Genomic DNA, 57,671 nt, shown 5'->3' on the forward strand with positions numbered 1-57,671 from the left:
AATTTAGAAAAAATAAAGAGAGGAAATGAGGATGAAATTATCAGAGATTAAAAAAGATGTTGAAAAATACATTGACCAAGAAATTACAGCCCAAGGCTGGATAAGACAAGCAAGATTTACAAAAAATGTTGGTTTTATCGAATTAAATGATGGAACAATTTTTAAAAATTTACAAGTTGTTATAGGAAAAGACTTAGAAAACTTTGAAAGCATACAAAAAGAACACTTGTCAGCTTCTTTAAAGGTTATTGGTAAGCTTGTCAAAACTAATAATGCAAAGCAAGCCTATGAGCTTCAAGCAAATAAAGTAGAAGTTTTGGGTCATAGTGATGAGAATTTTCCAATCCAAAAACAAAGACAATCTCTTGAATATATGAGAACTATTCCTCATTTAAGAGTTAGAACTAATACTTATAGGGCTGTTTTTAGATTAAGATCAAAACTTGCCTATGCCCTTCATAAATTCTTCCAAGAAAGAGAATTTATTTACTTAAATGCGCCTTTAATTACTGCTTCAGATACTGAAGGTGCTGGGGAAATGTTCCAAGTTACAACTCAAAACTTAGAAAAACCAAATCTTGATAAGGATGGTAAGGTTAATTATTCAAAAGATTTCTTTGGAAAAAAATCATATCTAACTGTATCAGGACAACTTGAAGCTGAAGATTATGCTCTTGCTCTTTCAAATATCTATACTTTTGGTCCAACATTTAGGGCTGAAGAATCAAATACACCAAGACATGCTGCAGAATTTTGGATGCTTGAACCTGAACTTGCCTTTGCAGATTATAATGTATGTATGGATGTGGCTGAAGAAATGATGAAATATATGATTGAATATGTTTTAGAAAATTGTAAGGATGAGATTGAATTTTTCAATGAAAGAATAGATGATACTTTGATCGAAAGACTTACAAAGGTTAAAAATGCTAAATTTGCAAGAATTACCTATACAGATGCAATTGAAAAATTAAAAAATGCTGATGTTGATTTTGAATATCCAGTAGAATGGGGAATTGACCTTCAAACTGAACATGAAAGATATTTATCAGAAAAAATAGTTGATGGTCCTGTTTTTGTAACAGATTATCCAAAAGATATTAAGGCGTTTTATATGAGAAGAAATAATGACGGAAAAACTGTAGCTGCCTTTGATATGCTTGTTCCTGCAGTAGGTGAGCTTATAGGTGGAAGTCAAAGGGAAGAAAGATATGACGAGCTTGTAAAATCTATGGAAGATAATGGATTGAAAATTGATGAATATCAAAATTACCTAGATTTAAGAAAATATGGAACAGTTGTTCATTCAGGATATGGACTTGGCTTTGAAAGGGCTGTAATGTATCTTACAGGAATGAAAAATATCCGTGACGTTATACCTTACCCAAGAACAGTTAATTCTTTTGCATCAAAAAATTAAGGAGAAAATATGAGGGAATATAATCCAAATGCCATTGAAAAAAAATGGCAAAAAATATGGGATGAAGAAGAAACCTTTAAATCAGAACTTGACACAGATAAGAAAAAATTCTATCCTTTGGTAGAATTTCCTTACCCATCTGGTCAAGGTCTTCATGTAGGTCACCCAAGACCATATACAGCTTTAGATATAGTAGCTAGGAAAAGAAGACTTGAAGGAGAAAATGTAATTTATCCAATGGGATGGGATGCTTTTGGCCTTCCAACAGAAAATTATGCTATAAAAAATCATATTCACCCAGCTATAGTAACAAGAGATAATATTAAAAATTTCAAGGCTCAAATGAAGTCAATAGGATTTTCTTTTGATTGGTCCAAAGAAGTAAACACTACAGATCCAAATTATTACAAATGGACTCAATGGATTTTCATTCAATTATATAAACATGGCCTTGCCTATAAAAAAGAAATGCCAGTAAACTGGTGCCCATCATGTAAGGTTGGTCTTGCAAATGAAGAAGTTGTTGATGGAAAATGTGAAAGATGTGGGTCAGAAGTAACTCACAAGGTTAAAAATCAATGGATGTTAAAGATTACAGAATATGCTGATAGGCTTATTGATGATTTAGATGAAGTTGATTATGAAGAAAAAATAAAAATTCAACAAAAAAATTGGATTGGTAGAAGTCACGGTGCAGAAATTAATTTTTCTTTAAAAGACAAAGATTATAAATTAAATGTCTACACAACAAGACCTGATACAATTTTTGGGGCAACTTATATGGTAATTGCACCAGAACATCCAATGCTTGAAGAATTTAAAGATGAGATTAAAAATTTAGATGAGGTTAAAGAATACCAAGATTTTGCTAAGAAAAAATCTGACTTTGAAAGAAGTGAGCTTATAAAGGAAAAAACCGGTATAAAATTAGATGGAATTTCTGCTATAAATCCAGTTAATGGAAAAGAAATTCCAATTTGGATTTCTGATTATGTTTTAATTTCTTATGGAACAGGAGCTATTATGGCAGTTCCTGCTCATGATGAAAGAGATTTTGAATTTGCACAAAAATTTGAAATGCCAATTATTCCTGTAATTGATACAGGTGATGAAGCTTTACCAACAACTTCAATTGATAAGGGACTTTTGATAAATTCAGATTTCCTAAATGGACTTACTGTATCAGATGCTAAAAAGAAAATAATTGAATATGTTGAAGAAAAAAATCTTGGTTCAGCTAAGGTAAATTATAAGTTAAGAGATTGGGTATTTTCTAGACAAAGATATTGGGGTGAACCAATTCCAATGATTTATTGTGAAGAACATGGATGGATTGCTGAAAAGGAAGAAAATTTACCAATAAAATTACCTGATGTTGATTCTTATGAAGTTACTGATGATGGGGAAAGTCCACTTTCAAAAATAGATGAATTTGTAAATACTGCTTGTCCAATTTGTGGAAAGCCTGCAAAAAGAGAAACTGACACCATGCCACAATGGGCAGGATCTTCTTGGTATTATTTAAGATATATTGATCCAAATAATAATGAAGACCTAGCAAGTAAAGAAAAATTAGATTATTACACACCTGTTGATTGGTACAATGGTGGAATGGAGCATACTACTCTTCACTTACTTTATTCAAGATTTTGGCATAAATTTTTGTATGATTTAGGAAAAGTTCCTACAAAAGAACCATACAAGAAAAGAACTTCTCACGGAATGATTTTGGGAGAAGACCACCAAAAAATGTCAAAATCTAGAGGAAATGTTGTAAATCCGGATGATATTGTAAGAGATTATGGGGCAGATACCCTTAGAGCTTATGAAATGTTTATTGGTGATTTTAGGTCAACAGCTCCTTGGTCAGACGAAGGTGTTAAGGGTTGTAGAAAATATTTGGAAAGAGTATTTAATCTTTATGACTTAGTAGAAGATGGTGATGAATACACAAATGAACTTGAAATTTTAATTAACCAAACTATCAAAAAAGTAAGTGAGGATTATGAATCTTTAAAATACAATACAGCAATAGCTGCTCTAATGAGTTTATTAAATGAGATGAGAAATATTGGAAAAATCACTAAAAAAGATTATAAAACTTATCTAATCTTATTAAATCCAGTTGCTCCTCACTTAACTGAAGAATTGTGGGAAGAAATTGGCTTTGAGGGTCAATTAAACCAAGCATCATGGCCTGAATACGATGAAAGTAAACTTGAATTTGATTCCATAGAACTTCCTGTTCAAGTAAATGGAAAAGTCAGGGCTACTATAAAAATTTCAAAAGATGCTGATCAAGAAGATGCAGTAACAAGTGCAGAAAATGATCAAAATATTCAAAAATATATAGACGGTAAAAATATATTCAAGGTAATCTATGTACCAGGAAAAATATTAAACTTACTTGTAAAATAAAAATAAGGCTCTTGCAAATGCAAGGGCCTTTTAAATATATGTCGATTTTTGGATTGTTGAAATTATCTTTCTAAGCTTATCCGATGTATCAATTTCAGAAAAAGAAATCTTTTTAATTTCACTAATCACTTTTATATTATTTTTTGTAAAATTTTTATAGTCAGCTCCTGTAATAAAATCAATTAGAAGAGTTTCATCTATTTTTTCAACTGAAAAAACAAAAATACCTTGTAAATACTTTGTATTATTATGGTAGACTCCAGAATTAAAGTCTTTATCAAAACCTTTTATTTCAACAAAATCTCTATCTTTATTAATTTTTAATCCTAAATCTATCAATTTATTAAATAAGCTTAAAAAATCATCTATTGAAAAATCTTCATGAAAATTTGAAACCTTAATTTGAGAATAATTGTCCTTTATTTTTAAAGTAAGGTCCTTCTTGTTATAATATTTTAAAAATAAAGATTTAAAAATAAAAAAAGCTGTGTTATAATCCATATTTTTAAGTCTTATATCCTTATCAAAACTTAGCTTAACAGAAGATGATTTTATTTTATTATTAACTGTATGTATCAAATTTCCATTAATAAATCTTATATGGCTAACTTCATTTCCTGAAATTCTTGGATTTTCATCCAAAAGATATGGAGAAGTTGGCATAAAAATACTCCTATCCAAAATTATCTTTGTATTTTTTCCTTCATTTTTTGTCTTAATAATTTTGGAATCAATTTTATTTAATTGTGGATGACTAATGTATAACAAATCATTCATAAAATTACCTCTAATTTATTATATCATATGTTATAATAAATTCAGGAGAATCTTATGAGAAAAAATTTGTTTTTTTTACTTATTTCTTTGTTGGCAGGGGTTAGAATTTTTACTTTGTATGAGGCTTATAATTTTTATTATTTAATTATAGGCTTATTTGCATGTGCAGTTTTTCTTTTTATTAGAAAATCTTTCCTTTCTTATCTTTGTTTAGGTTTTTCTTTGGGACTTTTTCTTGGAGTTTTTTCTTTTTCTTCTTATAAACTTGATAAGTATGATGATTTGGATTTAAACCTTACTGTAGTTGACAAGGCTAAAAGTGAAGATTTTTATACATATTATGTAAAAGCCTCAAATAGAAAGGAAGATATTAATGAAAAATCTTCTTTTATAAGCCAGAAAAATTTTCAAATAGGACAAAGATTAAGGGCAAATTGTAAAATTTCATGGCATAAGACCAATACCAACCCTTACTTATTTTCTTATAGGAAATTTTTACTTTCTAAAAAGATTAAGTCAAAACTTGATATAAAATCTTATAAAAATTTAGGCTATTCATCTTCTGTTTTTTTGAAAATGAAGAGGTCTTTTAGAATATATATTGAGAAAATTTTTGGGGAAAATTTATCAAAAAAATCTTTTTTGTTTATAAAATCTGTTATTTTATCTGAAAGATTTGATGATAGGGAAGTTTTGAATAAGTTAGGTCTTTCACATATTTTGGCAATTTCTGGACTCCATATAGACTTAATCCTTACTTTATTGTTATTTTTGCTTATAAAATCTGGGGTTTCTTATAAGTATGCCTATCCAATTTCTTTAGGATTTTGTTTATTTTATGGATATTTAATTTCTTTTCCCTTTTCGGTAATAAGGGTACTTTTAATGTATTCTTTTTCTTACTTGGCATTTTTGTTAAAAAAAGGAAGGGATATGTATAAAAATCTTATAGTTTCAATGCTATTGATTTTATTTTTTAATCCCTTTGCTATTTTTAACTCTGGGTTTTTCCTATCTTTTTTGGCAGGATTTGCAATTTATGTAATTTATCCAAGTCTTGTTAGAGGAAAAAAATATTCATACATAAAGAAAAGTCTAATTTTTACCTTGACTTTACAAGTTACTTTAGCCTTTCATATAATTTATTACTATGGATTTTTCAATTTGCTAAGTTTTTTTGCAAATTTTTTGGTTATTCCTATTTTTACTATATCTATGTATATAATTTTTGGAATAATTATCTTATATCCATTTTTAGGAGGACTTTTGGGAATATTTTTCTATATTTTAGATTTTTTAATAGGGTCTATTTTAAATATAGTTAGCTTTTTGAATTCATTTTCAATTTTTAGCCTTGAATTTCCAAAAGAATCCATTTTAATTTGTTTTTATTACCTAATACTTTTATTTATTATGGTTAAATTTACCAATAAAAAAATAAGGGCAAAAAATTTCTTAATCTTATCAATTTTTATTGTGATTTTTTCTATAATAATTAAAGATAAGAATATGCCAATTTCTTTTCAAATGGTCGATATTGGCCAAGGGGATTTTTTTATTTTAGAAGATGGTAAGGATGTATATTTATTTGATTGCGGGGAAGTTTCTTTTAAAAATTATTCTTCAAGTGAAAAAATTGCCATACCTTTGTTAAAGGCAAAGGGAGTTAAAAAAATAAAGGCTGTTTTTGTATCTCATGAGGACAAAGACCATATGGGAAGTATAGAAAAGCTTAAAAATAATTTTGAACTTGGCCCTATTATTTCAAATAAGTATAATAGAAACTTAGGAAAAATTCACTCTTTTAAAGAAATGAAAGAGGGAGATGTGTATGAGGGGAAAAATTTTAAAGTAAGGTGTTTGAAAAATTTTGATGGAAGGGAAAATGACAATTCCATGCCACTTTTAATTGAGATTAATAATTTTAAGATTTTAACTATGGGAGATTTGCCAAGTGATAAGGAAGAAATTCTTGCTAGAGATATAGATATTTTGAAAGTTTCCCACCATGGATCAAGATTTTCGACATCAAAAAAATTTGTAAAAATTACAAGTCCAAGACTTGCCCTAATTTCTGCAGGAAGAAAAAATACCTATGGCCATCCCTCAAAGGAAGTTTTAGAAAATTTAAAAAATATAGAAATTTGTATTAGTCAAAGGGATGGATATTGCCAAATTGATTTTTACAAAAATTCATTTAAGGTAAAAAATATGTAAAAGGAGGATTTTTTAGATGAATTATAAGGAATTTATGACTGATTTATTTAAAAAAAATACAAGTGGAATTTATCTAATTGATTCTAAAGAAGAATATTTGAAAGAGACAATAATAGACCAAGCCAAGGATTTGATATCCTTTCCGGACTTTAATTATACTGAAATAAAGGGGAAAAAGAGCCTAGAAGAGATTAAAACTGCCATGGATACCTATCCTATAATGGAAGATAAAAAGGTTCTTATTTGGAGAAATATTGACTTATCAAAAAATTCTATAAAAGAATATGATGACATATGTAAGCTTTTGATTGATGATGCTAAAAATATTCCGGAATTTTTAACCCTTATAGTAATTGCTGAAGATAATGTCTTTAAGGGGAAATTTTATAAAACTATAAAAGAATATGGAAATATAGTTGAAATTGATAGGTTAAATAATAATGAATTGGTATCTTTTATTGGTAAAAGATTTGTAAAAAATAAAAAGAAAATTAAAAAATCCTATATAAATGAAATTATAGATAGGTTTTCTTATCTAAACAAGAATTCTCAAATAGACCTTTATGAGGTAATCAATACTGTTGATAAGATTATTGCAAATTCTGATAAAAGTGAGGTTTCTATTGAAGATGTCCACGATCAACTAGATAAAATATTAGACTTAAACATTTTTAACCTAACAGACGCCTTGTCGGTTAGGGATAGTAAATCTGCAATGAATACATATTTATATATGGCAAAGGATATGGATGAAATTTTTAAAATTTTTCACATGATAGTAAGACATATAAGAAATTTGATTGGTATAAAAGTATTAACAAAGGCTTCATATAATGATGCCTTTATTCAAAAATCTTTAGGAATATCTAGCTTTGAGCTAAGAAAAGATAAGGGATTTATAAGAAATTTTAGTCTTGATGACTTATTTAATATACAAGAATTTTTATATAAGTGTGATCTAAAACAAAAAAGTCAAGATTTTGATATGAACTTAAACATGCTAATCTTGATTGAAAAATTTTCTAAATAAAAAAATCGACTCATTCTAATCTTGGCGACTTGTCTAAATCGCAAGTTTTGAATGAACCGATTAAAAATTAAGCATTTAATGAATTTAATTTTTTAGCTAATCTTGATGATGTTCTACTAGCTTGATTTTTGTGAATTATGTTTTTAGCTGCTGCTTTTTTACTTTTTTATCAACAGTTTTGAAAAGTTCATTAGCTTTTTCGCTATCTTTATTTTCTATAGCTTGTTCAAATTTTTTAACATAAGTTTTTATTTCAGATTTTACTGATTTATTTCTAGCAGTTTGTTTTCTTGTTACATCAATTCTTTTTATTGCTGATTTAATGTTTGCCATTTTTTTCACCCCCAATTTATATCGACTGATTTATTTTACCATAAAAATTACATTATTACAAATCTTTATCTTTTTTTAAAATCAAAATATTTGGAACTTTTGCCATATTCGTTTATAATTAAAAAATGAGAGAGGTGTAATATGACAGAAAAATCTAATGATTTAGAATTTCTTGATTGGATAAAAACAATTTTATTAGCCTTAGTTATTGCTTTTTTTATAAAAATATTTGTGATGGATGCAACTAAGGTAGAAGGAAATTCTATGCTAAATACTTTACATAGCGGCGATATGCTATTTGTTGATAAGGTTTCAAAACATTTTAAAGGATATGAAAGAGGAGATATAGTAATAATTGATGCTCCCGACCAAGCTGATACTTTGTATATAAAAAGAATAGTTGGTATGCCTGGAGACAATATAGAAATAAATAATGGCAATGTTTATGTAAATGGGGAAGTCTATGAAGAAAATTATATAAACAATGATGAAACTCTCACAACAAATGAAAATTCTTCATGGCAAGTAAAAGATGGAGAGTATTTTGTAATGGGAGATAATAGGTTGCCAAATGCTAGTAATGATTCTAGAAATTTTGGACCGATTTCTGATCAAAAAATCGTAGGACATGCATTTTTAAGATTTTTCCCAATATATAATATAGGATTTGTAGATAAGGAAAATAGATAATGAGTAAAAAAGAAAATATAAGAAATTTCTCAATAATTGCCCACATAGACCATGGTAAATCTACCCTTGCAGATAGGCTTATAGAAAAAACTCAGTCTGTTGCAAAGCGTGAAATAAATGATCAAATGTTAGATAGCATGGAACTTGAGCAAGAAAGAGGAATAACAATAAAATTAAAATCTGTAAAGTTAAAATACAAGGCTAATGACGGAAAAGTTTATGATTTAAACTTAATAGATACACCAGGCCATGTGGACTTTACTTATGAAGTTTCAAGATCCTTAAAGGCGTGCGAGGGAGCAATTTTAGTTGTTGATGCCTCCCAAGGAGTTGAGGCACAAACTTTGGCAAATACTTATCTTGCCCTTGAACAAGACTTGGAAATTTTGCCTGTTTTAAATAAGGTTGATTTGCCAAGTGCAAGAATTGACGAGACAAAAGAAGAAATTGAAAATCAAATTGGTTTGGATACAGAAAATATTCCACTAGTTTCTGCCAAAACCGGCCTTAACATTGATGATGTTTTGGAAGATATTATTGAAAATGTTCCAGCACCAGAAGATCATGATGATAAACCCCTAAAAGCCTTAATTTTTGATTCATATTATGATTCATATAGGGGAGTAATTTGCTATGTTAGAATTTTTGAAGGAAGCGTAAAAGCAGGAGATGAAATTTTGATGATGGCAAGTGGAAAATCTTACGAAGTAACAGGCGTTGGATATACCATGAAAAACAGGATTGAAACCAAGGATTTAAAAAGTGGTGATGTAGGATTTATTGAAGCAAGCATAAAAGATATAAGAAATGCTAGGGTTGGTGATACCATAACCTTAAAAAATAATCCTACTGATTCTGCCCTATCAGGCTATAAGGAAGTTTTACCAATGGTCTATTCTGGAATTTATCCTGCTGAGGGCGAATCATTTAATAAATTAAAAGATTCTTTGGAAAAGCTTCAAGTAAATGATGCATCTTTAGTTTTTGAACAAGAAAACTCCCAAGCCTTGGGCGTTGGACTAAGATGCGGATTTTTGGGTCTATTACACATGGATATTATTACTGAAAGGCTTGAAAGAGAATACGATCTTGACATAATAGCAACAGCTCCATCAGTAATTTATAGGGTAAAAACAAAAGGGCACGAAGAAAAAAGATTAGAAAATCCAAATGATTTTCCAGCCCCATCAGAAATAGATTATGTAAAAGAACCTATAACAATATCTGAAATTATGACTCCAAAGGATTATATAGGACCTGTAATGGAACTTGCCCAATCAAGACGTGGAGAGCTTATTGACATGTCCTATATTGATGAAAATAGGGTTTTAATTAAATATAAAATTCCTTTAAATGAAGTAATTTATAACTTTTTTGATTCTTTAAAATCAAGATCAAAAGGATATGCATCCCTTGATTATGAAGTTGTAGATTATGAAGAAAGTAATCTAATCAAACTTGATATAAAAATTAATGAAGACAGGGTTGATGCCTTATCAACAATTGTTCACAAAGATTTTGCCTATGCTAGGGGAAGATCAATAGTTGAAAAATTAAAAGACCAAATCCCAAGACAACAATTTGCAATTCCTATCCAAGCTACAATTGATTCAAAAGTTATAGCAAGAGAAACAGTAAGGGCTTTGAGAAAGGACGTTATTGCAAAATGTTACGGTGGAGATATATCAAGAAAGAAAAAACTTCTAGAAAAACAAAAAGAAGGAAAGAAGAGAATGAGACAACTAGGAAGCGTACAAATTCCACAAGATGCCTTCCTTGCTGTATTGAAATATGATGATGAATAAAGCTTTTATCTAGCTTCAAACTTAGAAAAACCTTCAAGCACGAATATCTGACTACAAAAATTTTTGATTTCTAAATCAAAAACTTCTAAAACCGTAAACTCGCTACGCTCAGACATACGGTTTTTTAACGAAGTTTTTAATTTGAAATCAAGTAAATTTTTTCCGTATGATATTCTTTGCATGAAGGTTTTCTACATTTAAAAAATGAAGTTAGTATAGCTTTTTTATTTTTGAAAAATTTAAGGAGAAAGTATGGAAAAAATTGGAATATATATTCACATACCTTTTTGTAAGAAAAAATGTTTTTATTGTGATTTTACAGCATTTCCAAATTTAGAATCTAGGATTGATTCATATTTTGAAAATTTAAAAAAAGAAATAATCTTATACCAAAAAAATATGGATGTTGAAGTCGATTCTATTTATATAGGTGGGGGAACTCCGACCTACGTAGATTTTAAATATATAGAAGAAATTATTGACCAACTTAAAATATTTGACCTTAGTCATGTAAAAGAATTCACAATTGAAGCAAACCCAAATTCTTTAAGCTTAGAAAAATTAAAGGCATATAAAAGTTTAGGTATAAATAGGATTTCTCTAGGTGTTCAATCCTTCGATGATGAAGTTTTAAAGAAAATTGGTAGAGACCATAACAAGGAAATTGTCCTAAAAGATATAGAAAATATTAGAAAAGCAGGTTTTGATAATCTTTCTTTGGATATGATATTAAATCTTCCTGGTGGAAATTTTGATTCTATAAAAAATGATTTGGAAATAATAAAAAAAATAAATCCCCAACACTTATCCTACTATTCCTTAATACTTGAAAAGGGCTCACATTTTTATAGCATTTACAAAAAAGATAAACTTAAACTTATGGATGATGATTTGGAAAGAGATATTTTTTCTTATATTGAAAATTATTTAAAAAATTTGGGATTAAATAGGTATGAAATTTCTAATTTTTCAAAAAAAGACTTTGAATCCTACCATAATAAAAAATATTGGTCAGAAGGAGGATACCTTGCCTTTGGTCTTGGGGCATCAGGATTTTTGTCAAATGTTAGATATAATAATGTGAAAAATTTTGTGAAATATGAAAATTTAATTAATGAAGGGAAATTTCCGGTAGAGTTTAGAGAATTTATCTCAAATGATGAAAGAGAAAAAGAATATATAATCTTTAAATTAAGAGAAGTTGAGGGAATTGATTTAAAGGAATTTGAAAATATTTTTGGCCATTCTCTCTTAGAAAAATATGGTAAAGTAATTGAAAAATTTTATAAAGAAGGATTTTTTGAAATTAATCAAAGCTTAAAATTTACACATAAGGGCTTTGATTTATCAAATGAATTTTATATTGAAATAATATAACTTGCAAAAAGAAAATTAGCTAGTATACTATAATTAGCAGTCAGATAATTGGAGTGCTAAATGAGGTGAAAATAATGAACGAGAGAAAAAAGATGATACTCTTTTCCATTATAAACTCATACGTTAATCTTGGAGAGCCTATTGGTTCTAAATCATTACTTAATGAATATTCATTAGATATTTCGTCTGCAACAATTAGAAATGAGATGAGCACTCTTGAAAAAATGGGACTTTTGGAAAAGGCCCACACATCTGGAGGAAGGTACCCATCAGATAAGGGTTACAGACTTTATGTAAATAATTTATTAGAAAATTCATTAAATATTAGAGAAGATGAAGATTTGGAAAGAATTCTTGATAAAAGATATGGTAATGTTTCAAAAATTGTGGAGACTGCAACACTACTTCTGGCAAAGATGACAAATCTTACAGCCGTTTCTTATACTATTAGAAATAATATAAGTAAGGTAATAAATTTAGAAATTTTAAAAATTGATCCTAACGTACTTTTATTTATTGTTGTTTATGATAATGCGAGCATTATAAGTGATAGAATCTATATGGTTGATGAAATTAATGATGATGAGCTAGCAAATATTTCTACAACATTAAAAGAAAGTATAGAAGGGGAGAGTTTAAAGGACATTTCTAAAATATTTGATAGACTTAAGAAAAATGGTTTTAAGAAATATGAGAATTTGTTAGATATTTTGGAGAAAAAAATAAATAATGATTCTTTAAGTGATTTGACAAAAGAAGTAATTATAAAGGGACTAGGCAATATCTTTAATTTCAAAGAATTTGAAGATCCGATAAAGGCTAAAGAGTTTATTAAGATATTCGATAGTAAGGAAAGAATCTGGGAATTGATCGAAAATTCGGACAGTGATTTAAAAATTACTATTGGTGATGAAAATGAGATAAATGAATTGAAAGATAACACAATTATAACTTCACATTTTAATTATGACAAAGACATTGTAGGACAAATTGGAATAATAGGGCTTACAAGAATTGATTATAAGGAAGTTATTTCTGACATCAAGCTAATATCAGATTTACTTAGCAAATAATAAGGTAGGTGTTAAAGGTGGACAATGAAAAAAAGCATGATGAAAATGTTGAAAATACAGAAAATATAGATGAAGAATTAGAAGAAATTGATGCTGAAATAGTTGATGAAGATGGTAATGTAGAAGAAGATTTATCAAATGATGATAATGAATACAAAGAAAAATACCAAAGACTACTAGCAGATTTTACTAATTTCAAAAAAAGAGAAGAAAAGGCGAGGAATGATTTTAAAAAGTTTGCTTCATCAAATTTAATCGAAGAACTATTACCAGTTTTAGATAATTTTGATAGGGCACTAAAAGATCAAGACAAAGAAGATTCTTTTGTTCAAGGAATAATAATGACAAGGGATTCTTTATGGAAAGTTTTGGAAAAAGAAGGACTTGAAGAAATTGAATCTGATGGTGTAGAATTTGATCCAAATTTCCACCACGCTTTTCAAACAGAAGAAAACGAAGATTTTAAATCAAATTATATTATAGAAACCTATCAAAAAGGATACAAACTAAATGATAGAGTAATTAGACCAAGCATGGTTAAAGTTGCAAAATAGGAGGAGAATATTATGGCAAAAATTATAGGAATTGACTTAGGAACAACAAACTCAGCAGTTGCCGTTATGGAAGGTGGGGATTCAACAATAATCCCAAATACTGAAGGAAATAGAACAACACCATCAGTTGTAGCTTTCACAAAAGATGGAGAAAGACTTGTTGGAGAAACAGCAAAAAGACAAGCAATAACAAATCCAGATAGAACAATTTCATCAATTAAAAGAGAGATGGGAACTGATTATAAAACTGGTAAAATTGATGGAAATTCTTACACACCAGAAGAAGTTTCAGCTATGATTTTACAAAAATTAAAATCAGATGCAGAAGGATATTTAAATGATACAGTTACTGATGCAGTAATCACAGTACCAGCTTACTTTACAGATGCTCAAAGACAAGCTACAAAAGACGCTGGAAAAATTGCAGGTTTAAATGTAAAAAGAATTATTAACGAACCAACAGCAGCTGCTCTTGCTTATGGAATGGATAAAGAAACTGACCAAGCAAAAATCATGGTTTACGACCTTGGTGGTGGTACATTCGACGTATCAATTCTAGAAGTAGGCGATGGAGTATTTGAAGTATTATCTACAAGAGGAAATAATAAATTAGGTGGAGACGACTTTGATAATAGATTAGTTGATTATTTAGCAGCTGAATTTAAAAAAGAAACAGGTGTTGATTTAACAAAAGATCTTACAGCTATGCAAAGATTAAAAGATGCTGCAGAAAAAGCTAAAAAAGAATTATCATCAACAAAAACAACTAATGTAAACTTACCATTTATTACAGCTGTTGATGGACAACCAGTTCACTTAGATATTACAGTTACAAGAGCAAAATTTGATGAATTAACTCATGATCTTGTAGAGGCTACAAGAAAACCCGTAGAAGATGCTCTAAAAGATGCTTCTTTATCATCAAGTGATATTGAAAAAGTATTACTTGTAGGTGGATCATCAAGAATTCCTGCAGTTCAAGATTTAGTTAAAAATATAATTGGAAAAGAACCACAAAGAGATATAAACCCAGACGAATGTGTTGCACTTGGTGCTGCAATCCAAGGTGGAGTTTTGACAGGAGAAGTTAAAGACTTATTACTTCTTGATGTTACACCACTTTCTCTAGGAATTGAAACTCTTGGTGGAGTTGCTACAAAATTAATTGAAAGAAATACAACAATTCCAACTAAAAAATCTCAAATCTTTACAACAGCTGCAGATGGACAAACTGATGTTGACATTCACGTTGTACAAGGTGAAAGAGAAATGGCAGCAGACAATACTACACTTGGTAGATTCCAACTTACAGGTATTCCTGCAGCAAGACGTGGAGTTCCACAAATCGAAGTTACTTTTGATATAGATGCAAATGGTATTGTAAATGTATCAGCAAAAGACCAAGGTAGTGGAAAAGAACAAAAAATTACTATTACTTCATCAACAAACTTAACAGAAGAAGAAATAGATAAAAAAGTAAAAGAAGCTGAAAAATTTGCTGATGATGACAAAAAGAAAAAAGAAGGTATTGAAGTTAAAAACAATGCAGAATCTTTAGTTTACCAAGCAAGAAAAACTTTAGAAGATGCAAAAGTTGAAGGAAGCGAAAAAGATAAGATTGAAGAAAAAATCAAAGATCTTGAAGCTAGCATAAAAGCTGACAATACTGAAGACATTAAAGCAAAAACAGAAGCCCTACAACAAGAAATCTACTCAATGAGTGAAGCAATGTACAAAAACGCTCAAGCAGGTCAAGAAGGACAAGATGCTGGAAAAGCAGATGATGATGTAGTAGATGCTGACTATGAAGTTGTAGATGACGACGAAGAATAAAAAATAAATAGAATTTAAAGAATAGGAGGCCTTGCTTCTTATTCTTTATTTTTATTTTAAATTTTAAAATATAATTTAATTTTTTATCAAAGTGGTATAATAGTTGGGCTCAGATAAAAGTATAAAATTATAAATTAAGATTAGGACAAATAAATTAGCAATAATTTATTTTTTTTATATTGGAGGATAAATGAAAGACCCATATGAATTGTTAGAAGTTGACAGAAATGTCACTGATTCTGAATTAAAAAGAAAATATAGGAAACTTGCAAAAAAATATCACCCAGATTTAAATCCAGATGACGATGAGGCTCAAGAAAAATTTAAAGAAATTTCAGAAGCTTACGAAATCTTATCTGATCCACAAAAAAAACGTCAATACGACACCTATGGAGCTGCAGCCTTTGAAAATGGTGGTGGTGCTGGTGGATTTTCTGGTGGTTTTGGTGGCTTTGATGATATATTTGGAGATATTTTTGGAGATATCTTCTCACAAGGAAGAAGCCAACAAAGAAGAAGGGCCAGAAAAGGATCTGACATCCAACAAGTTGTAAAACTATCTTTCAAAGAATCTGCTTTTGGAATTTCTAAAGAGATTCAAGTAAGAAGAGAAGTTGAATGTGAAACTTGCCATGGAAAAGGTGCAAAAGATGAAAGTAAAATAAAAACTTGCCCTAAGTGTAATGGAACGGGCGTTATAAATAACGTAAGTCAAACTCCATTTGGTACAGTTTCTCGTCAAACAACTTGTGACCATTGCCATGGAACAGGTGAAATAATTGAAGAAAAATGTCCAGATTGTAATGGAAGTGGTAAAAAAAATCAAAAATGAAAAAATAAAAATTGATATACCATCTGGCGTAGAAAATGATTCAGTAATGAGAGTTGTTGGAAAGGGAAATGCTGGAGAAAATGGTGGATCTTATGGAGATTTATATATAATCTTAAAGGTTGAAGAACACGAAATTTTCAAAAGAGATGGTCTTGATATTTACTATGAAATGCCAATTTCATTTACAACAGCAGCTCTTGGTGGAAATATAGATATCCCAACCCTAACTACTACCCAAGAATATCATATACCAGCAGGAACCCAAACCGGTACTAAATTTAGGATAAAAAATGAAGGAATAAAATCAGATAGATTTAAAAGACAAGGTGATCTTTATTTCTATGTAAAAGTTATTACCCCAACAAAATTATCCAAGGCTCAAAAAGAAAATTAAAAGAGTTTTCAGAAATTTCTGGTGATGTGGTAAAAGAAGATAAGAACTTTTTTGAAAAATTAAAGGATTTGTTTGATTAATGAGTAAAACATTTAATATAAAAACCCTAGGCTGTAAGGTTAACCAATATGAATCTGAAGCCATTGAAGAGTTATTCAAAAAAAGAGGTTTTGAAAAGAAAGAAGACAATGCTGATATTTATGTTATAAATACTTGTACCGTAACAAATATGAGCGATAGAAAATCTAGACAGACAATATCAAAAGCTAGAAAAGAAAATAAGGATGCAATTATTGCAGTTATTGGATGCTATTCCCAAGTTAAGGGGGACGAAGTAAAAGAAATTGAAGGCGTTGATATTGTTTTAGGATCAAGAAATAAGGAAGAAGTTGTAGATCTTTGTGAAAACTTTATAAGTGATCATGTGAAAACCAAAGATGTGGAAGAATTTAAAATAGGGGAGGCCATTGAGGATTTAGAAATTTCTAACCAAGCTGATATGACCCGTTCCTATATAAAAATTCAAGATGGTTGTAATATGTATTGTTCTTATTGCTTAATTCCTTATGCAAGGGGAAATATTGCATCAAGAGATTTGGTATCAATTATTGACGAGGCAAAAAGATTAAGAGACAATGGCTTTAAAGAAATTGTCCTAACAGGAATTCATGTTGCAAGTTATGGAAAAGATCTAGATTTAAATATTTCCTTGATAGATGTAATTGAACATATTGCTAAAATTGATGGAATTGAAAGAATTAGACTTTCATCAATGGAGCCAAGACATATTGATAGGGAATTTTTACAGAGAATGAAAGATACAAAAAAAGCATGTGACCATTTTCATTTATCCCTTCAATCAGGTTCAGATGATGTACTAAAACTAATGAACAGAAAATATGATACAAAAATTTTCAAGGAAAAAGTTGACTTGATTAGGGAATATTTCCCAAATGCTGGATTAACTACTGATATTATTGTAGGTTTTCCAAATGAAAGTGAAAAAAATCACGAGCAAACAAAGGATTTTGTAAGAAATATTAAATTTTCTAAGACCCATCTTTTTAAATATTCTAAAAGAGATGGAACAAAGGCAGCAAATATGAAAAATCAAGTCGATGGTAATACTAAAAAAAGAAGGTCGAAAGAGCTTTCAGTAATAGAGAAGAAAAATTCTCATGAATTTTTGGATAAGCAGATTGGAAAAACTTTATCAGTTTTATTTGAAACCAAAACAGAGCTTGATGGATATAAGTCAGGATATTCTACAAATTATTTAAGGGTTCACACAAAAGATGATGTTGGAATAAATGAAATTAAGGATATAAAAATCACCCAAAGAATTGATGATTATTTGATTGGTCAAATAATTTCTTAAGTCAGCTATGCTGGCTTTTTTTATTGACTTTTTTTAAATAATATCTTAGATAAGAAATATTTTGAATTTTATTTTGTATTGATTTATAATTTAAGAGAATTAATTTTTAATAAGGAGGATATATGGTATTATTTTTTATTGGTCTTGCCATCCTTATTTTTGGAGCTATACTTTATTCAAAAGTTGTTGAAAGTCAATTTCAACCAGATGATAGAGAAACCCCAGCTGTAAGAAAAGCAGACGGTGTTGATTATGTTACTATGAGTAAAAAGAAAAATTGGTTGATAAATTTATTAAATATTGCTGGAACTGGACCAATTCTAGGTCCTATCCAAGGTATTTTATTTGGGCCGATTGCTTTTTTAGCAATTCCATTAGGATGTGTTTTTGCAGGAGCTGTTCATGATTATGCAACAGGAATGATTTCTATGAGAAATGGTGGAAGTCAGGTTCCAAAGTTAGTTGGTAAATATTTAGGAACAAATGTCAAACGATTTTATAATATTGTTATAGCAATTTTATTACTTTTAACTGGAACAGTTTTTGTTTATACGCCCGGAGATTTGATTGCACATGATATTATGGGGCTTAGTCCTAATTCAAATGTTATTTGGATTATATATGGAATTATTTTTGTTTATTATATTCTTTCAACAGTTTTACCAATTGATAAATTAATTGGAAGAATTTATCCAATCTTTGGTGCTTTCTTGTTGATTTCATCATTTGGAGTATTTATAGGGATTCTAATGAAAGGGCTTTCTCATTTGCAATTTGAAGGATATGGATTGTTTTATGACCACCCTGATGGTCAAAAATTTATTCCTTCATTTTTTATAACTGTAGCTTGTGGTATCCTTTCAGGATTTCATGGATCTCAAGTAACTCTTGTATCAAGAACAGTTGCTAAAGAAAAAGAAGCTATGGGAACTTTTTATTCTACAATGATTACAGAAGGTTTTATAGCCATGGTTTGGGCAGCAGGTGCCTTGGTTTTATTTTCATCAGGAAAATCAGCTCTAGATACAGCTGGTACCTTAATGGTTGGACAAATTTCTAGAAATTTCATGGGCTCAGTTGGTGGATATTTAGCAATAATTGGTGTAATAGCACTTCCAATTACAAGTGGTGATACAGCCTTTAGGTCCTTGAGATTAATTGTTTCAGAAGAATTAAATATTGACCAAAGATCAGGTTTTAAAAGAGCAATAGTTGCAGCTGTTTTATTTGTGCCTGCAATAATTATTCTTGTTTTTGCTAAATCTAATCCTAATGGATTTAATATTTTATGGAGATATTTTGGATTTACAAATCAATTTGTGGCTATATTTGCCCTAGCTGTTGCAACGACATACTTGATTATAAATAATAAGAAATATTTGATGACCTTGATACCAGGAATTTTTTACACATTTATTGTATTTACCTTTATAATAAGTGCGAAAAAGATTGGTTTTGGTCTTGATTTAAAAATTGCCTATGTATTAGGTACAATAATTGCAGTTTTATATGGTGTATTTATTGTTAAAAATGCGAATAAAAGAAGAAACGAAATAAAAAATATTATATTAGATTAATTCATTAAAAGATCAGCCTTGCTGGTCTTTTTTAATAAATAAAAAACCGTATATTGACGGTTTTAGAGCGTAGACAAAGTCAGTTTAATGATATATTAATAATTCAAAAATAAAATTGTGCTATAACCCATCTCGATTAGATAAATATGCCTTGATTAGGCATATTTATCCCTAAAACTAAGTTCGAAAGCACGAATAAGTTTGTGTAGCAAATATGTTTTAGTGTGAGTGAAACGAACGCATGGAGAGATCTCATGAGATTTCTCCGCTCGTTGTACTCGGTCGAAATGGGTAAATTTTTAGTTTGTCAACATACCGTAACCATCTATTGACGATTTTATTTTGGAGCTGGAAACAGGACTTGAACCCGCAACCTTTTGTTTACGATACAATTGCTCTACCGATTGAGCTATTCCAGCTTATAATTTTATTATACGAAAAATATCCTTATAATCAATAAATATAGATTTCTAATTTATGATAATTTTTGGTATAATTGTCTAAAAGGTGGTAATATGGATAATTTAAATTATGATAGAATATATGCTATTTTAAATGAAATTAACATACCCTTAGTTATAGTAGCCTTCTTAGTTGGATTGGTTATTTTGTTTTTAATATCAAAAGTCCTACTTAAATTAGGAATGTTTTTGTTAGTCTTTACCTTTATATTTGATATGGTAATTAGGCTTATACCCTTTGATATTTATGCAAATTTTCCAACTACGAAACTTATTATTTGGGTTATGTATGGTATAGGATTTTTATTTTTGCCTATAAAAATATAAAAAGACTTATGAAAAATAAAAAGAAAAAGGAACTTTTTAAGGATAAAAAACCAGTAGAAAAAGAAAAATCTAATAATAATCCAATAAAAAAATTCTTTTCTTATACTGGATCTCTTCCATTTTTATTGATGCTTATTTTAAATATTTTTGCTCCTGGAGATGGGATTTATAAAAATATTTTAAATTTACTAACAAGCCTTTCATTTTTGTTTATGGTTTTTACAACCTTGTATAATACCTACAAAAGGGTAGATACTATGAAGGAAAATAGGGGAAGAATGAGGTTTGATGATCTAAATATTCCTTTTAAGAAAAAATCTCCTAACATAAGCAAGAATAACGATAGGAAGGTTTTGAAAAAAGAAAATGATAGTCATAATTATATAGAAAAAGAGGAAGATTTAGATAAGACTCAAACAAGAAGGTTGAATCTCAATGATATTGAAGATGAATTAAATAAGGAAAAATTTGACCATATTAACCTAGATGATTTTAAGAATAACATGGACCAAAATGATTTGATAAACCTAATAAATGATAAAAATAATAAACTTATAACTATGATTTCCCTTACAAATTTATCCGACGGGGTCAAGAAATCCTACAAGTCTAATAAGTGTATTGCAGATATTAGGCAAGATGATGAATTTAAGGTTGATTTAGAATTTGAAAATTTCAACGACTATGATTATGGAAGGTTTATTGATTTATTATTAGATTATTCAAAAAATAGGGGAAAATATAAGTTTCAACTTGATTTAATTCCACAAAAAGCAAAAAATTCTAAGGTTGTTTTTTATGATCCATCAAACTTGTATGAGCTTGATAGAGAATTTGGGGATAAATTTCAAGGAAGAACAATTTCTATGAATTTCCCAAAATATAAGATAAATTATATAACAGAAAATTAATTACACTCCTTAAATCTATGTGATTTAAGGAGCTTTTTAATTTTCTTAAAAAAGAGTATAATATTTTTGTATGTAAAAAAATATTTTGATTTTTAAATATAGGAAATTTCCTATATTTTTGTAATTTAAGATAAATTAGTGAGGTAGTAATGGAAATATCAAAAATTCTTTCAGAAGAATTATCTATTAAGGAAAAAAGCATTGATGAGGTAATCAAATTATTAGATGAAGGCTCAACAGTCGCTTTTATTGCAAGATATAGAAAAGAAAAAACTGGTGGTCTAAAAGATACAGAAATTAGAGATATAGAAAGCGGACTAACAAGACTTAGAAATTTTCAAAAAAGAAAAGAAGAAATTCTTACATCTTTAGAAAATCAAGAAAAACTTGATGAAAAATTAAAAGAGCAAATTGACCAAGCTAAAACTTTGACAGAGCTTGAAGATATCTATGCTCCTTTTAAGAAAAAAAGAAAAACAAGGGCTGATAAGGCAAAAGAACTTGGACTAATGGAACTTTTGGATGAGATATTAATGAAGGCTCAAAGTGAAGAAGAGGCACTTTCTTTTGCAAAAAAATACATAAAAGAAGGTATAGAAGATGAGGCTGACGCTATAAATAAGTCCTTGGATATTTTGGCAGAAGATGTGGCAAATAATATTGAGGCAAAAAATATTATAAGAAGAGATGGACTGGTTAGGGCAAGGATTTTGGCAGAAAAAAAGGAAGATGAAGATTTAACCTATGAAAATTATTATGATTTTAATGAAAAGATCAAAAATCTAAAGCCTTTTCAAATTTTGGCCTTAAATAGGGCAGAGAAAAATAATGATTTGACTGTAAAGTTAGAATTTACAGATAATTATAACTTAACTTTAATTAAAAATCTTTATAAATCTAATAATGACTATACAGAATCCTTGATAAAAAAAGCCATAGAAGATTCTTATAAGAGACTTTTAATTCCAACTATAACAACTGAAATAAAAAATAAGTTAACTGAAAAAGCAGAAGAAGAGTCAATAAAAGTTTTTTCAAAAAACCTAAAGCCATATATTTTGCAAAGGCCAATCAAAGATAAAAATATAATAGGCCTTGACACAGGATATAGGACAGGTTGTAAGGTTGCAGTAATTGATAAGCACGGAAAATATTTAGACCAAGCTGTAATTTATCCAGTAAAACCTCACTCAAAAGAAAGAGAAGCAATAGATCTTTTGAAAAATTTTATAAAAAAATATAATGTTGACATTATTGCCTTGGGAAATGCAACTGCAAGTAGGGAAACTGAAGCTGTAGTAAATAAATTATTAAAAGAAGTCGAGGGAGTTTCTTATGCAATTGTAAATGAAGCTGGGGCGTCAGTATATTCAGCATCAAAGCTTGGAGAAGAAGAATTTCCAGACTTGGATGTTACAATAAGAGGAGCAATCTCAATGGCAAGAAGGCTTCAAGATCCTATGGCAGAACTTGTGAAAATAGATCCAAAACATTTGGGGGTTGGCCAATACCAACATGACATAAATCAAAAAAAATTGGATGAAGAACTTTCAAAAGTTGTAGAAGATAGTGTAAATGAAGTCGGAGTAAATATTAATAATGCCTCCTACAAATTATTATCCTATGTTTCAGGCTTAAATTTAAATCTTGCCAAAAGAATAGAAGAAGATTTTAAAAATGGAGAAATAGTAGAAAGAAAAGATTTAAAAAAAGTTAAAGGTCTTGGAGATAAAACTTATAAAATGGCAGCTGGATTTTTGAGATTTCCTGATTCACCAAACTTTTTAGATAATACTGCTGTCCATCCAGAAAGTTATAAAATAGCCAAAAAGCTTGTTGATTATGATTTAGAAAATATTGACTTGGAAAAATGTGCGACAGATCTTGATGTTGGGGTATTAACATTAGAGGATATAATAGATGAGCTAAAAAAACCAGGACGTGATCCTAGGGATGAACTTCCAGAAGTAATAACAAAAAGTGAAGTTTTATCAATCGATGATCTTAAAGAAGGCGATGTTTTAGAAGGTACTGTTAGAAATATTACAGAATTTGGCTGCTTTGTAGATATAGGAGTTGGAATCGATGGGCTTGTCCATATTTCAAATATGAGCGATAAATTTATTAAAGATCCTAATGAGATTGTTACAAATTCTGATATAATAAAGGTAAAAGTAATTGAAATCGATAAAAAAAGAGAAAGAATAGGTTTATCGATGAAAAATATTAAGGAGTAAAATATGTTTAATTTTTTTAAAAAGAAAAAAACTGAAGAGAAAAAAGTTTCAATAGCAAGTCCTGTTAATGGAAAAGTAGTAAAACTAGAAGAAGTTCCAGATCCAGTTTTTGCTGAAAAAATGGTAGGAGATGGATTTGCAGTAATCCCATCTGATGGGGAAGTTTTTGCACCAGTAAGTGGAGAAGTTACCCTTCAACCAGATGGATATCATGCTATAGGAATAAAAACAGATGAAGGAATTGAAGTTTTGGTTCACTTTGGACTTGAAACTGTAGAATTAAAAGGTGATGGATTTACTCCTCACGTAAAAGTTGGAGATAGGGTTAATAAGGGAGATAAAGTTTTATCAGTAGATATTGAAAAAATAAAAGATAAGGTTCCATCATTAATAACACCTTGTATAGTAGCAAATCTTGAAGCAAATACCTTATCAGAAATAAACTTTGATGCAAATTGTGGAGATGAAGTTCAAACAGTTACAATTGTTGAATAATTGATAAAATAATTTGTCTGTGATAATATTTTTAGGTGGATAAATTATAAAAAATTGGAGGATAAATGAGATTATCGAATTATTATATGCCTACATTAAGAGATGATCCTCAAGATGCAGAAACTCAAAGCCATAAATTATTGGTAAGGGGAGCTTTTATAAGAAAAACTTCATCAGGAGTTTATTCATACTTACCACTTGGCATGAGAGTAATAAATAAAATAGAAAATATAGTAAGAAAATCTATGGAAAAATATGATTCCATAGAAGTTTCAACATCAGTATTACAAAGTAAAGATATTTGGGAAAAATCTGGTAGATGGCAAAATTTTGGACCGGAAATGTTTAAAATAAAAGATAGACATGACAGAGAGTATTGCCTAGGACCTACAGCAGAAGAACAATTTACTTCACTTATAAAAGATGAATTAAATTCATACAAGCAATTACCCTTAAATCTTTACCAAATTGTATCTAAATTTAGGGATGAAAAAAGACCAAGATTTGGAATAAATAGGTCAAGAGATTTTATAATGAAAGATGCTTATTCATTTGATGTTGATATGGAAGGATTGGAAAAATCTTACCAAAAAATGTGGGATGCTTATGTAGAAGTATTTGATGCCTTAGGACTTGATTATAAAATCGTAGAAGGCGATTCAGGAGCTATGGGTGGAAATACAAGTCATGAATTTATGGCCCTTGCCGAAACTGGAGAAGGAGAAATCTTCTATACAGAAAATTCTGATTATGCAGCTACAGATGAATCAGCTAAATTTTTCCTAGATATAGATGAAAATGAAGAGGAAAAAGAAATAGAATTAGTCCAAACTAAGGATACTAAAACTATCGAAGAAGTTTCCAATTTTCTTAAAATAGACCAAAACAAATGTGCAAAAGCAGTTGACTTATTAGTCCAAGGAAAGCCAGTTCTTGTTTTTGTTCCAGGAGATAGGGAATTAAATATGGCAAAATTAATTTCTTATCTACAAGTTCCAGAACATGAAATTGAAATGATGGATGATGAAACAATAAGAAAAATTACTGGAGCAGAACCAGGATTTACAGGTCCAAAAGATTTAAAAGAAGATATTAGGGTGATCGTTGATAAGTCCATTACTAGATATAAAAATTTAGTAATTGGAGCAAATAAAACTGACCACCACTTTATAAATGCAAACTTTAAAAGAGATTTTGATGGTGAAATTGCCGATGATCTTTTAACAGCAAAAGAAGGGGACCTTTCTTTAGATGGAAAAGAAGAGCTTAAAATTGCTCGTGGTATAGAAGTTGGAAATATTTTTCAATTAGGAACAAAATATTCTGAAAGTCTTGAAGCATATTTCTTAGATGAAAATGGTAAGCAAAAAACCATTTATAATGGGATCTTATGGAATTGGAATTACAAGATCTATTTCAGCTATAATTGAGCAAAATTATGACGATAATGGAATTATATGGCCAACAAAGGTTGCACCTTTTGAGGCTTGGATAACTCTTGTTAATAAAAACAAGGAAGACCAAAAACAATTAGCTGAAAAAATCTATGAATCTTTATTAGACCAAGGAATAGAAGTAATGCTTGATGACAGAAAAGAAAGAGCTGGAGTTAAATTTAACGACAGAGATCTTGTAGGCTGTCCTTATAGAATTACAGTAGGAAAAGATGCTAGCGATGATATAGTTGAATTTTCAAAAAGATCTGATATGGAAAATTTGAAAATGTCATCAGACGAGGCTATTGAAAAAATAGTTAAATCTATAAAAGAAGATTTATGCAAATAATTGATCATCAAATTTCACCAAAATTTATAAGAGAATTATTAGTTGATAATTCAAAAATAATAGCTCTATTTCATGCAAATTGGTCTAATTTTTCAATTAAGGTCAAAGAAGATTTTTTTAAAAGAAGAAGAAGACTCATACAAAAATATAAGAAAAATTATAATAGATATAGACAAAAATAGAGACTTATTAAAAAAATGGGTATTAATCAAATACCATCTTTAGTTTCAATAACTAAGGATAGAAAAAAAGGTAATGATTTTAATATAAATTTACTAAAAAATATTTAAGGAGCGAATATGTTAGTTAATGCAAAAGAAATGTTAGACAAAGCTTATGAAAACGGATATGGTATTGGTCATTTCAATATAAATAACCTTGAATGGACAAAGGCAATCCTTGAAACTTGTGAGGAAAAAAATTCATCAGTAATATTGGGAGTTTCTGAAGGTGCTGCAAAATATATGGGTGGATTTAATGTTGTAGCAAAAATGGTTCAAGGACTTGATAAAGATTTAAATATCACAGTTCCAGTTGCGCTACACTTAGACCATGGTTCATATGAAGGTGCAAAAAAAGCACTAGAAGCTGGATTTACTTCAATAATGTTTGATGGTTCTAGTCTTCCAATTGACGAAAACGTTGAAAAAACTAAAGAAATAGTTGAACTTTGCCATGCTAAAAACGTATCTGTAGAAGCAGAAGTTGGTGGTATCGGTGGAGAAGAAGACGGAGTTGTTTCTACAGGAGAGTTAGCTGATCCTGAAGAATGTAAAAAAGTTGCGTCTTTAGGAGTAGATTTCTTAGCAGCAGGAATTGGTAACATCCATGGTGTATATCCAGAAAATTGGCAAGGACTTAACTTTGAAAGACTTGAAGAAATAAAAGATGCAGTTGGAAAACTTCCTCTAGTTCTTCATGGTGGTACAGGAATTCCTGAAGAACAAGTTAAAAAAGCTATCGAAAGAGGAGTTTCAAAAATCAATATTAATACTGAATGTCAAATAGTATTTACAGAAGCTACAAGAAAATATTTTGAAGAGAATAAAGACAAAGAAGCTAAGGGATTTGACCCTAGAAAAGTATTAAAACCAGGATTTGAAGCTATTAAAGATAAAGTAAGAGAAAAAATTGAATTTTTCGAATGCGAAAATTCAGCAAAATAAAAATAAATTCGGAGCCTTTGGGCTCCGTATATTTTTATAAAAAGGAAAAATATGGATATAGATATAACTAAATTAGAAGGATTAAAGCTTGATAAGTTAAGAGAAATAGGCAAAGAGCTTTCTATAAAATCTGTTTCATCTTATAGAAAAAATGATTTGATTGAAATAATCAAAAATACATATGACAAAGAATCTTTAGATGATAAAAATCATTCAGATGAAGGCTATGATCAAAATGATAATTTTGACTTAGGCGAAAAATTTAATTGTGAAGGTCTTTTAGATTTGCATGAAGATGGATTTGGATTTTTAAGGACAGAGCTTTACGAATCAAGCAATGATGATATATATGTGTCTCCTAAACAAGTAAAAATGTTTAGACTAAAAACTGGCGATTTTATAAAAGGAATCGCAAGAGTAAAAAAAGATAAAGATAAATTTTCTCCCTTAATTTTTGTATCTGACGTTAATGGCCTAAAGGCAGCTGATGCTTTTAATAGATCAAATTTTGAATCACTCACACCAATTTACCCAAACCAAAGATTAAAACTTGAAACAAGTAAGGATAACATTTCTCAAAGAATTATAGATATAATCGCTCCAATTGGAAGAGGACAAAGAGGACTTATAGTATCCCAACCTAAAGCTGGAAAAACTACCTTAATAAAAGACATTGAATATGCCTTGGAAAAAAACTTTGATGATCTAAAAATTTTGGTTTTATTAATTGATGAAAGACCAGAAGAGGTTACAGATTTTAAAAGATTTGTAAACCAATATAGGGACAAGGATAATGAACTTACAAGAACAGAAGTTGCAGCTTCAACTTTTGACAAGGCTCCTCAAAACCATATTTATATGCAAGAGATGGTTCTTGAAAGGGCAAAAAGATTGGTTGAAGATAATAAGGATGTTGTAATTTTATTAGATTCTATTACTAGACTTGCAAGAGCTTATAATATTATGACCCCACAATCAGGAAGGACTCTTTCAGGAGGTCTTGATCCTTTAGCCCTTGTAGGCCCGAAGAAATTTTTTGGAGCAGCAAGAAACATTGAAGGTGGAGGATCGCTTACAATTATAGCTACAGCCCTTGTAGATACAGGTTCAAGAATGGATGATATGGTTTATGAAGAATTTAAGGGAACAGGTAATATGGAATTACACCTTGATAGAAATCTTTCACAAAAAAGGATTTTCCCAGCAATCGATATAGAAAAATCTTCAACTAGAAAAGATAATTTATTATTATCAGAAAAAGAAATAGACGCAGTTTATAAAATTAGAAACTCATCTATGAAAGATAAGTCTGAATTTACTAAAGAGCTCATAAATTTAATGGGTAAATGCCAATCTAACGAAGAATTTGTTGATATTATTAATAAAACATACAAAATTTAAAGGTAAAATGTAAATAAAGAAAAGATATTTTAATTTAAGTTAGGATTTTTTATGAAAGTTAGAACTAAAAATATTATAGACCTAATAAGCGTACTTGTTTTATTAATTTCAATTTATTTAGGCTATAAGGGGTACAAAATAGGAATTTTCACCTCTGTATCAAGCCTTAGAAAATTTTTAAACCAGTACGGTGTTTGGGCTCCTCTCATTTTTATGATTTTGCAAATAATCCAAATAATTATACCCGTAATTCCTGGTGGTGTTACTACAGCTTTTGGGGTTGTAATGTTTGGACCCTTGTGGGGATTTATTTACAATTATATTTCTATTTGCATAGGATCTGTTATAGTTTTTTTTATTTCTAGATTTTTTGGTAAAGAAGTGGTTCTTGCTATATTTGGAAAAGAAAATTTTCAAAAATATCATAAATGGTTAAGGCATGAAAAATATGATAAATTTTTTGCTTGGGCAATTTTATTGCCAGTTGCTCCTGATGATTTTTTATGTTATTTTTCAGGACTTACTGATATGGAATTTAAAACTTTTGTAAAAATTATCCTATTTTGTAAACCACCATCAATATTTTTATATTCAATGGGACTTGTATTGGGAATCAAAACAATATTTAAAAGTTTTGCTTGAAAGATAAATATCTGTATGGTATAATCATTATTGCTTATTGAAAGAGACAAGAAGAGGTGTTTATATGAAAAAAGAACTACATCCAGAATACCACCAAGCAAAAGTTGTTTGTACATCATGTGGTAATGAATTCACTGTTGGTTCAACAGAAGAAGAAATCAAAGTTGAAGTATGTTCACAATGCCATCCATTCTATACAGGAAAACAAAGATTTTCTGACCGTGGTGGTAATGTTGAAAAATTCAATAAAAAATATGGAAGAAATAAATAAGGTTAGGATTCTAACCTTATTTTTTATATGTATTTATGAAAATCAAAGATATTTTAGAAAAAGAAAATGATGATTTAATCATTGCTCTTACATATTTATTAAATACAAATAAAAATCTTTTATATCTGAAAAAAGAAGAAAAATTAGAAAAAGATATAGAAGAAAGACTTTTAAAGATACAAGATAAGATTAGTAAAGGATATCCACTCCAATATGCAATTGGCAAGTGGAATTTTTATGGTCTAGATTTATTAGTTGATAAAAGAGCTCTAATACCAAGATATGAAACAGAAATACTTGTTGATTTGATTATCAATGATAAGGTAAAAAAAGATAAGATTTTAGATATAGGTTCAGGATCAGGGGCTATTTCTTTGGCACTTTCTTATAATTTGAAAAATTCAAAGGTTCTTGGAGTGGATATTTCTAAGGATGCTATTAATCTTTCTAATGAAAATAAAAAAAACTTATCTATAAAAAATGTTGAATTTAAAGAAAGTGATATTTTTTCAAATGTAGAAGGGAAATTTGATATTATTGTATCAAATCCACCTTATATAAATAAGGAAGATTTCGAAAACCTAGATAAAAAATTATCTTATGAACCACAAAATGCCCTTTTGGGTGGAGATGATGGCCTATTTTTTTATAGAAAAATAATTTTAAATGCAAAAAAATTTCTTAATAAAAATGGTAAAATATATTTAGAGATAGGTTATGATCAAAAAAATCCTATAATTAAGCTATTAAAAGAAGAAGGATATAAGGATATAAGAGCTTACAAGGATTTTAATGATTTTGATAGAATTATAAAGGCTTGTATCTAAGGAGGATATATGTTAGAAAATTTAGAACATATGAGAGAAAACTTCAAAGAGTTAGAAAAAAAACTAGCAGATCCAGAAGTTTTGTCTGATACGGATAAGTTTAAAAAAGTTTCAAGAGAATACAATCAATTAAAGCCAATTGTCGAAAAATATAATGAGATAAGAGCGGCTGAAGATATGATTGAAGAAAATACAGAACTTTTAAAAGAAGCTGAAGATAAGGAAATGATTGATCTTTTAAAAGCTGAGATAGATGAAAATAAAAAAATCTAGAAAAATATAATGAAGATTTGAAAATTCTTCTTATTCCACAAGATCCTAACGATCATAAGGATGTAATTGTAGAAATTAGAGCTGGAGCTGGTGGAGAAGAGGCAGGTCTTTTTGCTGGAAATCTTTACAGAATGTATCACATGTATGCTGATAAGCAAAATTATAAGACAGAAGATATTGATGTATCAAGTCAGGGAATAGGTGGAATGAAAGAAGCTACCTTTATAGTTAGAGGTGAAGGTGCCTATTCTAAATTAAAATATGAATCTGGGGTTCATAGGGTACAAAGAGTTCCAGAAACAGAATCCGGTGGTAGAATTCACACATCAACAGCTACAGTTGCAGTTTTGCCAGAAGCTGATGAAGTTGATATAAAAATCGATCCAAATGATATAAGAACAGATGTATATAGGTCAAGTGGAAATGGTGGACAAAGTGTAAACACAACAGATTCTGCCGTAAGACTTACCCATATTCCAACAGGGCTTGTAGTAACTTGCCAAGATGAAAAATCTCAAATTAAAAATAAAGATAAGGCAATGAGAGTTTTAAGGGCAAGATTATATGAGATGGAAGAAGAAAAAAGACAAAAAGAAATTTCTGATAATAGGAAATCTCAAGTAGGTACTGGAGATAGGTCAGAAAGAATTAGAACTTACAATTATCCACAAGGAAGAATAACAGACCATAGGATAAATAAAACTATTTATCAATTAGATGATTTTTTAGATGGAAATATTGAAGAAATGATAGATTCTTTGATAACAGAAGACCAAACTAGAAAATTAAAAACAATGGGAGAAGACTAATTGTTTGATTTTCTTGCAAAAAGATTTGTAGAAGACTACAAATCTATAGAAAATGAAAGTGTAAGATTAAAATTGATTTCTCTTTCGGGATTTGTAGGAATTTTAATCAATGCATTTTTATTTTTAATTAAAATAAGTATAGGCCTAATTGCATCATCCTCAGCAATTTTGGGTGATGCCTTTAATAACATGTCAGATGCTTTGACAAGCCTTATAACCCTAATTGGAGCTAAGGCAAGTAGTAAGCCTGCTGATAAAAAACATCCATATGGACATGGTAGAAGTGAATATATAGCAAGTTTTTTGGTTTCAATCCTAATAATGTTTGTTGGATTTTTATTATTTACAAATTCTATAGATAGTTTTTATAAGGGAAATTTACCAGAACTTTCCAGATTAAGTATAATAATTTTGATATTTTCTCTAGGATTTAAGTTTTATATTTATTTTCTAAATAGAAACTTAGACAAAAAACTAGATTCAAAATTAAATTTTGCAGTAATGATTGATGCAAGAAATGATATTCTTTCTACAATATCAATCATAATTGCAGTTATTTTACAAAAATATATAAGTTTTAATCTCGATTCACTTTTGGGAATGATTTTGTCAATCATTGTATTTAAACCAGGTTTGGAATTATTTTTAGATACTATTGATAAACTTCTTGGAAAAGGAATAGGCAGTGATCTTCACAAAAGAATTGAGGAAATAATTTTGGACGGAGATTTTGTTCATGGCTACCATGACCTATACATCCACGAATATGGAAGAGGAAAACTTGTAGGAAGTTGCGATGTTGAAGTACCATCAAATATAAGCGTAGGTATAATGCATCAGGCTGTAACAAATATTGAACTTAGACTTAAAAATGAGTTAAATATTTCTATAACCATACACATGGACCCAACTTATTGTTTGATAGAAAACGAAGAAAACGAAAAAATTATTGAAAAATTAAGAAAGTCAGTGAAAAATGGAAACAGAGATATTGAAAATAGATAGAGAAAATGTTGATGAAAATATCTTAAAGCATGCAGCTAAAATTATAAAAAACGGAGATCTTGTAGCATTTCCAACAGAAACTGTATATGGATTGGGTGCTGATGGATTAAACCCTGAGGCTTCTAGAAAAATCTTTAAGGCAAAAAATAGGCCAGAAGACAATCCTTTAATTCTACATATTGATGAGGATTATAAATTAGATGAATTAGTTGAAGAAGTCGATGATAGAACAAAATTTTTAATAAAAAATCTTTGGCCAGGTCCACTTACAGTTATACTCAAAAAAAGTTCAAAGATTCCAGATATAATTACTGGTGGTGGAGATACAGTTGCTGTAAGAAGGCCAAAAGATAAGCTTGCAAGAGAATTTATTAAGTTTTGTAACAGGCCAATAGCAGCACCTTCTGCCAATATTTCAGGAAGGCCATCTCCAACAAATGCCAAGGATGTTTTTTATGATATGGATGGAAGGATTCCTCTTATTATTGATGGTGGAAGTTCTGACATAGGGATTGAATCTACAGTAATAGATATGAGCTTAGAAAATCCATGTATTTTAAGGCCGGGGTACTATACTTATGAGTATATAAAAAAATTTATTCCTAATGTTTGCCTGGATGATTCTTTGGTTGATGATACAAAAGTTCCAAGATCCCCAGGACAAAAATATAAACACTATGCACCAAAAGCTCAGATGAAAGTTTTTGTTGGTGAAAAAAGTGTAGAAAAGATAAATGATTTAGCTTTAAAATATAAAAATGATGGAAAAAAAGTAGGAATTTTAGTTTTTAATAAGTATACAGAAAAATTTTCATCATATATTACACTTTCTTTGGGAGATAAAGAAAATTTAATAGAAATGAGTCATGTACTCTTTGAAGCCTTAAGAGACCTTGATAGAAAAGGTGTAGATATAATACTTGCACAAGGTGTTGAGGAAATTGGCCTTGGAAAGAGTATAATGAATAGGATGAAAAAGTCAGCATCAGGAAATATTTATAATTTATAAAGGAGAGACGATGGGTAAAGTAACAGTATTAGATCATCCAGTGATCAAACATAAAATTTCAATTTTAAGAGATAAAAATACAGGTTCTAATGAATTTAGGTCAATAATTAGAGAAATTACAATTCTTTTAGCATATGAAGCTAGTAAAGATTTTACTTTAGAAGAATATGAAATAGAAACTCCAATTTGTAAAACAACTGGCTATAGACTTTCTGGAAAAAAATTAGGTATAATTCCAATTTTAAGAGCAGGTCTTGGAATGGTTGATGGACTTATAGAAGTTTTCCCAGCAGCAAGAGTTGGTCATATTGGAATGTACAGGGATGAAGAAACAATGAAACCTGTAGAATATTATTTAAAAATTCCTAAAGATTCTAACAAAAGAGATATGTTGGTAGTAGATCCTATGCTTGCAACAGGAGGATCAGCTTGTGATGCTATTCAAAGATTAAAAGAAAAGGGATGTACATCTTTAAAATTATTAAATATTATAGCAGCACCTGAAGGAATTAAAAAAGTACAAGAAGAACACCCAGATGTAGATATTTATATAGCTCAACTTGATGAAAAATTAAATGATGATTGCTATATAGTACCAGGATTAGGAGATGCTGGAGATAGATTATTTGGAACCAAGTAAGGGGAAATTATGAATAATGAAGAAATTTTAGTAGTCAGAAAAAATGGACCTTTACATGGTGAAGTTTATATTTCTGGAGCAAAAAACTCTGCTCTTCCAATTCTTGCAGCAAGTCTTCTTGCAAGTGAAGAAGTAATTTTAGATGAGGTTCCAAAATTAAAAGATATAGAAGTAATGGTAGAAATTTTAAGAAGTTTAAATGCCAAGGTTGAATATCTTACAGAAACTACTCTAAAAATTGATTCTTCAAATGTTAATAAGTTTGAAACTCCATTTGAGTTAATGGATAAAATGAGAGCATCTTTTATAGTGATGGGACCACTCTTATCAAAATTTGGACATGCTGTAACCAAGGCTCCAGGTGGATGTAATATTGGAAAAAGGCCAATAGATTTACACTTAAAAGGTTTTGAGGCTTTAGGTGCAAAGACAACAATGAACAATGAAGAAATATCTTCAAAAGCAAAAAATGGTTTAAAAGGTGAGGTAATATATTTAGATTTTCCATCAGTTGGAGCAACTGAAAATATTATGATGGCAGCTACACTTGCAGAGGGTGAAACTGTAATAGAAAATGCTGCTAAGGAACCAGAAATTGTAGATTTAGCATCATTTTTATCAAAAATGGGTGCAAAAATCACAGGAGCTGGAACATCTAATATTATTATAAAAGGTGTTGAAAAATTAAGAGGAACAAGACATACTATAGTCCCAGATAGGATTGAGGCTGCAACATATATGCTTGCGGCTGCAATTACTGGTGGAGATATAACAGTAAAAAATGTTTTAGGATCACATATTAGACCGATTATAGCAAAATTAATTGAAATCGGTGTTGAAATTGATGAAGTTGAAGATGAAGATATCATCAGAGTTAAGGCTTCAAAAAAATTAAAACCAACAAATATTAAAACTCTACCATATCCAGGTTTCCCAACAGATGCCCAATCTCAATTTATGGCTTTGATGACAGTTTGTAAAGGTGAATCATCTGTTGTAGAAACTGTATTTGAAAATAGGTTTATGCATGTAGACGAGCTTAAAAAAATGGGAGCTGCAATAATTACAGAAGGAAATAGGGCTGTAATTGTTGGTGTTGATAAACTTCATGGAGCAGAAGTTAAGGCCACAGATTTAAGAGCTGGAGCTGCTTTAATTCTTGCAGGGCTTATTGCAGATGGTGAAACAAAAATATCTGATATTTATCATATAGATAGAGGATATAGCGACTTGATTGAAAAGTTTACAAAACTTGGTGCTCTTATTGAAAGAAAACAGGTAAATAAATAATGAAATTTGAAGGCATAATAAAAAGTATAATTTATAGAAATGAAGAAAATGGATATACAGTTTTATCCTTAGAAACTTCTGATTCACCTATAACTTGTACTGGTATTATGCCTTTTTTTAATGAAAATGATCAAATTATTGTTGAGGGCGATTTAATTTATCATGATAAGTACGGGGAACAAATTAAGGTAGAAAGTGCAAGTTTAAAAAAACCTTCTGGTAAAAAAGCTATAATTTCGTATTTAGCAAGTGGAAATATTGAATCAATTGGTAAAAAAACAGCTCAATTAATTTATGAAAAATTTAAGGATGATTCTATTGATGTAGTTTTCAACCAAAGTGAAAAACTATTGACAATTCCTGGCATAGGAAAGAAAAAACTTGAAAAAATTAAAGAATCTACTCTTGATGCTAGAGATAGTAGGGAAGCTTTACTATATCTTCAAGGCTTAAATATTTCTTTTAATTTATCAAATAAAATTTACAAGGCTTATGGAGATAATACAATTTCTATTGTAAAAACAAATCCTTACAAATTGTCTGAAGATATTTCCGGAATTGGTTTTATCATGGCTGATAATATAGCTATGAATATGCAGATGAAAAGTGATTCTAAATTTAGGATTTCTGCAGCTCTTTCCTATGTTTTAAAAAATGATGCAGAAATGACAGGGTCTTGTACTATTAGACTTGATGATTTAATTGATAAGACTTTTTCCTTGATAAAAGTTGATAGAAATAAAATTAAAAATCAAATAAATGAAGATTTAATAAATTCAAAAATTCAAATTATGAAAATTGGAAATGAAGAATTTGTATATGATAAGGATATTTATAAGGCAGAAAAATCTACAGCTATTAATCTTTCGAGGTTAAAAAATGAAAAATATATTTTTGATTTAGAAATTAATGAAGACTTGGATGTTTTTTCTAAACAGCAGCAAGTTGCTATTAATGAAGCTTTTAATAATATGCTTTTGGTAATTACTGGTGGACCTGGAACTGGAAAAACTACAATAATTAAGGCCATTTGTAATATTTTGGATGATAATAATTTAAAATTCAATTTAGCAGCACCAACTGGGAGAGCTGCAAAAAGGATGCAAGAATCTACAGAAAATTCTGCCTTAACCATACATAGATTAATCGGTATAAAACCTGAAAGTCCAATTCCAGAATATAATGAAGAAAACCCACTAGATTGTGATTATGTAATAGTTGATGAAGTTTCAATGGTTGATATTAAATTAATGGATAAATTATTAAAGGCCCTATCATCAAATACGGCCCTTATTTTGGTAGGAGACCATAACCAACTTCCAAGTGTTGGACCTGGTAATGTTTTGAAAGATATTTTGGATACCGACATTAAATCGGTTAGGTTAAACAAAATATTTAGGCAGGCCCAAGAAAGTAATATTGTAGTTAATGCCCACAGGATAAATGATGGTTTGTATCCAATTTTAAATCAAAAAAATAAGGATTTTTCTTTATTGATTCAAATGCTAATAATTTTCAAAAAGATATTTTAGATTTAATTAAAAATAGGCTGCCAAATTATTATAAGCTTGATCCTATAAATGACATTCAAATTCTTGCGCCAAGCAAAAAATCTTCTTGGGGTGTCCTTAATTTAAATAATATTTTACAAGAAAATTTAAATAAAAACCCTAAATCTTTTAAAATTAATAATAGAATTTTTAAATTAAAGGATAAGGTGATGCAGGTTAGAAATAATTATGACCTTGAAAGTTTAGATCCAGGTAATTTTGATGATGGGGTATATAATGGTGATATAGGTAGAATTATTGAACTTGATAAAGAAAGGGAATCTTTAAAAATAGAATTTTATGATGGAAATATTGTTTCATATAAAAAAGAAGATATTAAAGATTTGGACTTATCTTATGCTATTACCATTCATAAGTCTCAAGGATCTGAATTTGATTGTGTTGTAATTCCAATGATGCCAACTTCATTTATGCTTTTAAATAGAAATTTATTATATACGGCCATAACTAGGGCAAAAAAATTGGTAATTTTAATTGGTGAAAAAAGAATTTTAAAACAAATGGTTAAAAATAATAATACTTCTCAAAGGCTAACTAATTTAAGCTTTTGGATTAAAGAATTATCAGAGGCTTTAAAATGATAGGAGATTTTTTATTTTTGGATGATGATTTGTGTTTATTTTGTAAGGAGGAAGTTAAGGAAAATTTTTCCTTATGCCATTCATGTTTGAATAAATTAGATTATGTTGATAATGAATTTGAAATTTTAGGTCATAGGGCAAGGGTTTTATATTTTTATAATCCTTTTATGGCAAGTCTTATTGGGGATTATAAGTTTAATAGGAACACTTCTATTTATAAAGTTTTTGGTCAAATGGTTTTTTCTTATATTAAGGAAAAATCTATGGATAATTTTGATTATATTCTAACAACCCCATCATCAAAATCTGTAGTTAATAATAGGGGTTTTGACCATGTTAGGCTTATTTGCGATTTTTTTATAAAAAATACCCATATGACCTATCTTAAAAATTTTAAAAAATTAAAAATACCAAGGCCCAACACCAATTATCAAGGGAGGAAAGGGCAAAAAATTTGAGAAATTCTTTTGTTTTCCAAGGTGATTTGACTGGGAAAAATATTTTGATTTTTGATGATATTATTACAAGTTCAAACACTGTAAAGGAAATTATAAGAACTATTGAAAAGGCAAATCCAAAAAATATTGAAATTTTAGCCCTTGCTTCAAGTCATAGGGTAAAAAAATAAGGTGCGATTGCACCTTATAGAACGTAGACAAACCCTCAAGCACGAATATCTGACTTCAAAAATTGTTGATTTCTAAATTTGAAATTCTAAAATCGCAAACTCGCTAAAGCTCGAACAGTGCGATTTTTGACGAATTTTCAAATTTGAAATCAAATCAATTTTTTTCGTATGATATTCTTAGCATGAGGGTTTATATACTTTGTCAACAGTTTGTAAGGTGCATATGCACCTTATTTTTATGCTTCTTCTTTTTCGCTTTCTTTTAAAAATTCATGAATTTTTACAGCTAGAGCCATCTCTATTCTTTTTTTGAAGACCTTACATCCGTAATCGTAAATTTTATTTATATCTCCACCAGCATTGTAATTATTTGCTGCACATCCTCCTGAGCAATACATTTGTGCCCAGCAATCTTTACATTTTTCTTGGCTATATAAATTATTTTTTTTGAAATTTTTAATTATTTCAGGTTTTTTGATTCCCTCAAAAACATTTCCTATTTTGAAATCATCATTTCCAACAAATTGATGGCAAGGATATAAATCTCCTGTTGGAGTTACTGCCATATATTCTGATCCTGATCCACAACCTGAAATTCTTTTGTAAACACAAGGACCATTGTTTAAATCTATCATATAATGGTAAAAAATAAATTTATCATCCTTGTCAATTGCATCAATCATCATATCTGCTAGTTTTTCATATTCTTGGTAAATCCTATCAAGATGTTCTTCTTTTAGGGCGTAATCTTCTTCATTATTCCCAACAACTGGCTCAAGAGATGTTCTTTTAAAGCCTAAATCTAAATATGTTTTTATATCTTCAGTAAAGTCTAAGTTATTGGCTGTAAAGGTTCCTCTCATATAATATTCTTTGTCGCCACGAGCCTTTACTAACTTTTGGAATTTTGGAACAATCTTATCAAATGATCCTCTTCCATCATGAGTTTTCCTAAATTCATCGTGTTTTTCTTTTCTTCCATCAAGAGAAAGAACAACATTTTTCATATTTTCATTTAAATATTCTATTTTTTCATCATCTAATAGCATGCCGTTTGTTGTAAGGGTGAAATTAAAATGTTTGTTAAATTCTTCTTCCTTGCTTCTTGCATAGTCAACGGTATTTTTTACCAAGTCCCAATTTAAAAGTGGTTCTCCACCAAAAAAGTCAATATCCAAATTATAGTGAGATCCGGAATTTTCTAAAAGAAAATCAATGGATTTTTTGGCAACCTCATCTGTCATGATGGCTTCTGGTCCATGATATCTTCCTTCTTTTGCAAAACAATATTCGCAAGAAAGATTACAAGTATGGCTTACATTTAAGCACATTGCCTTCAAGTAAGTTTTTCTTTTGTCCATATCGATTGTTAAATCCTTAAAATCATCTTCTGAAAATAGGACTTTTTCATCAACCAAATCTCTTACTTCATTATAAGCTTCATCAAATTGTTCTTGATTTATATTATGTAAATTTTTAATTTCATTTTCTATGTACGCTTTATCTTTGTTTTTATTTAATAGGCTTATAATATGATAAGAAATTTCATCAACTAGGTGAACAGATCCGGAATATACATCCAAAACAATATTATAACCCTTTGCCTTATATTGGTGTATCATTTTTTCTCCTTAATTTATAGTAAAATAGTATAGATTTATTCAATAAAAAAAATAAGGGCTTGCCCTTATTTATTTTTTGTGTTAACACATTCTTGGTTAGCAACTCCACAAGATGTTTTGCAAGCTGATTGGCAAGATGTTTGACATTCACCACAGCCACCGTCTTTTTTACTTTTGTGAAGATTTCTTGTATTTAAAGTAATAATTCTTTTCATATGTATCTCCTTTGTTTTTTATAAATTAATCTTAACAAAAGAGCTTATTTTTGTCAATCTATAATAGGAATTTCAAAATCATCAATTGATAAGTCAACTCCCATCATATCAAGGTATTTAATTTGGTCAATTATATCTTTATTTATAATTTCTCCTGGAAGAATAAGGGGAATTCCTGGTGGATAGGCATATATATAAGAGCCTGAAACTTTATTTTGAGCCTTATCTAAGGATATTTTTGAAATTTTTTTATTAAGGGCCTCCTTAAGAGAATATTTTTTCTCAGAATCTAAGAAATAAAATTTAAAATTTGATTTTTTATATTCTAAATTTGAGTCAATTTTTATTAGGGCAAATTTTAACCTTTCAAAACCTTTCTTGGTGTCAAAAATACTAGAAATTAAAATCACATAGGAGGAGTTTGCCATTTCAATTTCAATTTTTTCCTTATATAATAAATCAGCCAAGTCATTGCCATTGATATTTGTATTTTTACAAGATATTACAATTTTTGATAGGTCTTTTTTATCTGAATTTATAAACTTAAGGTGTTTTAACCTAATCTTGTAAAGATCATTTAAATTATCAAGCAAATTATCCCAAAGTCTAAAAAAAATTGGGAAATTTTCTATCATATCATCAATTGACTCACTTATAAGATAAGATGGTGATGATGTTTGAAAAATTGCCATATTTCTTCTTAATTCTTTGATATCAATGTTTTTATTTTTAACTATAATTCCACTTGCAGGTGTTAGGGCAGATAAATTTTTGTGAAAGGATGTTATGGCAAGGTCATAGGTAAAATTTTTCTCATATTCAGATAAGATAGTATGAGACCCATGGGCCATATCCACAAGTAAGTAAATATTTTTATTTTCTATAATTTTTTTTATTTTTCTCAAATATACCATATAACCTTCGTAGGAAGGAGAGGTGATAAAAACTAAGGAATAAGAATTTTTATTTATTTTTCTTCTAAATCCTTATAGTCAATGTCGTAGGCCATATCATTTTCATCAGTTTTTACCCCTATAAAATCAAAATCTAAGTCAAAAACTTCTATTGCATTAAAAACAGCCTTATGAGAATTTCTTTGGACTAAGATTTTTTTATTGTCTTTTGTTAAGCTCCTAAGAGAGGATAAGATTCCACAAGTTGACCCATTTGTAGAAATAATAAAGTCATAAGCTTTATATATTTTTTTTAATTTATTTTCCATATCCTTAAAAATAGTCTTGGGATCATTTAAGTTATCAAAATTTCTAATTTCTGTAATATCTCTTTGGTAGGATAGTTTTTTATTTAAAATATTATTATTTCTTTTATGACCTGGCATATGAAAGGGATAATAATCATCTTTTATATACTTATCTAGTTTTTCATTTAACATGTTTTTTCCTTTCTTTTTCTTAAATATTATACTATAATATTTTTTAGTAAAAGAAACTTTACAAATAAGACATCTTATTTACATAATTTAGGATATAATGTATAATTGTATCGTAAAAGTTTACAATAATTTAATATTAGATAAATAAGAATTTAATAAAAGAAAAGAGGGGATTAAAATAAAAAAGGACAGAAAACTAAAAATATCTTCTTTTGTAGTATCTTTGATAGTCATGCTTTTCTTACAAAGCTTTATAGAAGATTTTTCCTTCAAAGTTTATACAAATGAAAATATTGAAATAAGTCAATCTGAATCTGGTAGCCAGTATTCAGATAATTTTAAAATTAATTCGATTTATCAAGGAGACAAGTTACTAGATCTTAATAAAGTAGAGATGAAGGGTTGGAAAAAATCAAATACAAAAACTGGTTATCCAATTCAAACAAATGGTTATAGTAAAGATAATAAATTAAGTTTTAAACCGAGCCCTAGCTTGATGTTTAATAAACTTACAGTAAATTTCGAAACTGGCCCAGAGTATGCAACAGCAGTAATGTCTTATTTAAAAGATCACACTATGACTATGTATGCAAACTCAACAGATAATAGGTCCTATGTAGATATTAATTACACAGACTTCTTATCAATAGTAGGACAAAGTTTGATTTTTATTGGATCAATAATCTTATTTAGCTTCTTTATTTATAATATTCTAAAAAGAATCAAGGATTTAGAAAATAATAAAATTTTATACATAATAAAAGATTACAGTTTAAATTTTATTGTTTTTGCAATCTCTTTATTTGGAATGTTAAAAATTAAAAATCACATTACTGATGAAGTTTACACAAGTGTTTTTAATGCACCATATACTTACAAGGATATTATAATATTTGTATCTATGGTATTTTTGGCATCTCTTGGAATTAAAAGCATTTACAAGAAATATCCAGAAAATAAAAAAATTAATATTACAAACTGGGTTTTATTTATCCTAAACCCATTTTTATCATTCTATATACTAGAATCAGCATACAATCCAAATTTTTCATCAATGGAATTGATTTATGTACTAATAAATGCCTTGATATTGTTTTTAATTCAAGTGTTAATTTATATAGTAATTAGGAAAAAAAGACTATCAATGATTTTTATACTCCTAATTTCCATTGCATTTGGTATTGCTAATGATGCCTTATATATATTGAGAGATTCTCCACTTATTCCGGCATTTTTGGGATCCTTGGGAGTGGCTGCTGATGTAGCAAAAGATACAGTAATCCAACTTAGTGGTCATTCATTAATGGCATTTTCATTAGCAAGCTTGTGGATGTTTGTAATTTCTTCAATAAACGAAGGAAAAATAAAAATTTCTAAAAAATCTTACGTAAAACAATTAGTAGGATACGCTAGTATGTTTGCCATAATTACCGTAGTAAGTGTAAATTACTTTATAAAACAAAATGGAGTTGGGGTAAACTTATGGAGACCATCAAGAACCTATTATGTTGAAGGTTCGCCTTATAGTTTCTATAGAATTTTTGCAAATCAAATACTTACAGCACCAAAAGGCTATGATGAAAAAGAAGTTGAAAATACTTTGGAAGAATATTACAACAAGGACATAGGTACAAAAGATACTAAAAAGCCAAATATTGTAATAATTCAATCAGAAGCCCTAGCAGATTATTATGGAAAGGGAAATCTAAAACTAAGTGAAAATCCAATAGCCTTCCAAAGATCTCTAGATGAAAATGCAATTCAGGGTAATGCTTATGTTTCAGTTTTGGGCGGAGGAACTGTAAATTCAGAATACGAGACTTTAACATCAGTTCCATTAACATTTTTCCCACTAGGAGCATATCCATTCCAACAATATGTAAAAAATGGACACACATCAGTAGCAAGAGTTTTAGAAGACCAAGGATATCAAACATTTATAACCCATCCAAACAAACCAACAAACTATTCAAGACAAGAAGTTTGGCCAAATCTTGGATTTAAAAATGTAGCATTTTTGGGTGATTATGATAATAGCCCTGAAAGTTTTGAACCAACAAATGGTTTTATGAAAGATTCAGTAGCTTTTGATAAAATTAAAGAACAATTTGAAAATAAACAATCTGACAAGCCACTTTTTGCATATCTTGTTACCATGCAAAACCATGGTGGTTATACTTCAAATGTTCCTGGAGATATAAAAGTATTAAATGAAACTAATGGAGATGACCAAGGGGCAAGCCATTATGTAAATTTACTAAAAAAATCTGATGAAGATTTAAAAAATCTTGTTGAATATTTTAAATCATATAAAGAGCCAACAATTATAGCAATATTTGGTGATCATCAACCACAAAACTATGATGTATTCATGAAACTAATTAAGTCAGGTGGCAATTATACAAATAAAGATGTATTCTATACACCACTTACTATTTGGGCAAATTATGATATTGATGAAGAAAAAGATGTAAATATATCTGTAAATCAGTTGACCCCTTACTTATTAGAAAAAGCTGGAGGAATTAAATTGTCAGCATATCAAAAATATATGCTAGACATGCACAAAGATTATCCAATAATTTCTACTAAGCAAATATATAATAATAAGGGTGAAGAAGTAAGTAAAGACGAAGAATTTCAAAAAAGAAATAATAAGTTAAATTCTTTAATTTATTATGAAATGAAGCAAGATACAAAATCAGATAAATATTTTAATAAGGCTTCAAAATAAAATTTTCCGAAATCAAGTAAAACTTGGTTTCGGTTTTTTTAATGTTTAAAATAATATGATATAATAAATTAGAAACAATAAAAATAAGGAGAAGAAATGCAAAATCTAATAGAGGTAATTAGATCTAATTTTTCAAATCAAGTAGCTCTAATTATTATTAGTATGCTTCCTTTGATAGAATTAAAAGGGTCGATTCCAATAGGACTTGCAATGGGATTAAAACCATTTCAAACATATATTTATTCTATAATTGGATCAATAGTTCCTTCAATATTTATATTGATGTGGATTATGCCGGTATTTGATTATATGAAAAAAAAAGACTCATTAAAAAAAATAGTAGCTTGGGCTGAAAAAAAGGCCAAGAAAAAAGAAGGAAATATAAAAAAATACGAATATCTAGGCTTATTTTTATTTGTAGCTATACCACTTCCAGGAACAGGGATTTGGATGGGATCACTTATTGCATCTATTCTTGGCCTTAAAAAAAATGAAATCTTTTTTAACAATTTCTGTAGGAAATGTTATAGCGGGTATAATTATATATACTTTTTCTAGTTTTTTCTTTTAAGGGGTGTAAATGAATATCAAAAAAAAATTAATTAAGGCAATACTTATAATTTTAATGCTTATAACAGTTGGCTTTGCCTTTATATTTATAAAGGGATTTATTTCATCGGCAGTTGTCAAGGATGAAAATAAATTTACTGGTGAAGACCTAGGTAAAGGTAACAAGATTGAACAAAAGAATGAAAATGAGTTATTATTTGTATTCGCAGGGGTTGATTCTACTGGTGAGAAAGTAAATACAAGAACAGATACCCTAATGTTAGTTTTGATGAACAAGGATACAAAAAGTATAGATATTTTATCAATTCCAAGAGACACAAGAGTTTATGTAGAAGGAAATTTAGATAAAATAAATGCTGCCCATTCTTACGGTGGTATGGATGAAACAATAAAAACAATAAGAGATTTTTTATCAATTGATTTAGATTATTACGCAGAAGTTAGTTTTAAAGCTGTAGAAGATGGGGTAGATGCCTTAGGTGGTGTTGAAATAAATGTTCCAGAACAAATAGCATCAGCCCAAGGTATTAAGCCAGGACTTAATTATTTCGATGGTAAACAAGCTCTTGATTATTGTAGGTTTAGAAAAGGCTATGCCAATGCAGATTTAGGAAGAGTAGCTTGTCAACAAGATTTTGTTGTACAATTTATAAAAAATATGACCAAGATAAAAAATATAATAAAAATTCCAGGAGTAGTATCAAAAATAAATTCCAATATGGATTCAAATATAAAAATGTCAACAATCTTATCATTTGCATGGGCATTTAGAAATATTGACGATGCAGAAATAAACACACAAACTATACCAGGCTATCCTGATATGATTGATGGAATTTCTTATTATATACCAGACAATGAGGCAACAATTGATATAAGAAATAAAATTTTATATAATTATTTATTAGAAGAATAAAGGAGAGAATATGGACATCAAGTCAACAATTAGAGTTATCGAAGATTATCCGAAAGAAGGAATTTCATTTAAAGATATAACAACCCTTCTAAAAAACAAACAAGCCTACAAAGAAACAATGGATTTAATGGCAGAAAAATTAAAGGGTTTGGATTTTGATTATATTATAGGAATTGAATCAAGAGGATTTATTTTTGGAGCAGCCCTTGCTGATAGGTTAAATGTTGGATTTATTCCAGTAAGAAAACCAGGAAAACTTCCAGGTCAAATAAAATCTTTATCATACGACCTTGAATATGGACAAAGTAAGATAGAAATTCACGAAGATTCCCTAAATAAGGGAGATAAGGTTGTAATAGTAGATGATCTAATAGCAACAGGAGGATCAGCTAAAGCCTGTGCATCCTTGGTAGAATCCTTGGGTGGAGAAGTTGTATGCTTAGAATTTTTAATTGAACTTACTGATTTAAAAGGTAGAGATGAATTAAAAGATTACAATGTTATATCTTTAATAAAATATGATCATTAAAATAGTAAACCTCCAGTTATGGAGGTTTATTAAATAAAAACTTTAAAATATAATTAAGGGGTTAGAAAAATTACTTTCTAACCCCTTAATTTATTATGCTTTTGTAAAATTCTTCTAAAAATTTACTGGTATTTTTTATATTAAATCCCTTATCATCAATAGCCTTATAAAGATTTTTTCTTTGATAGGCAAAGCTATCTAAAATCATTTTCTTCCATTTTTCTTTATCATTAAGAGAAATAAATTCTACATTTTCTGTTAATTTTACATCTTTAGGTATACTATCAGAAAGTAAGCACTTAAGACCAGCGCTTTGAGCTTCTACTGCAGATAAAGGTAAGCCTTCATTTAAAGATGGCAATAAAAATAGGTCGGCTGCTTGTAAAATTTCATTTACATTTGATATTGATCCTAAAAATTTAATATTAGCTTCTAAATTTAATTTTTTGTTAAAATTTCCGATTCTTCTTTTAAATATCCATCTCCGACAAATAATAAGAGAATTTTATCATCAATTTTTACTAAATCTTTCATTAAATCAATCAAAAACTTTTGATTTTTGACTTGTAAAAAACTTCCAACGTGGACTATAACTTTATTATTAATTATTTTTAATTTGTTTCTAATTTCTTTTCTAATATCCTCATTGTAAATATATTTTTCCAAATCAATGCCATTTTTTATTAGAGTAAATTTGCTATCTTTAAATAAAAATTTTCCAGCTTCAATTGAACAAGCAAATTTATAATCAGAGTATTTAATTACATCATTTTTTAAGTAATCTCTAATAATTTTTTTAATACCCCTTCCATAATTTATTCCGTGGCTATGAGAAATAGTGATTAGTCCATGTTTTTTAGCCACTTTTAGTATAGTTGATTCGGTACCCCTAAAATGGCAATGTAGAATTTTATATTCTTTATGATTAGATAAAAAGTTTTCAAAATCTTTTTTATATTTAAAAGGATTTTTTGGACTAAACTTATCAATAGTGTAAATTTTTCCACCAAGTTTTTCTATTTTTTGTAAATTTTGATCACTACCAATACTGTGAACTAAAAAATCAAATTCAAACTCATCCCTATCTATATTATTAAATATTGAAATAAGTAGACTTTCAATTCCTCCAATATTTAAATCTCCTAAGACGTGGAGTATTTTAGTCTTTTTTTTCAAAACAAACTCCTTTAAATTAATTGAAATATTTCTTATATTATAACATATAAAATTTAATTTTATCTTATAAAAAACTTGCAAATCAATATAAACTTAGTATAGTTTAATTAAGGTCAAAGATGGTCAGAGAATGATGGAGGTTTTATGAAATATCAAGATTATTATGAAATTTTAGGTGTAGATAAAAAAGCAGATGCTGAGAAAATAAAAAAAGCTTATAGGAAGCTTGCTAAAAAATACCACCCTGACCTTCATCCTGATGATAAAGAAGCCAGTGAAAAATTTGCAAAAATAAATGAAGCTTATGAAGTTTTATCTGATGAGAATAAGAGAAAACAATATGATATGTTTGGTCAAAGTGGAAACTTTAGTCAAGGTCAAAATTTCGACCCATCTCAATATGGTTTCTCAGATTTATTTTCAAATTTTGGAGCTGGAAATGGATCTTATACCTACACAAGTAGTACAGGAGGATCCTCTGGATTTTCAGATTTTTTTGAAACCTTGTTTGGAGGAGGAAGAACTTCATCAAGGTCTTCATCAACAAATTTTGGAGGATTCGGATCAAGTTTTAAAAATGGATTTACAAAAGCTAAAAAATCAAAGATTAAAGCTAAGGTTAATATATCACTAGATGAAGCAATGAGTGGTGTATCTAGAACGCTCAAATTAAAAGATAAAGAAACAAATTCTATAAAAGAAATTAATATAAATATTCCAAGTGGAATGACAAGTGGGAAAAATTTAAAAATTGATGGTTCAAAATATAATTTGAATGCAGATATTTATGTAAAAGTTCAAATCAAGGAAGATTCAACCTATAGACTAGATGGGTTGGATATTATTAAAAAAGAAAGAATAAGTCCTTGGGATGCCTACTTTGGTGAAAAAATCACTGTCGACAGTCCAAATGGAAAGTTTAAAATAAATATTCCTGAAAAAATTGAAGCAGGAAACAAAATTAGGATTAAGGGTAAGGGATATAAGGATTTGAAAGGAAAAGTTGGAGATCTTTATATAGAAATTCTTATCGATAATCCAAAAGATTTAAGTAAAGATCAAATTGACCTATATAAAAAATTAAAAGAATTAAATTAGGAGGACACTATGGATTTTAACAAATTTACTCAAAAATCAACAGAAGCTATTAACGAAGCAAGTCAACTAGCTATCAAAAATGCCAACCCAGAAGTTGGCATTATCCACCTAGCTTATGCCTTGGTTGAAGATTCAAATTCATTCGTAAGCCAAGTTTTAGCTAATATGGGCTTGTACAAAAAAGTACTTAATAAAATGGAAGAAAAAATGGAAAACTTGCCAAGCCAATCCGGTTCAGCAAATATTTACCCAAATACAATTTTTCAAAGAATTTTATTAAAAAGTGAAGATTGCGCAAAGAAAATGGGCGATTCATTTATATCAACTGAACACATTTTCTTAACTATATTAAATGAAAATACTGAATTAAGTGATTATTTTAAGGAAATCGGCTTAAATGCTAAAAATTTCTCAAATGAGCTTAAAAAGGTCAGAAATGGTCAAAAAGTTATCAGCGATAATCCAGAAGAAACAAATAATCCTTTGGAAAAATACGGTAGAAATTTGACTAAAGAAGCAAGAGAAGGAAAAATTGACCCAGTTATTGGCCGTGATACTGAAATTAGAAACTGCCAAAGAATTCTTTCAAGAAGAAAGAAAAACAATCCGGTTTTAATTGGTAAACCTGGTGTTGGTAAAACTGCAATTGTTGAAGGACTTGCTCAAAGAATTGTAAATAAGGATGTACCAGAACCACTTCAAGGAAGGACAATTTTTGCCCTAGATATGGCAAGCTTAGTTGCAGGAGCAAAATACAGGGGACAATTTGAAGAAAGATTAAAATCAGTTATTGATGAAGTAAAAAAATCTGAAGGACAAATTATTATGTTTATCGACGAGCTTCATACAATTGTGGGAGCTGGAAAAACTGAGGGTTCAATGGATGCTTCAAATATTATGAAACCTATGCTTGCTCGTGGAGAGATAAAAGTAATTGGTGCAACAACCTTAAATGAATACAGGGAATATATTGAAAAAGACGGAGCTCTTGAGAGAAGATTCCAAAAAGTTTTGGTTGATGAACCAAGTGTTGAAGATACAATTTCAATTTTGAGAGGAATAAAGGATAAATATGAAATTTATCATGGAATAAGAATTCAAGACCAAGCAGTTATAGCTGCAGCAGAGCTTTCAAACCGTTATATTACTGATAGATTTTTACCAGATAAGGCAATTGATTTGATGGATGAGGCTTGCGCAACCGTAAGAACTGAAATTGATACAATGCCAGAATATTTGGATGAGGAAAAAAGAAGAATTTTACAAGTTCAAATTGAAATTGCAGCCTTAAAAAAAGAAGATGACGAAAAGAGTAAGAAAAGACTTGAAATGCTTGAAAAAGAATTAGCAGATGCAAATGAAAGGTATGAGGCTGATTTTACCAAGTGGAAGAGTCAAAAAGATTCTATAAATTCTGTAAAAGATATAAAAGAAGAAATTGACAAGGTAAAGGTTGAAATTGAAAAAGCCCAAAGAAATTACGACTTTGAAAAATTATCAGAGCTTAAATATGGTAAATTAAATGAGCTTGAAAAGAAATTAAAAGAAAAAGAAAAAGACCAAGAAAATAATTCATCAATAAAAGAAGAAGTTACTGATGAGGACATAGCAGATGTAGTTTCAAATTGGACAAATATTCCTGTAAATAAATTAGTTGAAAGCGAAAGAAGTAAGATTTTGGGACTTGCTGATAAATTACACGAAAGAGTTATTGGCCAAGATGAGGCAGTAGATAAGGTTTCAGATGCAATAATTAGGGCAAGATCTGGTCTTAAAGATATAAATAAACCAATTGGATCATTTATTTTCTTAGGACCAACAGGAGTTGGTAAAACAGAACTTGCAAAATCACTTGCAGAAGCTATGTTTGATAGCGAAAAAAATATGATTAGGATTGATATGTCAGAATATATGGAAAAATATTCTGTATCAAGATTAATAGGAGCAGCACCAGGTTATGTTGGCTACGAAGAAGGTGGACAATTAACTGAAGCTGTAAGAAGAAACCCTTATTCAGTAATTTTATTTGATGAAATTGAAAAAGCCCACCCAGATGTTTTCAATATTTTATTACAAGTTCTTGATGATGGAAGACTTACAGATAGCCAAGGAAGAACTGTAAACTTTAAAAATACAATTATAATCATGACATCAAATATTGGTTCATCATATCTAATAGATGGATTAAAAAAAGATGGAACAATTGATCAAGAAAATAGAAAACTTGTAGATGGGGCATTAAAAGCATCATTCAAACCAGAATTTTTAAACAGAATTGATGACATTGTAATGTTTAAACCACTTACAAGTGATCAAGTTTATAAAATTATCGACCTTCAAATTGAAGATATATCAAAAAGACTTGAAGATCGTGATATTACAATCGAGCTTAGCAAGCCTGCTCACGAATATATCTTAGAAAAATCTTACGATGTAGAATACGGTGCAAGACCAATCAAGAGATTCTTACAAGCAAATATCGAAACAAACTTGGGAAGAAAAATTATTGAAGGAAATATAATGGAAGGAGATCATGTCATAATAGATTTAGATAAAAATAATGAATTGGCATATCAAGTTAAAAATTAAAGAATAAATATAAAAAGAGAAAATTTATTTTTGAGATTTTCTCTTTTTTCTTTGTCTTAAAATGGGAGAAATTTTATTTTTAAAAATTATTTTTAGAATTATATTTATACAAGGACCTAGAAAAAACCCCAGAAATCGGAAAGGAATATGCATACAAAAAAACTAAAAAAACACAATATATAGTGCTCCTTGTTTTATTATATCTATATATGGTATACTAGAATAGTATTAATAAAGGAGTTGAAAAAATGCCTAAAGTTGTAAAAAGAAATGGTCAAAAGGTAGATTTTGACAAAGAAAAATAAAAATAGCCATAGAAAAGGCTATGAATTCACCAAATGGTGTTTTTATAGAAAAGCAAGCAGAAGAAATTGCAAATGAAATTGAAAAAAAGCGTCGAAAATAAAAGAGAAATTTCAATTTATCAAATAGAAGATAGGGTTTATTACAAATTAATTGATAAGAAAAATCCTGCAACAGCAAAATCATACGAGGCTTATAGGTCTGTCCAAGCCTACAAAAGAGCAGCAAACACTACGGATGATGATATAATTGGTCTACTTGAAAGAACAAATATAGATGTAATGGATGAAAATTCTAACAAAAATCCACTAATTGCATCAACTCAAAGAGATTTAATAGCAGGAGAAGTGTCAAAAGATTTGGCAAAAAGAAAATTAATTGATGCCGACCTTGTAGAAGCTCATGAAGATGGGGCAATACATATTCATGATTTAGATTATTTAATCCAACCAATTTTTAATTGTTGCTTGGTAAATATGAAAGATATGCTCGATAATGGAACTGTTATAAATGGGAAAACAATAGAAAGACCCAAATCTTTCCAAGTAGCATGTAATGTAATGACTCAAATTATTGCCCAAATCGCCTCAAACCAATATGGTGGTCAATCTATCAATATTTCTTGTCTTTCAAAATATTTGGAAGTTTCCTACAATAAAAATTATAAATTAGCTAAAGAAATTTTATCAAATGAAGATGAAATAAAAAAAATGGCTCAAAAATTGACCCAGAGAGACTTGGAATCAGGTATTCAAACTATCCAATACCAAATAAATACCCTTATGACATCAAATGGCCAAGCACCCTTTGTAACCTTATTTATGCATACAGACGAAAATGATCCTTACCTTGACCAAACTGTAAAAATTATAGAAGAAATTTTAAAACAAAGAATCCAAGGAATAAAAAATGAAGCAGGAGTTTATGTAACACCAGCCTTCCCAAAATTAATTTATGTATTGGATGAAAATAATGTAAAAGAGGAAAGCAAATACCATTATCTTACAGAATTATCCATAAAATGTACGGCAAAAAGAATGTATCCTGACTATATTTCTGCCAAAAAAATGAGAGAAAATTACGAAGGAAATGTATTTTCCCCAATGGGCTGCAGGGCGTTTTTGCCTCCATACAAGGATGAAAATGGAGATTATAAATTTGATGGAAGATTTAATATAGGAGTTTGTACAATCAACCTCCCTCAAATTGGAATACTAGCAGGTAATGACGAAGAAAAATTCTTCGAAATTTTAAATAAAAGAATGGATCTTGTAAAAAGAGTTGGTATTTTAAGGTACGAACACTTAAAAGACGTAACTAGTGACTCATCACCAATACATTTTCAACACGGTGCAATAGCAAGACTCAAACCCCACGAAAAAATAAAACCACTTCTAAAAAATGGCTATGCAACAGTAACGATTGGCTATATTGGAATATATGAAGCTTGTAAACTTGTAAAAGGAGTAAGCCATACAAGCGATGAAGGCAAAAAATTTGCCTTTAAAATAATGAACCTATTAAACGAGAAAAAAGAAGAATGGATAAAAGAGACAGGCTTACAATTTGCAGTTTATGGAACTCCAGCAGAAAATCTTACAAACAGGTTCGCATCAATTGATAAAAAAAGATTTGGCCAAATTGAAGATGTAACTGACAAGGGCTATTACACAAATTCCTTCCACGTTGACGTTAGAGAAGAAATTTCTGCCTTTGAAAAATTTGATTTTGAATCAAAATTTCAAGATATGTCATCAGGCGGCTGTATTTCCTATGTAGAAATTCCAAACATGGCAAATAATTTGAAGGCTCTTGGTACAATTGTCGAATATATTTATGACCATATCCAATATGCAGAATTTAACACAAAATCCGATTATTGTGCAAAATGTAATTATGATGGAGAAATGCTTTTAAATGACGACAACGAATGGTATTGTCCACAATGCGGAAATAAAGACAGGTCAAAACTAACAGTTGTAAGAAGAACTTGTGGATATTTGGGAGAAAATTTCTGGAATGAAGGAAGAACAAAAGAAATAAAAGCAAGAGTATTGCATATATAATAAAAAAAGTCTACATTAGTAGACTTTTTATGGAGGATTTATGAGATACGGGCAAATAAGAAAATATGATGTGGCAAATGGACCTGGAATTAGGACTTCATTTTTTGTCACAGGCTGTCATGCAAATTGCAAAAATTGTTTTAACAAGGAATACATGGATCCAAATTTTGGCAATTTTTGGACAGAAAAACAAACTCAAGAAGTAATTTCTTACTTAAAAAAAGATGAAATAGAAGGACTTACAATTCTTGGAGGAGAACCCTTTGAATCTACAGAGGATTTGATTAAAATTGTAAAAAAAATTAGAGAAGAATCGGATAAGTCTATTTGGATTTTTTCGGGATTTTTGTATGAAGTTTTGGTAAATATTGAAAATGCAAAAGAACTTTTATCTATGTGTGATGTTTTGGTAGATGGACTTTTTATGGAAGAATTAAAGGATTTAAGATTAAAATTTAAGGGGTCATCCAACCAAAGGACAATTGACATACAAAAATCTTTAGAAAATGAAAAAGTAATCCTCTTAGATGGGTATAATTAAAGTAGAAATAAATTTAGGAGGATATAATGGAGATTAATAAAAAAAGAAAAGGTATTGGAGGAATTGTTATAGCAATAATTGCAATAATTGCTCTTGCAATCATTGTTTTAATTCCTTCCTATAATGGACTTGTAAAACAAAGAGAACAATTAGACGAATCATATGCCCAAGTGCAAAATGTGGTACAAAGAAGGGCAGACTTAATTCCAAACCTTGTAAGTACTGTAAAAGGATATTCAAAACATGAAAAAGATACCTTGACAGAAGTAACAAATGCAAGGGCAGGGATAAAAGATGCCAAGGGACCAAAAGAATTAGCAGAGGCTAACGAGCAAATGTCCCAAGCAATTAGAAACATAAATGTAGTTGCAGAGGCATATCCAGAATTAAAAGCCGATAAGCAATTTACCCAACTTATGGATGAGCTTGCTGGAACAGAAAATAGAATTTCTGTAGAAAGAAAAAATTATAACGGTGAAGTTAAGGCTTATAATACAAAGGTAAAATCTTTCCCAACAAGCATTTTTGCATCAATGATGGGATTTGATAAGGCAGAATATTTTGAGGCAGATGCATCAGCCCAAGATGTACCAAAAGTAAATTTCGGAAGTTAGGTAATTTATGAGAAAAAGGAAGAATATAATAGTAACTATTTTATTTGCCTTTATTCTTCTTTTTCTACCTAATAAATCATTAGCAGAAAACTTACCAGAATCACCAAATACTTACTACTACGATGAGCTCAATTTAATTGACCAAGAAACCAAAGACCATTTAACAAAAGTAAACAAAGAACTTGAACAAAAAACAGGATCTCAAGTAATCTATGTTTCACTAAAAGATGTAGAAAATCAACCAATGCAGGTTGGAACAGATCTTTTAAATAAATGGAAAATTGGAGATAAGGAAAAAATAATGGTGTTTTGATTTTAATTTCCCAAAGAAAGGGCCAAGATAAAAAAGATATTTCAATTATCACAGGCTATGGAATTGAGGGAAGATTAAATGATGGTAAGGTTGGAAGAATAATTGATGAATTTATGCTTGATTATATGAGAGAGGGCGATTTTTCTAAAGGAATTAGGGAAGGTTTTAATGCTATAGTTTCTGAAATAGCAGAAGAATATCAAGTAGAATTAAATGGTGATTATGATAAATATTCTGAAAGACTAAAAGAAGACCAAGACGATGAAATAGATATTAGAACTTTGATATTTATATTTATAATATTTATAATTTTCTCAAGATTATTCGCAGGCCGTGGAAACTATCGTGGCGGTGGATTTACAGGAGGATTTGGAGGATTCGGTGGCGGATCTTTTGGAGGATTCTCCAGTGGGTCATCAGGCGGATTTTCTGGAGGAGGCTTCTCCGGCGGAGGAGGATCATCCGGTGGTGGCGGAGCAAGCCGTGGAATTTAATAAAAATTGGACCTTTTTAGGTCCTTTTTTATTTTTAAAATAAAATTATGATTAATTAAATGATATAATAAAAAAGGTGATTACATGTATATAAAAACTTCTGTTAGAAAACTTATTGAATTTGTTATGAGAAGTGGGGATATTGATAATTCTTTTAGGGACAATAATAGGATGGTTCAAGGAATCAAGGCTCATCAAAAAATTCAAAAATCCTATGATAAAAATTATAAAGCCGAATACTACCTAACAAATATTACCAAAATTGATGATATGGAATTTCATGTTGAGGGTAGGGCTGATGGTCTTTTGAAAAAAAAGGGTCAAATAATAATAGATGAGATTAAATCTACCACAAGAAATTTAGAAAAACTGGATGATTCTAATAAATTACATTGGGCTCAGGCTTTTTGCTATGGGTATTTTTATGGTGTAAAAAAAGATTTAAAAAAACTTACCATAAGATTAACCTATGTTTCACTTGATGATTACAAGACAAAAACTTTTGAAAAAGAGAAGAGTCTTGATGAACTTTATGATTTTTACATAAATTTACTAAAAGAATATATTAATTTCTCAAAAATTTTATCAATAAATCTTGAAAAAAGAAATAAAAGTGCTAAGGAATTATCCTTTCCCTATAGTGGCTATAGGAAGGGACAAAGAAAGATGTCGGTTGCAGTTTACAGGGCAATTTTAGATGAGAAAAAATTATTTGTTGATGCTCCAACTGGAACTGGAAAGACAATTTCTACAATTTTTCCTGCTGTAAAATCCCTGGGCGAAGGTCTATCAGATAAGGTTTTTTATTTGACTGCCAAAAATACTACAGCAAAAGAAGCCCTAAAGTCTTTGTATCTTTTAAAAGAAAAAAACTTATCAATAAAGGCCGTTTCTTTAACAAGTAAGGAAAAAATTTGCCTTAATGATGAAATCTCTTGTAATCCTGATGATTGTCCCTTTGCCAGGGGACATTTTGATAGAGTAAATGATGGCTTAAAAGATATTTTGGAAAATGAAGATATAATGGACTTTGATATTATAACATCTTATGCAGAAAAACACAGACTTTGCCCTCTAGAATTTGAACTAGATCTGGCCCTTTATTCTGACCTTATTATTTGTGATTATAATTATGTTTTTGACCCAAATGTATATTTGAGAAGATTTTTTGATGAAAGTATTGACGAATATATATTTTTAATTGATGAGGCCCACAATCTTTTGGAAAGATCAAGAAAAATGTTCTCTCATGAATTTGTGGATACAAGCTTTAAAGAATTAAGAGAGGGCATGGATCTCAAAAAAGGATTTAAAAATCATAAAATCAATTGATTCTATCTTGGATGAATTTGAAAAGATGTACAAAAACTATGGAAAAAAATTATTCTATTATACTACTGATAATAATGATGACTTTGACAAAAAACTAATAGGCCTTTCAAAAAAATTAGAAAAAGTCTTGATTAAGGATAAAAAAGAGATGATTATGATAAAATAGAAGATATGTTTTTTGAAATAAATCACCACCTTAAAATTTCTGATAATTTTAGAGAGGGCTTTTATCAAACTTTGACCTATGATGAAAATTCTATGGAAAAAATATATGAAATTAAGTGTATAGATCCATCAAAGGTTCTAAGTGAAAAGTATAAACTGGCAAGGTCGACTGTATTTTTTTCTGCAACCTTATCTCCAATGAATTTTTATATAAAAATGTTGGGGGCAGAAGACTCCTTAAAAGTTCACTTGGACCTACCCTTTGACAAGAAAAATTTTGCACTTTTGGCAAGTTCAATTTCTACAAGATACAAGGATAGGAATAACAATTTGATGGATATAGCTGATTTAATTCATGAATTTATTAATGCAAAAAAAAGGAAATTATTTTATATTTTTCCCTTCATTTTCATATCTTACAGATGTTTATGAATATTATAAAGAAAATTACAATGATGATATCTTGGTTCAAGAGAGGTCTATGTCTCCAATTGAAAGACACAAATTTTTACAAAATTTTACATATGAAAGCAAAAAAACAGCTTTCTTAGTTCTTGGAGGAATTTTTTCTGAAGGAGTAGACCTAAAAGGGGATAGGCTTATTGGATCTATGGTTATTTCTGTAGGTATGCCTGGTGTAAGTGATGAGAGAAATCTAATAAAAACCCATTTTGACCTAATATCTCACAATGGTTTTGATTATTCCTATACCTATCCAGGCTTAAATAAAATTTTCCAAGCAGCAGGAAGGCTAATTAGGGGAGAAAAAGATAAGGGCATAATTTATTTGATTGATGATAGGTTTTTGTGGGATAAGTATAGGAGATTATATCCAAGACATTGGTCAAATATAAGAGAAGTAAAAAACAAAAAAGAATTAAAGATCTTAGTTGAAAGATTTTGGAATAAAGGAGAATAAATGAGACAAAAAGCTATAAAAGATGTAGAAATAATTGATATGTCC

Annotated in this window: 47 protein-coding genes, 1 tRNA gene and 7 pseudogenes (2 of these 55 only partly in view); 46 read left to right on the top strand and 9 right to left on the bottom strand. The window is 29.2% G+C overall.

All coding sequences use genetic code 11. The features are described from left to right. The 3 genes in view from ANHYDRO_RS07225 to leuS are tightly spaced (at most 9 nt apart) and all read left to right on the top strand, a layout consistent with a single transcriptional unit that may run on beyond the window. A protein-coding gene (locus ANHYDRO_RS07225; protein ID WP_004815128.1) for a replication-associated recombination protein A crosses the window boundary here: on the top strand, nt 1–51 show its end. Its footprint begins 1,281 nt before the window's first position; 51 of the gene's 1,332 nt are visible here — the last part of the coding sequence; its start codon lies beyond the left edge, outside the window; the stop codon is at nt 49–51. Beyond that, a complete protein-coding gene (gene asnS / locus ANHYDRO_RS07230; protein ID WP_004815129.1) occupies nt 32–1,420 on the top strand; it encodes an asparagine--tRNA ligase in 1,389 nt (462 codons plus the stop codon). Before ANHYDRO_RS07225 ends, asnS begins: the two co-directional genes overlap by 20 nt. Nucleotides 1,421–1,429: 9 nt before the next feature. Then, nucleotides 1,430–3,838, top strand: coding sequence for a leucine--tRNA ligase (leuS, locus tag ANHYDRO_RS07235; protein ID WP_004815131.1), 2,409 nt, complete (start codon nt 1,430–1,432; stop codon nt 3,836–3,838). 30 nt (nt 3,839–3,868) lie between these two features. Here leuS and ANHYDRO_RS07240 read toward each other — a convergent pair whose 3' ends face one another. Continuing rightward, nucleotides 3,869–4,615 carry an alanyl-tRNA editing protein gene (locus tag ANHYDRO_RS07240; protein ID WP_004815133.1) on the bottom strand — a complete coding sequence of 249 codons (747 nt, stop codon included), beginning with the start codon at nt 4,613–4,615 and terminating at the stop codon, nt 3,869–3,871. A gap of 54 nt (nt 4,616–4,669) precedes the next feature. On the opposite strand from ANHYDRO_RS07240, the gene ANHYDRO_RS07245 reads away from it, so the two are divergent. Together ANHYDRO_RS07245 and holA are read left to right on the top strand one after the other, a co-directional pair. Further along, the gene (locus tag ANHYDRO_RS07245) at nt 4,670–6,832 is read left to right on the top strand and encodes a DNA internalization-related competence protein ComEC/Rec2 (RefSeq protein WP_004815135.1); all 2,163 of its coding nucleotides are present in this window, start codon (nt 4,670–4,672) and stop codon (nt 6,830–6,832) included. A 16-nt stretch (nt 6,833–6,848) separates the two neighbouring features. Further along, on the top strand, nt 6,849–7,862 hold the full coding sequence (holA, locus tag ANHYDRO_RS07250) for a DNA polymerase III subunit delta (protein ID WP_004815137.1): 1,014 nt from the start codon (nt 6,849–6,851) through the stop codon (nt 7,860–7,862). A gap of 67 nt (nt 7,863–7,929) precedes the next feature. On the opposite strand, the pseudogene rpsT reads toward holA, so the two are convergent. Next, a pseudogene (gene rpsT / locus ANHYDRO_RS07255) lies at nt 7,930–8,195 on the bottom strand (30S ribosomal protein S20). A 141-nt stretch (nt 8,196–8,336) separates the two neighbouring features. Between rpsT and lepB the strand changes: the two are divergent. The 9 genes and pseudogenes from lepB (at nt 8,337) to ANHYDRO_RS07305 (ending at nt 19,708) form a co-directional block, all read left to right on the top strand. Then, nucleotides 8,337–8,885: a signal peptidase I gene (gene lepB / locus ANHYDRO_RS07260; RefSeq protein ID WP_004815139.1), complete on the top strand. Its 549-nt coding sequence runs from the start codon at nt 8,337–8,339 to the stop codon at nt 8,883–8,885. Continuing rightward, on the top strand, nt 8,885–10,690 hold the full coding sequence (lepA, locus tag ANHYDRO_RS07265; protein ID WP_004815140.1) for a translation elongation factor 4: 1,806 nt from the start codon (nt 8,885–8,887) through the stop codon (nt 10,688–10,690). Before lepB ends, lepA begins: the two co-directional genes overlap by 1 nt. Nucleotides 10,691–10,942: 252 nt before the next feature. Next, nucleotides 10,943–12,067, top strand: a complete 1,125-nt coding sequence (hemW, locus tag ANHYDRO_RS07270) for a radical SAM family heme chaperone HemW (RefSeq protein WP_004815143.1) — start codon at nt 10,943–10,945, stop codon at nt 12,065–12,067. Nucleotides 12,068–12,141: 74 nt separating this feature from the next. Beyond that, nucleotides 12,142–13,140, top strand: coding sequence for a heat-inducible transcriptional repressor HrcA (gene hrcA / locus ANHYDRO_RS07275; protein WP_004815144.1), 999 nt, complete (start codon nt 12,142–12,144; stop codon nt 13,138–13,140). A gap of 17 nt (nt 13,141–13,157) precedes the next feature. Next, on the top strand, nt 13,158–13,694 hold the full coding sequence (gene grpE / locus ANHYDRO_RS07280; RefSeq protein WP_039914385.1) for a nucleotide exchange factor GrpE: 537 nt from the start codon (nt 13,158–13,160) through the stop codon (nt 13,692–13,694). 12 nt (nt 13,695–13,706) lie between these two features. Next, complete coding sequence (gene dnaK / locus ANHYDRO_RS07285; RefSeq protein ID WP_004815148.1) at nt 13,707–15,527, top strand: molecular chaperone DnaK; 1,821 nt, start codon at nt 13,707–13,709, stop codon at nt 15,525–15,527. A 190-nt stretch (nt 15,528–15,717) separates the two neighbouring features. Continuing rightward, a pseudogene (dnaJ, locus tag ANHYDRO_RS11245) lies at nt 15,718–16,833 on the top strand (molecular chaperone DnaJ). After that, a complete protein-coding gene (gene mtaB, locus ANHYDRO_RS07300) occupies nt 16,833–18,131 on the top strand; it encodes a tRNA (N(6)-L-threonylcarbamoyladenosine(37)-C(2))-methylthiotransferase MtaB (RefSeq protein ID WP_004815154.1) in 1,299 nt (432 codons plus the stop codon). The pseudogene dnaJ and the gene mtaB overlap by 1 nt, the downstream one beginning before the upstream one ends. A gap of 122 nt (nt 18,132–18,253) precedes the next feature. Continuing rightward, on the top strand, nt 18,254–19,708 hold the full coding sequence (locus ANHYDRO_RS07305; RefSeq protein ID WP_004815155.1) for a carbon starvation CstA family protein: 1,455 nt from the start codon (nt 18,254–18,256) through the stop codon (nt 19,706–19,708). 343 nt (nt 19,709–20,051) lie between these two features. Here the strand turns inward: ANHYDRO_RS07305 and ANHYDRO_RS07310 are convergent. Beyond that, a tRNA-Thr gene (locus ANHYDRO_RS07310) sits at nt 20,052–20,127 on the bottom strand. Nucleotides 20,128–20,223: 96 nt separating this feature from the next. Between ANHYDRO_RS07310 and ANHYDRO_RS10825 the strand changes: the two genes are divergently transcribed. The 20 genes and pseudogenes from ANHYDRO_RS10825 (at nt 20,224) to ANHYDRO_RS10835 (ending at nt 38,037) form a co-directional block, all read left to right on the top strand. Then, complete coding sequence (locus ANHYDRO_RS10825) at nt 20,224–20,496, top strand: hypothetical protein (protein WP_004815156.1); 273 nt, start codon at nt 20,224–20,226, stop codon at nt 20,494–20,496. 8 nt (nt 20,497–20,504) lie between these two features. Continuing rightward, nucleotides 20,505–21,407: a hypothetical protein gene (locus ANHYDRO_RS07315; protein WP_004815167.1), complete on the top strand. Its 903-nt coding sequence runs from the start codon at nt 20,505–20,507 to the stop codon at nt 21,405–21,407. A 149-nt stretch (nt 21,408–21,556) separates the two neighbouring features. Continuing rightward, nucleotides 21,557–23,644, top strand: a complete 2,088-nt coding sequence (locus tag ANHYDRO_RS07320; RefSeq protein ID WP_004815169.1) for a Tex-like N-terminal domain-containing protein — start codon at nt 21,557–21,559, stop codon at nt 23,642–23,644. Nucleotides 23,645–23,647: 3 nt separating this feature from the next. Further along, nucleotides 23,648–24,139 (top strand): PTS sugar transporter subunit IIA, encoded by a 492-nt coding sequence (locus ANHYDRO_RS07325; RefSeq protein WP_004815171.1) that lies wholly within the window; start codon nt 23,648–23,650, stop codon nt 24,137–24,139. Nucleotides 24,140–24,204: 65 nt separating this feature from the next. Beyond that, nucleotides 24,205–25,924 (top strand): annotated as a pseudogene (locus ANHYDRO_RS07330) (proline--tRNA ligase). Further along, nucleotides 25,915–26,106 (top strand): hypothetical protein, encoded by a 192-nt coding sequence (locus tag ANHYDRO_RS07335; protein ID WP_004815177.1) that lies wholly within the window; start codon nt 25,915–25,917, stop codon nt 26,104–26,106. Before ANHYDRO_RS07330 ends, ANHYDRO_RS07335 begins: the two are co-directional and overlap by 10 nt. A 117-nt stretch (nt 26,107–26,223) precedes the next feature. Beyond that, nucleotides 26,224–27,090 (top strand): class II fructose-1,6-bisphosphate aldolase, encoded by an 867-nt coding sequence (gene fba, locus ANHYDRO_RS07340; RefSeq protein WP_004815179.1) that lies wholly within the window; start codon nt 26,224–26,226, stop codon nt 27,088–27,090. Between the two features lie 51 nt (nt 27,091–27,141). Beyond that, nucleotides 27,142–28,491, top strand: a complete 1,350-nt coding sequence (gene rho, locus ANHYDRO_RS07345) for a transcription termination factor Rho (protein WP_004815181.1) — start codon at nt 27,142–27,144, stop codon at nt 28,489–28,491. 51 nt (nt 28,492–28,542) lie between these two features. Then, nucleotides 28,543–29,133 (top strand): TVP38/TMEM64 family protein, encoded by a 591-nt coding sequence (locus ANHYDRO_RS07350; RefSeq protein WP_004815183.1) that lies wholly within the window; start codon nt 28,543–28,545, stop codon nt 29,131–29,133. 64 nt (nt 29,134–29,197) lie between these two features. Then, nucleotides 29,198–29,404, top strand: a complete 207-nt coding sequence (gene rpmE / locus ANHYDRO_RS07355) for a 50S ribosomal protein L31 (protein ID WP_004815185.1) — start codon at nt 29,198–29,200, stop codon at nt 29,402–29,404. A gap of 35 nt (nt 29,405–29,439) precedes the next feature. Continuing rightward, nucleotides 29,440–30,231 carry a peptide chain release factor N(5)-glutamine methyltransferase gene (gene prmC, locus ANHYDRO_RS07360; RefSeq protein ID WP_004815188.1) on the top strand — a complete coding sequence of 264 codons (792 nt, stop codon included), beginning with the start codon at nt 29,440–29,442 and terminating at the stop codon, nt 30,229–30,231. A 9-nt stretch (nt 30,232–30,240) separates the two neighbouring features. Then, a pseudogene (gene prfA, locus ANHYDRO_RS07365) lies at nt 30,241–31,313 on the top strand (peptide chain release factor 1). Beyond that, nucleotides 31,314–32,318 (top strand): cation diffusion facilitator family transporter, encoded by a 1,005-nt coding sequence (locus ANHYDRO_RS07370; protein WP_004815194.1) that lies wholly within the window; start codon nt 31,314–31,316, stop codon nt 32,316–32,318. It begins immediately after the preceding pseudogene. After that, complete coding sequence (locus ANHYDRO_RS07375) at nt 32,290–33,327, top strand: L-threonylcarbamoyladenylate synthase (protein ID WP_004815196.1); 1,038 nt, start codon at nt 32,290–32,292, stop codon at nt 33,325–33,327. Before ANHYDRO_RS07370 ends, ANHYDRO_RS07375 begins: the two co-directional genes overlap by 29 nt. Nucleotides 33,328–33,337: 10 nt before the next feature. Beyond that, the gene (gene upp / locus ANHYDRO_RS07380) at nt 33,338–33,967 is read left to right on the top strand and encodes a uracil phosphoribosyltransferase (RefSeq protein ID WP_004815198.1); all 630 of its coding nucleotides are present in this window, start codon (nt 33,338–33,340) and stop codon (nt 33,965–33,967) included. A gap of 9 nt (nt 33,968–33,976) precedes the next feature. Next, a complete protein-coding gene (gene murA, locus ANHYDRO_RS07385; RefSeq protein ID WP_004815200.1) occupies nt 33,977–35,257 on the top strand; it encodes a UDP-N-acetylglucosamine 1-carboxyvinyltransferase in 1,281 nt (426 codons plus the stop codon). Continuing rightward, nucleotides 35,257–36,789, top strand: a complete 1,533-nt coding sequence (gene recD2 / locus ANHYDRO_RS07390; RefSeq protein ID WP_004815202.1) for an SF1B family DNA helicase RecD2 — start codon at nt 35,257–35,259, stop codon at nt 36,787–36,789. The genes murA and recD2 overlap by 1 nt, the downstream gene beginning before the upstream one ends. A 152-nt stretch (nt 36,790–36,941) precedes the next feature. Then, on the top strand, nt 36,942–37,409 hold the full coding sequence (locus tag ANHYDRO_RS10830) for an ATP-dependent DNA helicase (RefSeq protein ID WP_244261669.1): 468 nt from the start codon (nt 36,942–36,944) through the stop codon (nt 37,407–37,409). Continuing rightward, nucleotides 37,406–37,867, top strand: coding sequence for a hypothetical protein (locus ANHYDRO_RS07400; protein WP_004815204.1), 462 nt, complete (start codon nt 37,406–37,408; stop codon nt 37,865–37,867). Before ANHYDRO_RS10830 ends, ANHYDRO_RS07400 begins: the two co-directional genes overlap by 4 nt. Next, the gene (locus ANHYDRO_RS10835; protein ID WP_004815206.1) at nt 37,864–38,037 is read left to right on the top strand and encodes a phosphoribosyltransferase; all 174 of its coding nucleotides are present in this window, start codon (nt 37,864–37,866) and stop codon (nt 38,035–38,037) included. The genes ANHYDRO_RS07400 and ANHYDRO_RS10835 overlap by 4 nt, the downstream gene beginning before the upstream one ends. A 236-nt stretch (nt 38,038–38,273) precedes the next feature. On the opposite strand, the gene scfB is transcribed toward ANHYDRO_RS10835, so the two are convergent. The 4 genes from scfB to ANHYDRO_RS11255 form a co-directional block, all read right to left on the bottom strand. After that, complete coding sequence (scfB, locus tag ANHYDRO_RS07405; protein ID WP_004815208.1) at nt 38,274–39,659, bottom strand: thioether cross-link-forming SCIFF peptide maturase; 1,386 nt, start codon at nt 39,657–39,659, stop codon at nt 38,274–38,276. A 65-nt stretch (nt 39,660–39,724) separates the two neighbouring features. Beyond that, nucleotides 39,725–39,874, bottom strand: coding sequence for a six-cysteine ranthipeptide SCIFF (gene scfA, locus ANHYDRO_RS07410; protein WP_004817312.1), 150 nt, complete (start codon nt 39,872–39,874; stop codon nt 39,725–39,727). 53 nt (nt 39,875–39,927) lie between these two features. Continuing rightward, complete coding sequence (locus ANHYDRO_RS11250; RefSeq protein WP_004815210.1) at nt 39,928–40,788, bottom strand: Orn/Lys/Arg family decarboxylase; 861 nt, start codon at nt 40,786–40,788, stop codon at nt 39,928–39,930. Nucleotides 40,789–40,841: 53 nt separating this feature from the next. Beyond that, nucleotides 40,842–41,267, bottom strand: coding sequence for a PLP-dependent aminotransferase family protein (locus ANHYDRO_RS11255; RefSeq protein WP_004815211.1), 426 nt, complete (start codon nt 41,265–41,267; stop codon nt 40,842–40,844). Between the two features lie 232 nt (nt 41,268–41,499). Between ANHYDRO_RS11255 and ANHYDRO_RS07420 the strand changes: the two genes are divergently transcribed. The 4 genes from ANHYDRO_RS07420 (at nt 41,500) to ANHYDRO_RS07435 (ending at nt 46,016) form a co-directional block, all read left to right on the top strand. Continuing rightward, on the top strand, nt 41,500–44,001 hold the full coding sequence (locus ANHYDRO_RS07420; RefSeq protein WP_004815213.1) for a sulfatase-like hydrolase/transferase: 2,502 nt from the start codon (nt 41,500–41,502) through the stop codon (nt 43,999–44,001). 96 nt (nt 44,002–44,097) lie between these two features. After that, the gene (locus tag ANHYDRO_RS07425; RefSeq protein ID WP_004815215.1) at nt 44,098–44,559 is read left to right on the top strand and encodes a COG2426 family protein; all 462 of its coding nucleotides are present in this window, start codon (nt 44,098–44,100) and stop codon (nt 44,557–44,559) included. Between the two features lie 22 nt (nt 44,560–44,581). Continuing rightward, nucleotides 44,582–45,487 carry an LCP family protein gene (locus ANHYDRO_RS07430; RefSeq protein WP_004815216.1) on the top strand — a complete coding sequence of 302 codons (906 nt, stop codon included), beginning with the start codon at nt 44,582–44,584 and terminating at the stop codon, nt 45,485–45,487. Nucleotides 45,488–45,497: 10 nt separating this feature from the next. Next, nucleotides 45,498–46,016, top strand: a complete 519-nt coding sequence (locus tag ANHYDRO_RS07435; RefSeq protein ID WP_004815221.1) for an adenine phosphoribosyltransferase — start codon at nt 45,498–45,500, stop codon at nt 46,014–46,016. 85 nt (nt 46,017–46,101) lie between these two features. Here ANHYDRO_RS07435 and ANHYDRO_RS09415 read toward each other — a convergent pair whose 3' ends face one another. Next, nucleotides 46,102–46,512: a glycosyltransferase gene (locus tag ANHYDRO_RS09415; RefSeq protein ID WP_081449352.1), complete on the bottom strand. Its 411-nt coding sequence runs from the start codon at nt 46,510–46,512 to the stop codon at nt 46,102–46,104. Further along, on the bottom strand, nt 46,455–47,192 hold the full coding sequence (locus ANHYDRO_RS07440; RefSeq protein WP_052588930.1) for a glycosyltransferase family protein: 738 nt from the start codon (nt 47,190–47,192) through the stop codon (nt 46,455–46,457). Before ANHYDRO_RS07440 ends, ANHYDRO_RS09415 begins: the two co-directional genes overlap by 58 nt. A gap of 144 nt (nt 47,193–47,336) precedes the next feature. Here ANHYDRO_RS07440 and ANHYDRO_RS07445 point away from each other — a divergent pair, with 144 nt between their 5' ends. The 8 genes and pseudogenes from ANHYDRO_RS07445 to rlmD all read left to right on the top strand — a co-directional run. Further along, nucleotides 47,337–48,290 carry a DnaJ C-terminal domain-containing protein gene (locus ANHYDRO_RS07445; RefSeq protein ID WP_004815226.1) on the top strand — a complete coding sequence of 318 codons (954 nt, stop codon included), beginning with the start codon at nt 47,337–47,339 and terminating at the stop codon, nt 48,288–48,290. Nucleotides 48,291–48,299: 9 nt separating this feature from the next. After that, entirely contained in the window at nt 48,300–50,879 is a 2,580-nt protein-coding gene (clpB, locus tag ANHYDRO_RS07450) for an ATP-dependent chaperone ClpB (protein WP_004815229.1), read from the top strand. Between the two features lie 248 nt (nt 50,880–51,127). Then, nucleotides 51,128–53,248, top strand: a pseudogene (gene nrdD / locus ANHYDRO_RS07455) (anaerobic ribonucleoside-triphosphate reductase). Between the two features lie 40 nt (nt 53,249–53,288). Continuing rightward, nucleotides 53,289–53,789: an anaerobic ribonucleoside-triphosphate reductase activating protein gene (gene nrdG / locus ANHYDRO_RS07460; protein ID WP_004815239.1), complete on the top strand. Its 501-nt coding sequence runs from the start codon at nt 53,289–53,291 to the stop codon at nt 53,787–53,789. Nucleotides 53,790–53,815: 26 nt separating this feature from the next. Continuing rightward, nucleotides 53,816–54,403: a LemA family protein gene (locus tag ANHYDRO_RS07465; protein WP_004815240.1), complete on the top strand. Its 588-nt coding sequence runs from the start codon at nt 53,816–53,818 to the stop codon at nt 54,401–54,403. 7 nt (nt 54,404–54,410) lie between these two features. After that, nucleotides 54,411–55,210 (top strand): annotated as a pseudogene (locus tag ANHYDRO_RS07470) (TPM domain-containing protein). A gap of 84 nt (nt 55,211–55,294) precedes the next feature. Further along, nucleotides 55,295–57,626 (top strand): annotated as a pseudogene (locus tag ANHYDRO_RS07475) (ATP-dependent DNA helicase). Beyond that, on the top strand, nt 57,627–57,671 hold the start of the coding sequence (gene rlmD / locus ANHYDRO_RS07480) for a 23S rRNA (uracil(1939)-C(5))-methyltransferase RlmD (protein ID WP_004815254.1). 1,599 nt of this gene lie beyond the right edge of the window; only the first 45 of its 1,644 coding nucleotides appear in the window; the start codon lies at nt 57,627–57,629; its stop codon lies off the right edge, out of view.

Origin of the sequence: Anaerococcus hydrogenalis DSM 7454 (assembly GCF_000173355.1) — a bacterium.
Taxonomy (GTDB): domain Bacteria; phylum Bacillota; class Clostridia; order Tissierellales; family Peptoniphilaceae; genus Anaerococcus; species Anaerococcus hydrogenalis.

Coding starts and splice junctions, on each gene's coding strand:
- asnS (WP_004815129.1), top strand. CDS start 32: ATGAAATTATCAGAGATTAAAAAAGATGTTGAAAAATACATTGACCAA.
- leuS (WP_004815131.1), top strand. CDS start 1,430: ATGAGGGAATATAATCCAAATGCCATTGAAAAAAAATGGCAAAAAATA.
- ANHYDRO_RS07240 (WP_004815133.1), bottom strand. CDS start 4,615: ATGAATGATTTGTTATACATTAGTCATCCACAATTAAATAAAATTGAT.
- ANHYDRO_RS07245 (WP_004815135.1), top strand. CDS start 4,670: ATGAGAAAAAATTTGTTTTTTTTACTTATTTCTTTGTTGGCAGGGGTT.
- holA (WP_004815137.1), top strand. CDS start 6,849: ATGAATTATAAGGAATTTATGACTGATTTATTTAAAAAAAATACAAGT.
- lepB (WP_004815139.1), top strand. CDS start 8,337: ATGACAGAAAAATCTAATGATTTAGAATTTCTTGATTGGATAAAAACA.
- lepA (WP_004815140.1), top strand. CDS start 8,885: ATGAGTAAAAAAGAAAATATAAGAAATTTCTCAATAATTGCCCACATA.
- hemW (WP_004815143.1), top strand. CDS start 10,943: ATGGAAAAAATTGGAATATATATTCACATACCTTTTTGTAAGAAAAAA.
- hrcA (WP_004815144.1), top strand. CDS start 12,142: ATGAACGAGAGAAAAAAGATGATACTCTTTTCCATTATAAACTCATAC.
- dnaK (WP_004815148.1), top strand. CDS start 13,707: ATGGCAAAAATTATAGGAATTGACTTAGGAACAACAAACTCAGCAGTT.
- mtaB (WP_004815154.1), top strand. CDS start 16,833: ATGAGTAAAACATTTAATATAAAAACCCTAGGCTGTAAGGTTAACCAA.
- ANHYDRO_RS07305 (WP_004815155.1), top strand. CDS start 18,254: ATGGTATTATTTTTTATTGGTCTTGCCATCCTTATTTTTGGAGCTATA.
- ANHYDRO_RS10825 (WP_004815156.1), top strand. CDS start 20,224: ATGGATAATTTAAATTATGATAGAATATATGCTATTTTAAATGAAATT.
- ANHYDRO_RS07315 (WP_004815167.1), top strand. CDS start 20,505: ATGAAAAATAAAAAGAAAAAGGAACTTTTTAAGGATAAAAAACCAGTA.
- ANHYDRO_RS07320 (WP_004815169.1), top strand. CDS start 21,557: ATGGAAATATCAAAAATTCTTTCAGAAGAATTATCTATTAAGGAAAAA.
- ANHYDRO_RS07325 (WP_004815171.1), top strand. CDS start 23,648: ATGTTTAATTTTTTTAAAAAGAAAAAAACTGAAGAGAAAAAAGTTTCA.
- ANHYDRO_RS07335 (WP_004815177.1), top strand. CDS start 25,915: ATGCAAATAATTGATCATCAAATTTCACCAAAATTTATAAGAGAATTA.
- fba (WP_004815179.1), top strand. CDS start 26,224: ATGTTAGTTAATGCAAAAGAAATGTTAGACAAAGCTTATGAAAACGGA.
- rho (WP_004815181.1), top strand. CDS start 27,142: ATGGATATAGATATAACTAAATTAGAAGGATTAAAGCTTGATAAGTTA.
- ANHYDRO_RS07350 (WP_004815183.1), top strand. CDS start 28,543: ATGAAAGTTAGAACTAAAAATATTATAGACCTAATAAGCGTACTTGTT.
- rpmE (WP_004815185.1), top strand. CDS start 29,198: ATGAAAAAAGAACTACATCCAGAATACCACCAAGCAAAAGTTGTTTGT.
- prmC (WP_004815188.1), top strand. CDS start 29,440: ATGAAAATCAAAGATATTTTAGAAAAAGAAAATGATGATTTAATCATT.
- ANHYDRO_RS07375 (WP_004815196.1), top strand. CDS start 32,290: ATGGAAACAGAGATATTGAAAATAGATAGAGAAAATGTTGATGAAAAT.
- upp (WP_004815198.1), top strand. CDS start 33,338: ATGGGTAAAGTAACAGTATTAGATCATCCAGTGATCAAACATAAAATT.
- murA (WP_004815200.1), top strand. CDS start 33,977: ATGAATAATGAAGAAATTTTAGTAGTCAGAAAAAATGGACCTTTACAT.
- recD2 (WP_004815202.1), top strand. CDS start 35,257: ATGAAATTTGAAGGCATAATAAAAAGTATAATTTATAGAAATGAAGAA.
- ANHYDRO_RS07400 (WP_004815204.1), top strand. CDS start 37,406: ATGATAGGAGATTTTTTATTTTTGGATGATGATTTGTGTTTATTTTGT.
- scfB (WP_004815208.1), bottom strand. CDS start 39,659: ATGATACACCAATATAAGGCAAAGGGTTATAATATTGTTTTGGATGTA.
- scfA (WP_004817312.1), bottom strand. CDS start 39,874: ATGAAAAGAATTATTACTTTAAATACAAGAAATCTTCACAAAAGTAAA.
- ANHYDRO_RS11250 (WP_004815210.1), bottom strand. CDS start 40,788: ATGGTATATTTGAGAAAAATAAAAAAAATTATAGAAAATAAAAATATT.
- ANHYDRO_RS11255 (WP_004815211.1), bottom strand. CDS start 41,267: ATGTTAAATGAAAAACTAGATAAGTATATAAAAGATGATTATTATCCC.
- ANHYDRO_RS07420 (WP_004815213.1), top strand. CDS start 41,500: ATGCTTTTCTTACAAAGCTTTATAGAAGATTTTTCCTTCAAAGTTTAT.
- ANHYDRO_RS07425 (WP_004815215.1), top strand. CDS start 44,098: ATGCAAAATCTAATAGAGGTAATTAGATCTAATTTTTCAAATCAAGTA.
- ANHYDRO_RS07430 (WP_004815216.1), top strand. CDS start 44,582: ATGAATATCAAAAAAAAATTAATTAAGGCAATACTTATAATTTTAATG.
- ANHYDRO_RS07435 (WP_004815221.1), top strand. CDS start 45,498: ATGGACATCAAGTCAACAATTAGAGTTATCGAAGATTATCCGAAAGAA.
- ANHYDRO_RS07445 (WP_004815226.1), top strand. CDS start 47,337: ATGAAATATCAAGATTATTATGAAATTTTAGGTGTAGATAAAAAAGCA.
- clpB (WP_004815229.1), top strand. CDS start 48,300: ATGGATTTTAACAAATTTACTCAAAAATCAACAGAAGCTATTAACGAA.
- nrdG (WP_004815239.1), top strand. CDS start 53,289: ATGAGATACGGGCAAATAAGAAAATATGATGTGGCAAATGGACCTGGA.
- ANHYDRO_RS07465 (WP_004815240.1), top strand. CDS start 53,816: ATGGAGATTAATAAAAAAAGAAAAGGTATTGGAGGAATTGTTATAGCA.